A 56,524-nucleotide genomic window follows, 5' to 3' on the forward strand; every position below is an offset into this window, starting at 1 on the left:
CAAACCCAGGCTAAACCCAGATCAACCAAACCCTAACAAACCTACTCTTCGCAGGCCATCAGAACGCCGCCAACATATCCCTTCCATTCCAGATTCTATTGTCAATGAACAAGTCCGAAGCAGTTGTCCCGTTCGGTGAGGCGGGTTTTACGGAGATCGGGGAGGGATGTCAACGCGCTCGGAAATCGTGCCGAAACAATGATTTTACCCCGGAAAACTGCCGCCCCCAAGAGGGAACCCACACCCGTCTGTGGATAAAGAGTGGAAAAGAAAATGAACTTTTTTCTGCATTTCCATGTCAGGGCCACAAGGCCCCTGAATGGGGTGGCGCATCGCGCGGCGCCACCCCGCCAACCCGTCAGCCTTCTGCGATCGACCGGCCGTTGATGGTCAGGCCCTTGTCGTCGGCCGACACCCTGATGCGCTCGCCATCATGGATGGTGCCATCCAGCAGCAGCCCTGCGAGCGGGTTTTGCAGGCTCCGCTGGATCACGCGCTTCAGGGGACGCGCGCCATAGACCGGATCGTACCCTTCCTCGGCCAGCCAAAGATGCCCGGGTTCGTCCAGGTCCAGTTCGATATGCCGGTCGTCCAGCAGCTTGCGCAGCCGCGCGATCTGGATATCGACGATCCGTGTCATGTCCGTCCGCTGGAGGCGGGAGAACAGGATGATCTCATCCAGCCGGTTGAGGAACTCCGGCCGGAAGTGATTGCGCACCACCTTCATGACCTCGGCCTGCACCATATCGGTGGATTCGTTGTCCGGCAGGTGGGCCAGGACGTCGGACCCCAGATTGCTGGTCAGGACGATGATGGTATTGCGGAAATCGACCGTCCGCCCCTGCCCGTCGGTCAGGCGCCCGTCATCGAGCACCTGGAGCAGGATATTGAAGACATCCTCGTGCGCCTTCTCGACCTCGTCGAACAAAATCACCTGATAGGGCCGGCGCCGCACGGCCTCGGTCAGCACCCCACCTTCCTCGTACCCGACATAGCCCGGCGGCGCGCCAATCAGGCGGGCGACCGCGTGCTTCTCCATGAACTCGCTCATGTCGACGCGCAGCAGGGCCTTCTCGTCGTCGAACAGGAAGCGCGCCAGCGCCTTGCACAATTCGGTCTTGCCCACCCCGGTCGGACCGAGGAAGAGGAACGAGCCGATCGGCCGGTTGGGGTCCTGCAAGCCCGCGCGGGCTCGCCGCACCGCGTTCGCCACGGCCTTCAGCGCCGGCTCCTGCCCCACCACGCTGCGGCGCAGTTCGTCTTCCATCCGCAGCAGCTTGGCCCGCTCGCCTTCCAGCATGCGGTCCACCGGCACCCCGGTCCAGCGCGACACGATGGAGGCGATGCCCTGCTCGGTCACGGCCTCGCTGACCAGGCCGGCACCAGCGGCGGCACTTTCGTTCGCCTCCTGCGCGCTGGCGATCTTCCCCTCCAGAGTGGGGATGACGCCGTACATCAACTCCGACGCCCGGCCCAGATCGCCGCGCCGCTGGGCAACATCGACATCCGAGCGCGCCTGGTCCAACTGTTCCTTCAGCTTCTGGATCGCGTTCACCCGATCCTTCTCGGCGTGCCAGGACGCCGACATGGCGTTCGATTTTTCCTCGACTTCCGCCAGTTCGGCTTCCAGCTTCACCAGACGCTCGCGGCTGGCCGAATCATCCTCCTTGCGGATGGCCTCGCGCTCGATCTTGAGCTGAATCAGCCGGCGGTCGAGTTCGTCCAGCTCCTCCGGCTTGCTGTCGATCTGCATGCGCAGGCGGCTGGCGGCCTCGTCCACCAGATCAATCGCCTTATCAGGTAGGAAGCGGTCGGTGATGTAGCGGTTGGACAGCGTCGCCGCCGCCACCAATGCATTGTCGGTGATCCGCACCCCGTGGTGGAGTTCGTACTTCTCCTTGATGCCGCGCAGGATCGAGATCGTGTCGGGCACCGACGGCTCGCCCACATAGACCGGCTGGAACCGCCGGGCCAGGGCCGCGTCCTTCTCGATATATTTGCGGTACTCGTCCAGCGTGGTCGCGCCGATGCAATGCAGCGTGCCGCGTGCCAGCTCCGGCTTGATCAGGTTGGACGCATCCATCGCGCCATCGGTCCTGCCGGCCCCGACCAGCGTATGCATCTCGTCGATGAACAGGATCACCTGCCCCTCGGCGCCTTCGATCTCCTTGAGCACGGCCTTCAGCCGCTCCTCGAACTCGCCACGGAACTTGGCACCCGCCACCAGCGCGCCGAGATCGAGCGACAGCAGCCGCTTGTTCTTCAACGCCTCCGGGACATCGCCATTGACGATGCGCTGGGCCAGCCCCTCGACGATCGCGGTCTTGCCCACGCCGGGCTCGCCGATCAGGACCGGGTTGTTCTTGCTGCGCCGGGCCAGAACCTGGATCGCGCGGCGGATTTCCTCGTCGCGCCCGATCACCGGGTCCAACTTGCCCTGCTGGGCGATCTCGGTGACATCGCGGGCGTATTTCTTCAACGCGTCGAAGCTGGCCTCGGCGTTCTCGCTGGTCACGGTACGGCCCTTGCGGATATCGGCGACCGCCTTATCCAGCGTCTGCGGCGTCGCGCCCCCGTCACGCAACGCGCGACCGGCCGGCGTGTCCGAAGCGGCGATGGCCACCAGCAGGCGGTCCTGCGCCACATATTCGTCACCTGCCTTCTGCGCCGCGGTCTGCGCCGCATCCAGCAGACGGACCAGATCGGGCGTCGCCTGGGGCTGGCCGGCTCCCCCGCCCTGCACACGGGGCAGCTTGGCCAGCGCGGCCTCGACCGCCGCCTGAATGGCGGGCGGCTGCCCGCCGGCGGCGCGAATCAGCGCTGACGCCGCGCCTTCCGGGTCATCCAGCAGCGCCTTCAGCACATGTTCAGGCGTCAGTTGCTGATTATACTCACGCACCGCGATCGTCTGCGCGGCCTGAAGGAACCCGCGCGACCGTTCCGTAAATTTCTCGATATTCATGATCCCATGTCCCTACTCACTCAGGCGACCTGAAGCTGGGAGTGCCATCCCTGCTAAGGAGGCAATGGCACACCGTCCGGGCTCTCAGATGGGCGTAATGAGGCACTGTTACAAGGGGCTGGACGTGCCGGGCCAGTCAGGACGACGCGTCCATCCAACGACGATGGCGACATGAGGGCTCATGGGGCACGCGGTTGTCCGGCATGATGGCTGGCGCCAGCGCGCCCCCCGATCCAGGCGCCCTACATCTGGTTGACAACGGGCCGGCCATCGCCAATCCGCGTCATCTGTTCCGCCAGGAACCTGCGAATGCGCGGCAGGAACGCCGAACTGTTGCCCCCCAGATGGGGTGTCAGGAGAAAATTGGGCGCGCTCCATAATGGATGGCCCTCCGGCAAGGGCTCCGGGTCGGTCACATCCACCGCGGCCGACAAACGTCCGGAATAGAGTTCGACCGCCAGGGCGTCCTGATCGACGACGCCGCCGCGCCCGACATTGACGAACAGGGCGCCGTCCTTCATCGCGGACAATACGGCCCAATTAACAAGATGCGCGGTCGCCGGCGTCAGGGGCAGGCTACTCATCAAGATGTCGGTGTCGGACAAAAGCCCGACGAGGTCGCCAATTCCATGGATATCGCCATGCTCGTCCCGGCGAGCCGTCTGGCCGATCCGAATGGTCTCGACATCGAACGCGGCGAGCTTACGATGAAGTTCCTGCCCGATGCTGCCGTAACCGAGAAGAGCGACCTTCCGATCGGTCAAGGTCAGGCGGCGTTCCTCCTGCCAGATCCCCCGGCTCATGTTCCGGGCGGCGACATCGATCCCTCGCAGTGACGCAATGGCAAGGCCGATGGCCAATTCCGCCGTCGACGCCGCATGCACGCCGCGCGCGCTGCACAACAATACTCCGGGAGGCACCCTGCCGAGCAGATTGTCCACCCCCGTACTCTGCGTCTGCACCAGCTTGAGGCGCGGCAGCGAGGCAAGACGTTCCACCGTCCGGCTGGAATGCGCGTACGGCGTGATAACGGCGTCGATGACGGACAGATCACGGACGGACGGCTCCGCATCATCATCCCAGAGCACAAAGTCGATCGCCGGACACCGTTCTTCCAGATAGGCCTTCAACGCCCTGTCCGGAACCGACACCACCCTGATTCCCAGATCCGCCATCGCCTTCTCCCTTTTTTCAGACAAAACGATCATGCCAGAACATTTCGATTGACGAAAGACAATATGCTGACCACGATACAGCATATTGTCTCTCCGACATTGCATGGACGCCGATGCCCGGGTCCATGAGATGGCTATCCGTTCTCCGCAACCTTGAAATGGTGGGTGCCGAATGACGACTTCAAACCAGAATTGTTTGATTCGATTTCGAAATAATAGCCATCGGGCGCTGCTCGCCATGCTGTGCTGCTCGGCCGCCACGATTGCGGCGACGGGGGCGCGCGCCGCCGACATGGCCGCACCGAAACAGCCGGCCCGCACGCTGTCGCATGCCCCCGCGCAACACGCAGCGCATCCCGGCCCCATGGCGAATGAGGCGATCACTGTCGATGGCCTGCGGAATTCGCCGCTCAACCTGCGCAAATCGCAGCATGTCGGCGAAGTCGTCACCCATATCAGTGCATCGGACCTGGCGGTGCATCACGTTGACACGCTACAGAACATCCAGAATCTGGTGCCGAACCTGACGATCCAGCCGCAGGGTGCGACGGCAAACAACAATTTCAGCCTGCGCGGCGTAGGGTTCAAGGATTTCACGTCGAACAATACGCCTTCGGTCATGACATATGTCGATGGCGTCGCCTATCCGATCGGCTTCATGACATCGGGCCTGATGTACGATCTCGCAGGCGTCGACGTCATGCCGGGGCCGGTCGGATACACCCATGGACAGGCCGTGACCGCCGGCGAGGTCAATATCACCACCAACACTCCGACCGACACGTTCCATGCCGGCGTTTCCGAAGATATCGCCAGCTATGCCCGCAGCCGCACGTCGCTTTACGTGTCGGGGCCGATCTCGAACAGGCTGCGCTACCGCATAGCGGGCTATACCGCCCATGGCGGCGGATACCAGATCAATCGCTATAATGGCGAGCATCTGGGCGATGCGAACGAAGGCGCATTGCGCGGCAAACTGGACTGGGACGTCGATTCCCGGACGAGCATCAATGTGACCGGACACTGGGCGCAGGACGATTCCGACACGCCGGGCGTGTTCAACGTCAAGGATCTGGTTACGCCCTTCATCGCACCGGACACTAACAACCTGATCACGGGCTGGGGGTTTCGTCCGGCCTTCACCAAGATGATCGGCGTGCCCGCCAATACCAAGCCCTTTCGCAACGACACCACCTGGGGCATCGACCTGACGGGCCGGCATGATTTCGGGTGGGCGGAACTCAAGTCCATCAGCGCCTACGAGGCGATGTACATCCATAACCTCCTGGATCTCGACTCCACAAACGTCGCGACGGATGACCAGTATTTCACCAACAATTCGAACGTCTTCTCACAGGAAGTATGGCTCTCGAACGAAAATCGGCCCAACCGTTTCCAATGGACGATCGGCGCCTATTATGCGCGAACGGCGACCAAGGCCAGATTCTTCTACGATTTCTCCGGGTCCGGCCCCAAGCTTCGCCCCTATATCGAGGCGACCCGCTACAATCAGGATATCCAGGCCTTCAACCAATACGCCACCGCCTCCTATCGCCTGGCGCCACGGTGGAAACTCTCTGCGTCTGTCAATCACGAATCCGACGATCGGCATCTGTCGAACCTGGAGACCATTCAGTACGGTTTCAGCGACGTCCATTTCCCGACCCATGGCGCATTGACGAATGAATTCGGCGGCAAGGGCGAGCTAGATTTTCAAGCCACGTCGAATGTCCTTGTCTTCGCCGATGTCCGCAAGGGGTTCAAGCCGGGCGGCTTCACGGCAAACAACACCGTTATTTCCCAGCAGCTCAATCCCTACAAGCCGGAATCCCTTCTGGCCTATGAAGGCGGGATCAAGACCGACTGGCTCGATCATCGCCTGCGGGTGAATTTCGACGGTTTCTACTACGATTACCACGATCAGCAGATCCTGAGCCTGGAACTGGTTCAAAGTTACGGGCTGGTAGGCGATTTCGTGAATATCCCCAAATCGACGATATGGGGCCTGGAGGGCGAAATCGATGCGAATCCCCTGCCCGGCCTGTTTCTGGAACAGCATTTCGGCTATCAGAGAGGTCGCTACGACGATCTGAAATTCCTCAACACGACCGCCGTCTATGCCAATTACGCCAAGACCGGCGTCTTTACCCCAGCCTATACCAGCTATGACGGCTTCGATTCCGGCATCCCCAAACTGACATTGAACGGCAATGTCAGCTACGTGATGCACCCGAACCGGAAATGGGATGTGACATGGCAAGGCGATTATTCCTACCGTGGCTCGCAGCTCGACGTACCGGGCAATGAGATCTATCGGCTGCCGGCCTATTTCCTGATGGGCATGAGCCTGAACGTGGCGCCGCACCATGGGCGCTGGTCCGTCGGCGTCTATGTCTCCAACCTGCTCGACCGCCGCTATGTGGTCACGAAAGACAACGGATACAACTCATTCTACGGCATTCCCGGCGCGCCGCGCTTCGTTGGTGCCACGATGCGCTATGATCTGTGAATGTCACGAGGGAATCATGGAAATGGGCCAGGCAGCATGACCGGTCGTGTCTGCGGAATATTTACCGCCGAAGTCGCCGCGCAGGAAATGATGGACCACCAGGAGTGCCGTCTGCTGGCGAATGTCGGAATCGAAGGCGATCGCTACGCCAGGCGCATCGGGCGATGGTCCGACCGCCCCAAGACGGAACATCAGATCTCGTTTATCGAGCTGGAAGTTCTGCACCAGATCTACGATGAGACCGGGGTGGTGCTGACCCCACGGGAATCGAGAAGAAATATCATCACCTATGGCGTGCGCCTGAACGATCTTCTTGGGCGCACGATCAGGGTCGGAAAGAGCGCACTGGTCTATGTCGAGAAGCTGAATCACCCCTGCAAATACCTGGAGCGTCTGATCGACAAGCAGGTAATGTCCAGCCTGCTCGGCCGATCCGGCCTGAACTGCCAGGTCGTCTCGGGCGGCATCGTGCGCCTGGGCGACCGTATCGAGACGGTTCTCTAGCGTGGCGGTGAGACTGTTGATGAAGGCGAGCGTCGATCGGATCGTTGACGAAGGGGGCGGCATTCGCTCCTTCTACTTCAAGCCGCAGGACCGCCGGGAATTCCCGCCCGTTCCCCCCGGCGCGCATACGCTGCTGCGCGTCAGCAAGGGGGTGATGCGTCAATATTCGCTCTGCACGCCGCCCGGCGACCCGCGCTATCGCATCGCGATCCACCTTGACGCGGGCGGCCGCGGCGGATCGCGATTCATGCATGAATCCGCGCGGGTCGGCGATATCTTCTACCTGTCCTATCCCCAGCCTGACTTTCCGTTGGACCTCGATCTGCCGTCCTACCGTTTCTTTGCCGGCGGTGTCGGCATCACCCCCATTCTGTCCTTTCTCCATGCCCTGCGCGGACGATCGTGCCGGGTGCGGCTCCATTATTTTGTCCGCGCCGATGAGCGCGTGCCGTTCGAGCGCGAAATCCGCGCCTTATGTCCGCAGGCCGAGATTATCGATCCCGGAAAGGAGGGGCGCGTCGCGCTCACGGACCTGCTGCGCGGCGCGGAAGGCGACGCGATCTACTGCTGCGGCGGCGCGCCGTTCGTTTCCGCATTGCAGCAGGCGGCAAAATCGCTGGGTCTGCCGGATATCCACGCGGAATCGTTCGTGGCCGGGGTCAAGACGGGCCATCTGGGCGACCCGTTTATCATGGACCTGCCGCGCAGCCGCCATGTGCTGCACGTCCCTTCGGATCGAACCATGCTGGAGGTCCTGCTCGGGGACGGTGTCGACATCGACTATGCCTGCGAGGCCGGCGTCTGCCGAAGCTGCATCGTCGACGTGATCGAAGGTGAGATCATTCACCGCGACCAATGCCTGACCGACGAGGAGCGCCGGACGCTGATGACACCCTGCGTCTCGCGCGGGCGAGGCCGGATCGTCATCAACTCCCTCTGAAGACGGGATCAGAATTCAAAACCAAGGAGAGAATGTCATGGACATGAAGACCCACACCATCGCGCCGGCGAACCTCCCCGCCGGCAGCGGCTGGAGCCATATCGTAACGGCATCGGGGACGTTCGTCGCCATTTCGGGCCAGGTCTCGGTGGATGCCGGCGGTCGCCTCGTGGGCAAGGACGATGTCGAGGCACAGATCCATCAGGTCTACCGGAACCTGGCCGCGTGCCTGGACGCGATCAATGCCAGCTTCGCCCACGTCATCAAGCTGACTTACTACGCCACCGACATCAAGACCGCGCTGCCGCTGATGCGCCGGATCCGCCCGACCTATATCGGAATGGACAAACCACCGGCCAACACATTCGTCGAGGTCACCGCCCTGGCCAGTCCTGATTTCCTCTTCGAGGCCGACGCATTCGTGGTCCTGTAATCCAACCCGGAGGGACCGGCGACATGCCACGCATCACCAGCCAGACCGCCGTCGTCGGCCTGCTGTTCGTCCTCTACACGGTCAATGGGGTCGATCGGGTCTGCCTGTCGATCGCCATGCCGCTCCTGGCCGACCATTATCATTTTTCACCGATGCAGGAAGGGATTCTGTTCAGCAGCTTCTTCTGGACCTATTGCCTGTTCCAACTCCCTTCCGGACTGCTGCTGGACAGGGTGCTGCCGTCGGTCGTGATCGTGGCTTCGGTGGCGTTCTGGGGCGTCGCCGCCGCGCTGTCGGGCGCGGCGATGGGGTTCGGCACATTGCTGGTGACGCGCCTGATGCTGGGCCTGTTCGAGGCGCCATTCATGCCCGCCGCCAATATCATCGTCCAGCGGACCGTGGGCAGCGCCGCCCGGCAGGGGCGGATCACGATCATCGACAGCGGGGCCGCGTTCGGGGCCGCCTTCGGGTCATACGCCGCCTCGGCGATCGTCGCCGCCACGGAGTCGTGGCGGCTTGCCTTCCTGATCACCGGCGGCGCGGCGGTCTGCCTGGCACCGCTGGCGTGGCGACAATTGGTCGCACGCCGGACGACGGCCCGCCCGCCCGCCATGCCGTCCGGCCGGCGGGTCGGACGGTCGACGGAGCGCGGCATTCTGACGCGTGACGTCCTTTACATGTGTCTGGGCCGGGTCGCCTTTGCCAACGTGTTCTTCGGCTTTGCCTCCTGGGCCCCGTCGCTGCTGATCGCCCGCCGCCATATCAGCCTGGAAATCGCCGGTCTCATCACAGCCCTGATGTTCGTGGCCGCCGGCTTCGGCGAGATCGCGGGAGGGATCGTCTTCAGCCGCCTGCGTTGCCGGCTGGGGTTCGATCCCGCGCTGCGGATGACGATCTGCCTGTCGGGCGCGGTGGCCCTGGTGGCGCTGGTCGCCGCGAATGCCATCGGCACCCTCGCTCTCTGCGCCGGCACGCTGATGATGGGACTGTTCTTCTATATGTTCGGCGGGATCTACTGGGTCATTCCCGCGGCGATCGCACCGGAAGGCCGGCTGGGGCTGGTCGGGGGGATCCTGAATTTCTCCGGCACGTTCGGAGGCATCACGGTCGGCATCATCTCCGGCTGGATCGTGAAAAACTGGGGCTATGGAGCACTGTACGGATATTTTGTCGGCTGCATGGGCTTGTATATTCTGTTTTCGATGTGCCTGCGCCCCGGGCGGCGGTGACCGCGCGCCGGTGCCGGTCGGTTTCCTCTCGGCAGGAACTCCGCTATCGTAGACGGTATGGCTATCTGTATCCTGCTGGATATGGATCACACCCGACCGATAATACGGAGCGACAGGATCGTCATGGCGCCATCAGGTCAGAGATCGACCAGAGTCCTCACGGAAAGACAGCCGGCAGAGCGGTCTTCCCCCAAGGGTGACGAAGCGGGCCTGAGCCCGAAATCCAAGTCGCCGGCCATCAACCGCTCGTACGACATCCTCGACCTGCTTGCGAGCGCGCGCGCGCCGGTCCTGTCGCGGGCGGATATCACGCAGCAGATCGGGCTGCCGCGCTCATCGACGGCAAACCTGCTGAGCGCGCTGGAGGAATGCGGCCTGGTCGAGCGGACGGGAAACGACTATTCGCTGGGTCGCAAGATCGTTACGCTGGCAAGCGCCTACCTCCGCAAATTCGATCCGGTCCAGGAATTTTATCGATATTGCTCCAATTCGGATATCCTGAAGGACGAAACGGTCCGGATCGCCATACTGGACCGGAATGAAATCATCTATATCGCCCGGTACGAGGGCCATCCCGCCATTCACCTGACCTCGAATATCGGGGATCGCATGCCGGTATCGCTGTCCGCGGTCGGCAAGGCCATCGTCGCGCGCCTGGATGACGAAGACGTGCAGAAAATGTTCTCCGGGACCAGGATCCTGCCGGTCATGACGGAACATTCGATCCGGACCCTTCCCCAGCTTCGCAAGGAACTGAAGGAGACGCGCCTGCGCGGCTACGCGATCGAGGACGAGGAAGCCACGCCCGGCGTCGTATGCCTGGGCATGGCGGTGCCCACCCGCGGCGTGAACGGCCCCAAGATGGGCGTATCCGTCAGTTCCGTGAAGGTCACGTTCGATCAGCAGCGGCATGCCCGGCTGCTCGAAGGCTTGCAGAACCTGGTCCGCGCCATCGGCAGCCCGTTGGACGGCATGGAATAGCCCCCAGGGCTCTGCCGCTTCCCGAGCTCGCCCGGCCGGAAAGGCGACCCAACGGGCAGATCCGTCACTGGAAGCGGGGCGAGACCTCCTTGACCGCCGCCACCGCGCAGGCTTCGTCCAGCTCGCCCCCCGGCGCGCCGGAAACACCCAGCCCGCCGAGCACCGAACGATCCGCCCGGCGCAACAGCACGCCGCCAGGCACGAACAGAACCTGCGGAATCGTGTTCAGCGCCCCGTTGGCGGGCCCGGTGACCTTGGCGGCGATCAGCGCGCTGGTCGTGTCCTTGTCGAAGGTCATGCCGTAGGCATAGGCCGTGTAGGCCTTGCGGTAGGATACCGACAGCGATTGCAGCGGCACGGTGTCCCCTTTGATGATCGCCTGTTCGTGGCCGGAGGGATCGACCACGGCGGCGGTCACGGACCAGCCGCGCGCCGCACAGATCCGCACCGCCGCCGCCGCGAGCTGGTCTGCGATCTCCCACGCCAATTTCTGGGTGGTGATGACGGCCGGCCCGGCGGCCCGCGCCGGGCCGGCCGTCAGCGTGCCCGCGACCATGCCGGACGCGAGCAGGCCTGCCGCCATGCGGCGATATGCTGCCATGGCTCTCATGCCTTGCCGACGATGGGGCCAAGCAGCAGCAGGTCGGCCGCCGACAGACGATCCGACGCCGTGCGGGCCTGATGCCAGTATGGATAGAGCAGCGGCGGCGCGCTGGCGGCATCCAGCCGGCCCATGTCTTCGGCCGACAGGGTAAGTTCGGCGGCTTTCAGATTATCGGCCAACTGGGCGTCGGTCCGCGCCCCGATCACCACCGAGGTGATGGCCGGACGCTGCGCGACCCAGGCCAGCGCCACCTGCGCGGCAGAGACACCCCGTTCCGCGCCGATCGCCACCAGCACCTCGACGACATCGTACAGTTTTTCGACATCATAGACCGGAGGCTCACCCCACTGGGCCAACTGGCGCGTGCCCTCGGGTTCGGGCTTGCCGCGCCGATGCTTGCCGGACAGCAGGCCCCCGGCCAGCGGGCTCCATACCTGCACGCCGATGCCCTGGTCCAGCGCCACCGGCAGCAATTCGTATTCGGCCTCGCGCGCCTGCAACGAATAATAGATCTGCTGCGCCACCGGCGCGATCAGCCGGTGACGCTCGGCCGTGCCCAGCGCCTTCATCAGGTGCCAGGCCGAGAAATTGGACACGCCGGCATAGCGGATCTTGCCCGAGCGGGTCAGCGTGTCCAGCGCCTCCAGCGTCTCGTCCAACGGGGTCTGGCCGTCCCATTCATGCAGGTAATACAGGTCGATATGGTCCCGGCCCAGGCGGCGCAGGCTGGCCTCGGCCGCCGCGACGATATGGAAGCGCGACAGGCCGGCATCGTTCGCCCCCTCGCCCATGCGAAAGCGCGTCTTGGTGCTGACCAGGATGTCCGACGACCGGCCCTTCAACGCCGCGCCCAGGATTTCCTCCGACACGCCGGAGGAATAGATGTCGGCGGTGTCGAAGATATTGATCCCGGCCGCGATGCACATGTCGATCTGCCGCTGCGCGCCCGCGAGATCGGTATTGCCGGTCTTGGCGAATGCCCCCTTGCCGCCGAACGTCATGGTGCCGAGCGTGAAGGCGGAAATCCGCAGGCCGGAACGGCCGAGCTGGCGATAATGCATGAGGTGCCTCCTGTAACGGATCGATCAGCGGGACTATGGGCGCACGGGGCGGAGAATGATAACCGTCAAAACCGGAAAACAGTTTCCGGAAAGAGCGGATAATGCGCGATATTGACGAGATGCGGGTCATGGTCGAAATCGCCCGGCAGGGCGGCCTGTCGGCGGCGGCGCGGCATCTGGGCCTTGCCCCGTCGGTGGTCGGCGACCGGCTGGCGCGGCTGGAACGCCGCCTGGGCACGCGCCTGCTGGTGCGCACCACCCGGCGCCAGACCCTGACCGAGGCCGGCCGCGTCTATCTGGACGAGGCGACCGCGATCCTGGCGGCGACCGAGACGCTGGAGGCAAAGGTTCGCGAGACGACCGGCGCCCCGGGCGGCAAGCTGCGCGTGACCGCGCCCACGCCATTCGGGCGCCTGCGACTGGCACCGTTCGTCGCGGATTTCGTCCGCCGCCATCCGGGTATCCGCGTGCATCTGACATTGGAGGACCGCATGGCCGACATCGTCGGCGAGGGGTTCGACATCGCCATTCGCGGCGCGCCGGTGGTCGATACCACCCTGACCGGCCGCCGCCTGATGGAAAGCCGCCGCGTACTGGTGGCCAGCCCGGACTATCTGGCGCGCCGGGGCACGCCGGACTGTCCCGCCGACCTGGTCCGCCATGACTGCCTGGTCGCCAACATGACGGGCGAATGCCGGGCCACATGGCGCTTCGGCCGCGGCGAGACCGCCCGATCATGGCGGATCGACGGGCTCCTGGCCTCCAGCAATTCGGAACTGCCGGTGCAGTGGGCACTGGCCGGGCTGGGCCTGACCCAGAAATCGCTCTGGGAAGTCGAGGACTCCATAGGCGCCGGACGGCTGGTGCCGGTGATGGAACCGTGGGAGCCCGACCCCGTCACCTTCTATGCCATCCACCCCGTCAGCACCGCCCATTCGCAGAAGATCGCGCTGTTCATCGGCGACCTGCTGCAACAGGGCGGCATCGCGAGCGATCAGACGGCGCCGTAGGCCACGTCCAGCGTGCCGACCCCCACACAGGCCGCATGCAGCACGTCCCCCGGCCGCACCGCGCCGACGCCCGCCGGCGTGCCGGTCATGACCAGGTCCCCCGGTGCCAGGGCGACGAAGGCACTGAGCTGCGAGACGATATCCGCGACCGGCCAGATCATGTCCGACACATCGCCCTGTTGCCGGACCACGCCATTCACCGAAAGTGTGATGGGGCCATGATCCGGATGGCCGATCGCGGCCACGGGCGCTACCGGCCCGATCGGGCAGGACTGGTCGAACCCCTTGGCCAGCGCCCACGGCCGACCCGTCTTCTTGGCCTCGGCCTGCAAGTCGCGGCGCGTCATGTCCAGACCCAGCGCATAGCCATAGATATGCGACAACGCCTGATCCGCCGGGATATCCCGGCCGCCGGTGCCGATCGCCACCACCAGTTCGACCTCGTAATGCAGATTGGCGGTCCTGACCGGAAAGGGCAGCACGCCGCCGCCAGGGACGACGGCGTCGCCCGGCTTGGCGAAGAAGAAAGGCGGCGCGCGATCCGGATCGCCCCCCATCTCGCGCGCATGGTCGGCATAGTTCTGCCCGACGCACCAGATCCGGCGCACCGGGAAACGGGCATCGGTCCCGATGACGGACAGGCTGGGCTGCGGCGGAGGCGAAATGACGTAATCGGTCATGATCGGTTTCCTGAAGACGATCGGATTGAAGGGCCGGCAGGAAATACGCCGGATGGCCGGGTACCGTGGCAGCCGCGCCAACTGGCCACATATATTGGCGAAACTGGCTCTACAAGCGTGTCGCCGGAACGCCTGATATCTCGCACCCGAGACTCCCGGACGCCCGCAGCACCCGAAAAGACCCGATCATGTCCTTTCCCGCAACATTGAACGACCCCGCCCACATCGTGGAGATGGACCGCGCCCATGTCTGGCATCATCTGACCCAGCACAAGGCGTTCGAAACCGCGGAACCGCCCGTCTTCGTCGAGGGACGAGGGCTGCGCCTGTGGGACATCCACGGCCGCGAATTGCTCGATGCCACCTCGGGCGGGGTGTGGACGGTCAATGTCGGCTACGGCCGGCGCAGCATCGCCGACGCCGTGCATGCCCAGCTTCTTGCGCTCAATTACTACGCGGGCAGCGCCGGCTCGGTGCCCGGATCGGTCTTCGCCACCAGATTGCTGGAGAAGATGCCCGGCATGAGCCGTGTCTATTACGGCAACTCGGGATCGGAGGCGAACGAGAAGGTCTTCAAGATGGTGCGGCAGATCGCCGCCCAGCATCACGGCGGCCGCAAATGGAAGATCCTGTACCGCGAACGCGATTATCACGGCACGTCGCTCGGCGCCCTGTCGGCATGCGGCCAGCCGCAGCGTTGCGCCGATTACGGCCCGTTCGTCCCCGGCTTCGTCGAAATTCCGCATTGCCTCGAATATCGCGCGCAGTTTCACGATGCCGCCGATTACGGCCAGGCCTGCGCCGATGCGATCGAAGCCATCATCCTGCGCGAGGGCCCGGATACGATCGGCGCCCTGTGCCTGGAACCGATCACCGCCGGCGGCGGCGTCATCACGCCGCCGCCCGGCTATTGGGAGCGCATCCAGGATCTCTGCCGGCGCTACGAGATCCTGCTGCATATCGACGAGGTCGTCTGTGGCCTGGGCCGGACCGGCACCTGGTTCGGCTACCAGAATTACGGCATCCGCCCCGATTTCGTGACGATGGCCAAAGGCGTCGCCTCGGGCTACGCCGCCATCGCCTGCACCGTCACGACCGAGGCGATCTTCGACCAGTTCAAACGCGCGGCGCCCGACGACATGGATTATTTCCGCGACATCTCGACTTTCGGCGGATGCCTGGCCGGCCCCGCCGCGGCGCTGGAGAACATGCGCATCATCGAGGATGAAGGGCTGTTGAACAACACGCTCCTGATGGGCGCGCGCCTGCACGCCAACCTGCTCGGCCTGATGGGCCGCCATGCATCCATCGGCGAGGTCCGGGGCAAGGGCCTGTTCTGGGGCATCGAACTGGTCGCCGACCGCACCACCCGAGCCCCGCTGGACGAGACGATCGTGCAGCGCGTCGTCGCCGAATGCCGCAAGGCAGGCGTCCTGATCGGCATGACCAACCGCAGCCTGCCGTCCTTCAACAACACGCTCTGCCTCAGCCCGGCCCTGGTCGCGACGGCGGAGGATATCGACCGGATCGGCGAAAGCATCGATCGGGCCCTGACAGCCTGCCTGGGCTGAGCGCGGCTCTTCATGCGAGGGGCCCCGGGGCTGCCGCCCCGTGCAATCAGGAGAACAGGGATTTGCGCATCCGCACCAACGGCACCGCGGTACCGTCCACGTTCGCTTCGACCGTCTCGACGGGCGCATATCCGCTGGCGACGTAAAGCGGCTGGCCGCTCAGCGTCGCCATCAGTTCCACCGTGGAATATCCCCCGGCACGCGCCGCCTGTTCGCAGCCCGCAAGGATCACCCGGCCGATCCCCTGCCGCGCGCAACGCGGATGGGTGTACATGGCCCGGATCTTCGCGGCATCGCGGGCGGGGTCGAGAAGCTGGGGGTCGCGCAGATCGGTACTATGGTCGCCGCCATAGAGCGTCGCGCGCCGGCTCCAGCCGCCGCAGCCCACGATCGCGCCGTCCCGCTCGGCCACCAGATAGGTGCCGTCCGCGACGAGCTGGGTATCCAGCCCCATGATCGCCCGACTAGCTACGATCTGTTCCGGCGTGAGGAATCCGGCCTGCAAGGTCTCGATCGCCCGCGCGATCAATGTTTCCAAGGCCGGAAGATCGGCCACGGTCGCCCATCGGGTCGCGATGTCCGTCATCGGCCCTGCGCCGTCGTGCAATGCCATGCGATGATCGACACCGGGAAATGAAAGCGGATGCCGGTCGGGCCATGCCCCGCGCCGACGCCGAGACGATCCTGCCCCGACGCGATATCGGCCTCGAACAGCGCCGTCAGCGCCGGCATATCCTGCGAATCGGCAAGCGTGTCGAGTTGCGCTTCAAGTCGATATCCGTCAATCATCGCCTCCTCCAGTCCGGCTTCGCGTCCGATCCGGCACAATTCATCCAGCGTCAGGGCGCTGGTGTGCGACGGGTCCCGCAACCGTTCCATCGCATCATAGGCATCCCGCGTCGCGGGCGAAGGCGTCGCGTCGATGACGACGATCCGACCGTTCGGGCGGCACACACGCTTCATCTCGGCCAGCACCCTGGCGGGATCCGGCATGTGATCGAAACTATAGCGTGTCGTCACCCGATCGAAAACGGCATCGGAACATGGCAATACCGTCGCGTCGCCCACCTGCCACGCCATGTTCGCCGCCCCCTGCGCATATTGGCGCTTCCGCGCCTGGGCGATAATCGCCGGCGTCAGGTCGATACCGGTCACCCGACGCACCCGCTCCGCCATCGCGCAGGCCAGAATACCGGAGCCGCAAGCGACATCGAGAACCGAAACGTCCGGATCCAGGGCACAGGCGGCAAGGGTACGCGCCATGGCGTCGGCCTCGGGATGGGCGGGCAGATCGGCAAACGGCTGGGCCCAGCGGATAAACTGGTCGACAATGCGCTGATTGTGCGGGGTATAGGTCATCTCATCCTCATGGATCGAACGAGGAGATAGCCAGAGATGGACCAGACCGGCTAACGCTTGTCGGCCATAGATGGACGGAAACCGGCCATGCATCGTCTTGACGAGGAACACACCCAGGCCGTTCTCCGCGCACATGGCCTCGACCGACCGATCGGGATCGGGATCGGGATCGGCTTCGCCTTCCGCTACGCCAGCCGCAACGTTCTCTATGACTGGCACCCCCACCCCTATCATCAGTTGATCTACGCGGCCGCCGGCCCGGCACAGATCGAAACCGGACAGGGGCGCCATGTTCTGCCGCGGGGGCGCGCCGCCTGGATACCGGCCGGGACCCGCCACCGCTCGCTCGTCAGCGATCATGTCGGCGCCTCGCTGTATTTCTCGCCCGAGGCCGTCACCGACCCGTCGACCCATGTAACGAATTCTGGTCGCGAGCCCGCTGATGCGCGAAATGGTCCTGCACGCGACGCGCTGGGAACGTGGCGCCAGCGAGACCGATCCCCTCGCCGACAGCTTCCTGCGCGTCCTTGCCCTGCTCTGCGGCGAATGGCTGGAAGCGGCCGACGTCGGCTATTCCTCGCTCAGCGCCTTCGCGAAAGCCTTCGCCCGGATCGTCGGCAAACGCCCGGCCCGGTTCAGGCAAAATCACCTGACGAAGCGCGAGCCCTGAAATTTTGAAAATGAAACAAAAATACCCACACGAGGGCACACGCGATGACTTTTCAGCAGAATGGATTACGCGCCCTCATTTCGCAAAGCCCGCTTCTGAACCCAGTTCTCGAGCACTGGACGCAGATAGCGCTGCCCCACGCATGGCTGGTCGCGGGAGCCATCGCACAAACGGTCTGGAACCATGCGTTCGGCCTGCCACCCGACCACGGCATCGACGACATCGACATCGTCTATTTCGATGAAAATCTCGGCGAAGACGCCGAAGCCGCGCACGCGGCGCGCATCGAACGCCTGTTCGCCGGACTGCCCGTCCGGGTGGATGTCAAGAACCAGGCCCGGGTACATGTGTGGTACGAAGAAAAGTTCGGGTACCCCATCATGCCCTATCGGTCGGTGGAACAGGCCATCACGACATTCCCGACGACGGCGACAGCGGTGGGCGTGCGTCCCGGCAACGGGGCATTCGCGCTTTGCGCGCCCTTTGGGCTGTCCGATCTGCTGGCACCTGTCGTCCGTGCCAACAAGAGACAGATCACCCGCGAACTCTACGAAAAGAAGACGGCGCGATGGCGCGGCCATTGGCCGGACCTGACCGTCATCCCGTGGGACCAGCAGGCAGGGTCCGGAAAAAGCGCCGGGCGGGCACAACCGCCCGCCCGGCCCGTATCGTGATCAGTTGCGGGTCTTGTCGACCAGCGCGTTCTTGCCGATCCACGGCATCATCGCGCGCAGCTTCTCGCCGACCTGCTCGATCTGGTGGGCATTGTTGCGGGCGCGGATGGCCTTGAAGCCGACATTGCCCGACTGGTTTTCCAGGATGAAGTTGCGCACGAACGTGCCGTCCTGGATGTCGGTCAGGACGCGCTTCATCTCGGCCTTGGTCTCGGGCGTCACGATGCGCGGTCCGGTGACGTATTCGCCGTATTCCGCCGTGTTCGAGATCGAGTAGTTCATGTTCGCGATGCCGCCTTCATAGATCAGGTCGACGATCAGCTTGGTTTCGTGCAGGCACTCGAAATACGCCATCTCGGGGGCATAGCCGGCCTCGACCAGCGTCTCGAAGCCCGCACGGATCAGTTCGACCAGGCCGCCGCACAGCACCGCCTGCTCGCCGAACAGGTCGGTCTCGACCTCTTCCTTGAAGGTCGTCTCGATGATGCCGGCCCGGCCGCCGCCGTTGGCCGAGGCATAGGACAGCGCGATTTCCAGCGCATTGCCCGACGCATTCTGCGCCACCGCGACCAGCGAGGGCACGCCGCCGCCACGCTGATATTCCGACCGCACCGTGTGGCCGGGGCCCTTGGGCGCGATCAGGAACACGTCCAGGTCCGGACGGGCCTCGATGATGCGGAAATGGATCGACAGCCCATGCGCGAAGGCCAGCGCCGCGCCCTGCTTCAGGTTGGCTTCCAGATGCTCCTTGTACAGCGCACCCTGGCCCTCGTCCGGCGTCAGCACCATCACCACATCGGCCCAGGCGGCGGCGGCGGAGGGGTCCATGACCTTGAAGCCGGCGGCCTCGGCCTTGGCCACGGCGGTCGAGCCCGGACGCAGGCCGATCACCATCTCGGTGACGCCGCTGTCCTTCAAGTTGTTGGCATGGGCGTGGCCCTGGCTGCCATAGCCGATGATCGCGACCTTCTTGGACTTGATCAGGTTCACGTCGGCGTCGCGATCGTAATACACGCGCATGATAAGACCTCCTGTTGAAACGAAAGACTGCATGACCCGCGGTCAGATCGTCCGGGGCCCCCGGATGATCGCGGCCACGCCCGTACGGGACACCTCGGCCAGGCCGAGCGGACGCATCAGGTCGATGAACGAATCGAGCTTGTCGGTCGCACCGGTCAGCTCGAAGACGAAGGATGTGGCGGTGGTATCCACCGCGCGCGCGCGAAAGGCCTCGGCGATGCGCAGGGCCTCGGTCCGGGCCTCGCCGGTCGAGACGACCTTCACCAGCGCCATTTCACGCGCGACATGCGGGCCCACCTGCGTCAGGTCGGCCACGCGATAGACCGGCACCAGCCGCCCGACCTGGGCCTTGATCTGCTCGATCACCTGCGGCGTGCCCGAGGTCACGATATTGATGCGCGACTGATGGCGTGACTGCTCGACCGGGGCCACGGTCAGGCTTTCGATATTGTAGCCGCGCCCGGAAAACAGCCCGATCACACGGGCCAGCACACCGCTTTCGTTTTCCACCAGAATGGAGATGACCGCGGAGACAATCGTCTCGTCCTGCATGGTCATGATGGGAATTCCTGAACAGAACCCGGCCCGGGGCGAACCCCGGTGCCGGCATATATAAAAGGAAGCGGCCGCGCAGGCCGGGGGCGAAGACGCGTCGGATCAGACCAGCATGCGGCCCTCGGCGCTGACCTTGACCTCGCCTTCCTGCTCCGGGCCCAGAAGCATCTGGTTATGGGCCGCGCCGGACGGGATCATGGGGTAGCAGTTCTCGTCCTGCGCCACGCAGATATCGGCCACCACCGCACCGGGCTCGGCCAGCATGGCGCGGATCACGTCGTCCAGCTCGCCCACGCAGGTCGCGCGCATCCCTTTGGCGTGGAAACTCTCGGCCAGGCGGACGAAATCCGGCAGCGCCGCGCTGTAGCTTTCGGAATAGCGCGAGCCATGCAGCAATTCCTGCCACTGGCGGACCATGCCCATATACTGGTTGTTCAGGATGAAGATCTTCACCGGCAGGCGATACTGCGCGATGGTGCCCAGTTCCTGGATGTTCATCAGGGTCGAGGCCTCGCCCGCGATGTCGATCACCAGCGCGTCGGGATGCGCGATCTGCGCCCCCACCGCCGCCGGCAGGCCATAACCCATGGTGCCCAGCCCGCCGGAGGTCAGCCAGCGGTTCGGCCGGTCGAACTGGAAATGCTGCGCCGCCCACATCTGATGCTGCCCGACCTCGGTCGAGACGAACGTGTCGCGCCCGGTCTCCATCGCCAGTTCATACAGCCGGCGCACGGCGTGCTGCGGCCGGATGATCGCCGAGGGCGCCATGTCCTGGTCGAAATGCAGGCTGCGAATGCCGCGCCATGCCTCGATCTGCCGCCACCACTGGGCCAGCGCGGCCGGATCGGGCGCGCCGTCCTGACGCTCCCATTCCTCCAGCATCATCTCGATCACCCGGCCGGCATCGCCGACGATCGGCACGTCGACCTGCACGATCTTGTTGATCTGCGAGGGTTCGATATCGGCATGGATCTTGAACGAGTCCGGCGAGAACGCGTCCAGCCGCCCGGTCACCCGGTCGTCGAACCGCGCACCCAGCGCGACCAGCACGTCGCAGCCATGGGTGGCCAGATTGGCCTCGTAGGTCCCGTGCATGCCCAGCATGCCCAGGAACTGCCCGTCGGTGGTCGGATAGGCGCCCAGCCCCATCAGGGTCGAGGTGCAGGGGAACCCGGTCCTGCGCACCAGCCGGCCCAGCGCCTCGCTGGCCTGCGGGCCGGCATTGATGACGCCGCCGCCGGTATAGAACAGCGGACGGCGCGCGCGCTTCATCGCCGCGACGGCGCGCACCACCGCCTCGCGCTCCGGCTCGATGCGCGGACGGTAGGACGGATGCGGCGCGCGCGATGCCGGGGCATAGGGCGCCGGCCCCACCGTAATGTTCTTCGGCAGATCCACCACCACCGGGCCGGGGCGGCCGCTGCGGGCGATGTGAAAGGCCTCGTGCGCCACGCGCGCCAGGTCGGCCGGGTTCTTCACCAGGTAATTATGCTTGGTGGCCTGACGGGTGATGCCCGTGGTGTCGGCCTCCTGGAACGCATCGGTGCCGATCAGCGGCACGCCGACCTGCCCCGTGAAGCACACCACCGGGATGGAATCCATCAGCGCATCCACCAGGCCGGTCACGGCATTGGTCGCGCCGGGGCCGCTGGTGACCAGCACCACCCCGACCTTGCCGGTCGAACGCGCATAGGCCTCGGCCGCATGCACCGCCGCCTGCTCGTGCCGGACCAGAATATGACGCACCGCGTTCTGCCGGAACAGCGCGTCATAGATCGGCAGCACCGCGCCACCCGGATAGCCGAAGATAACCTCGACCCCCTGCTCGACGAGAACGCGAAGCAGAACCTCGGCGCCGGAAAGGACAATGTCCGCTCCATGGGCATGGGTGTTCGGCTTCAGGTCGTTCAGGTTGGGTGTCGCGTTCATGTCCCTGCTCCTCCATCCGGCGTGTTTGATGCGGGACCACAGGCCCCTCCGGACGGAATGTCGGGTGGGTTTAGGGAAACTGCCGGCCGGCGTCAATCCGCTTTAGAATAAAAGAAATGAGATCGGCGTAATTTCTTTCCATTTGTTGCGTATCGGTGCCGAAGCGGGCGTCGCTCACCCGTGTATCGACCGCTTCGGCCAGGTCGTGATGGGCGAACCAGGTCGTCTGCCGCCGCGTATAGCGGCCGGTCGCCAGCACAGCGCGGCGCGCCGCCTCGTCCAGCGCCAGTTCCCCGCGCAGATGCGCGGCCAGTTCGGGCACGCCATGCGCTCGCATCGCCGGCAGGGCCGGCGACAGGTCCCGCGCCAGCAGCGCGCGCACTTCCTCCAGCGCGCCCGCCTCCAGCATCGCCGCGAACCGCCGCGCGATGGCCGCGCGCAGCATATCGCGCGGCGGTTCCAGCCGCACCGCCACCCGGTGGCAGGCCAGGGGCGGCAGCGTCGCCTCCCGCCGCCAATGGGCCATGCCGTGCCCGGTGCCCGACCAGACCTCCCACGCGCGGGCCACGCGCTGGCCATCGGAAGGGCGCAGGGTCGCCGCGCTTTCGGGGTCGACCGCCGCCAGCCGGGCATGCAGGGCCGGCGACCCTTCCTCCTCGACCAGTCGGCGCGCCTCCGCCCGGGCATCGGCACCGGGGTCGGGGATATCGGTCAGCCCGTCGGTCAACGCGCGCAGATACATGCCGGTGCCGCCACACAGCACCGGCACCTTTCCACCCGCCCAGGCAACCTCGATTTCGCCGATCGCCCGGCCCCGCCACCAGGCGACGCTGCCGGCCTGCGCGGCGGGCAGCACACCATACAGACGGTGCGGCACCGCGTCTTCGTCATCCGGGCCCGGGCGGGCGGTCAGGATCCGCAATTCGCGATAGACCTGCATCGAATCCGCATTGACGATCACGCCACCGACCGCGCGCGCCACCGCCAGCGCCAGCGCGGACTTGCCCGAGCAGGTCGGCCCGGCGATCACCACCACCGGCCGCCGGGACGGATCCACCGCTTGCGTCATGCCGCCTTCCCTGTCACACGCCTGTTCGTCATGTCGCTGTCCCATACCATCACGCTCGTCGCCCGCCGCGACGCCACGACCCTGACCGACGCCGATGCCCGCGCCGCGCGGGACATGGTGAAGGGCGGCGTCCCCGTCATCCTCTCGCCCGGCGAGGCGGTGGACATTCCCAGCCCGGCCCCCCACGCGGGCATGCCGACGCTGGACACGATGCGCGCCGTCTTCGGCCCGCGCCAGATCGACGTCCTTCTGACGCGTTCGCGCGGACGACGCAAAGGGCTTCTGGTCGCGGACATGGACAGCACCATCGTCGCCAACGAAACGCTGGACGACCTGGCCGCCCATGCCGGCATCGGCGAACGGATCGCCGAGATCACCCGCCGCTCGATGAACGGCGAGATCGATTTCGCCGCCGCCCTGCGCGAACGCGTCTCCCTGCTGGCCGGCCTGCCCGCCACCCTGCTGGAAACCGCGTGGAAGGACGTCCGCCTGACCGAGGGGGCGCGCGACCTGGTGGCCACCATGCGCGCGCGCAACGCCCGCACCGCGCTGGTGTCCGGCGGCTTCACCTTCTTCACCGGCCGCGTCGCCGCCCTGTGCGGCTTTGCCGAACACCACGCGAACGTGCTGGAGATCCGGAAAGGCATCCTGACCGGCTCGGTCGAGGAGCCGATCCTGGGCCCCGACGCCAAGCTGGCCCATCTGCGCCGCCTGGCCGGGGACGGGCGCCTGAAACCCGCCGCCACCATGGCGGTCGGCGACGGCGCGAACGACCTGGCCATGCTGAAGGATGCCGGACTGGGCATCGCCTTCCACGCCAAGCCGATCGTCCGCGCGGCGATCGGCAACCGGGTGGACCATGCCAGCCTGCGCGCGCTGCTGTTCGCGCAGGGATATCCGGCGGCGTCGTTCGTGAGTGAGGAGTGAGCCTTTTCTTTTTCTGAAGAAAAAGAAGAAAAAAGACTTTTATCCGTTCAGGGACTTCGCGTGTCCCCAGAAAAATCTCCCAAACGAATCAAAGTTTTTTGGTCCTTTTTTTTCAAAAAAAGAACAGCCTTTACCGCTTCCCCCGCGCCATCCGCGCCGACGCATCTTGCGCCTCGATGAACACATGCGTCACCTCGGGCACCGCCGCACGGATCTGTTCCTCGATGTGCGAGACCGTCCGTTCCACGTCCCCGGCGCTCAACCCGTCGTCGAAATCCAGGCTCAGGGCCACCAGCACGTCCGACGGGCCGAAATGGATCGAGCGCATTTCGTTCAGTCCCAGCACGCCGGGTTCGCGCAGGGCCAGGGTCCGGACCCTGGCCAGGGATTCCGCCGCCATGCCCTCGCCGGTCAGCAGCGACTGGGTTTCCCGCGCCAGGAAGCCGGCGGTCACGGTCAGGATCACGCCGATCAGGATCGAAGCCACGCCGTCGAGCAACGGCAGGTCCAGCGTTTCCGACAGGATATTGCCCAGCAGCGCGACCATCAGCCCGCACAGCGCCGCCGTATCCTCGAACAAGACGGTGAAGACGGTCGGGTCCTTGCTGTGGCGCACCGCCTCGATCCAGCCGCGCCGGCCCTTGCCGTGGCGACGGAACTCCCGCAGCGCCGTCAGCCACACCGAGCCCTCGAACAGGATGGCCAGCGCCAGCACCACATAATTCACGACGACATGGTCCACCGGCTGGGGATGGCGGATCCGGCTGACCCCCTCGATCACCGAGACGCCGGCCCCGAGGCCGAAGATCAGCAGCGCCACGACGAAGGTCCAGAAATACAGCTCCAGCCCGTAGCCGAACGGATGCAGGGCGGTGGCCGGCCGCGCGGCGCGGCGCAGCCCCACCAGCAGCAGCATCTGGTTGCCGGTGTCGATCAGCGAATGAATCGCCTCGCTCAGCATCGCGGCGCTGCCGGTCAGGAAGGCGGCGACGAACTTGACGACGGCGACCAGCAGATTGCCTCCCAGGGCCGCATAGATGACGAAACGGGACGATGAGCGGGCCATGGGCACTCCGGATAACGCCTGCCAAGCATAGACCGGATCCCGCCCGCGTCGAGGCGGCCCGCAAGGAAAACCGGCCCGCGAGGCGGCCGGCAGTTGCGGGCGGGTCGGCACGCCCCTTATACATGGCGGCTGACGATCCCCGTTTCGGATCGGATCATGGACCGGCCGCTCCGGCCGCGTTCCCTTTCGCGCGGAGTGTCAGGTGCGCACCACTGTCGTCCAGATGGCCCCCGGCTCGTCCCTGCCGGACAATATCGCCCAGGCACGCGACCTGGTCGCCGCCGCCGTCGCCGCCGACCGGCCCGACCTCGTGGTGCTGCCCGAAATCTGGAGCTGCCTGGGCGGCACGGCCGAGACCAAGTTCGCCAACGCCGAGGAACTGCCTACCCCCGGCGCCACGGCCGGCGCCGGCCCGCTCTATCGTTTCCTGTCCGAGACCGCGCGCGCCCACGGCATCACGCTGCATGGCGGCTCGATCGGCCAGCGCCATGGCGACAGGCTGCTGAACACCAGCCTGGTCTTCGGCCCCGACGGGGTGGAGCGCGCGCGCTACAGCAAGATCCATCTCTTCGACATCACCACCCCCGGCGGCGAAGGCTACCGCGAGAGCGATACCTATGCCCCCGGCAGCGAGATCGTGACCCTGCCGGTCGGGCCGTTCACCGCCGGGCTGGCCATCTGCTACGACCTTCGCTTCGGCGAGCTGTTCCTGGCCCTGCGCCGGCGGGGGGCGAACGTGATCGTGCTGCCGGCGGCCTTCACCGCCGAAACGGGCGAGGCCCACTGGGCCACCCTGCTGCGCGCCCGCGCGATCGAGACCCAGTGCTGGGTCGTGGCCTGCGGCACCACCGGCACCCATGTCGACGCGGGCGGCCACCCCCGGCGGACCTATGGCCATTCCATGGTCATCGACCCGTGGGGCACCGTCGTCGCCCAGGCCGCGAACGGCATCGGCTGGGCAACGGCGACCCTGAACCTGGAGCAGGTCGAACGGGTCCGCACCGGCATGCCGGTGCTGGCCCATCGCCGCCTGACCCCATAACGACACCGATCCTGACGACAACGCCCCGGGCCATGACCGCACGATGACCGACGTCCATCCCCCCGTCTGGCCCCATGCCGGCGCCCCGCGCCGCCTGTGCTTCGTCTCGGCCCCCAACGAGCAGGCCTGCCGCACGCGGGACGACCTGGTCGCCCGCTATGGCCAGTTCGCCCCGCCCGACGCCGATGCCGTCATCTGCCTGGGCGGCGACGGTTTCATGCTGGAAACCCTGCACAGCATGCTGGGCGAACCGACGCCGGTGTACGGGATCAATTGCGGTTCGGTCGGCTTCCTGATGAATCCCGCGCTGCCCGACGACCTGCCGGCCCATCTGGCCCGCACCCAGGCCGCGACGCTGCACCCTCTGCGCATGTGTTCGGTCGACAGGGCCGGCGTGGAAACCACCGCCCTGGCCCTGAACGACGTGTTCCTGTTCCGGCAGACACGCCAGGCCGCCAAGATCGAAATCGCGGTCGACGACCGGGTGCGGATGCCGGAGCTGATCTGCGACGGCGTGCTGCTCTCCACCCCCGCCGGATCGACGGCCTACAACCTGTCGGCCCACGGACCGATCGTCCCGCTCTCGGCCAATCTCCTGCCCCTGACCCCGATCAGCGCCTTCCGTCCCCGCCGCTGGCGCGGCGCGCTGCTGCCCTCCACCGCGCGGGTGACGCTGACGATCCTGGAAAGCGAGAAACGCCCCGTCGCCGCCGTCGCCGATTTCACGGAAGTGCGCGACGTGGTCCGGGTCGAAATCGCGGAAGACCGCACGCTCCACGCCACCCTTCTGTTCGATGCGGACCAGAGCCTGTCCGAGCGCATCCTGGCGGAACAGTTCACCGTCTGACCACCCCGCCGCAATTCCATTGGCGGTCGCCCCGCCTGATGACCGGGGCAATTGCAAAATTTATTTGCGATTAATTCGCATACGCATGATAGTGCGCCGCCCGAATGGAGAGCGCGTGTGACAGCCGTAATATTTTCTTCCAGACCCTTTTCGATGGCCGTCGGATTGCTGCTGGCCACGACACCCGTCCTGGCGGCGGGGGCCACGCAGCCCAGGCCCGCCGAACAGATCCGGAGCGGCAAGGCCCCGGCAGCGCGGGAAAAAACGCCCGCCGATCATCCCGCCACCACGAAAGCCGAACATATCGTCGTCCGCGCCCGCCGTGCCGCGACGGTCGCCTCGTCGGCCACCAAGAGCGACACGCCGCTGATCGACACGGCGCAATCCGTCACCGTCGTCACCCGTGCGGAAATGGACGTGCGCGGCGTGCTGAACCTGAACCAGGCCGTCCGCTACGCGGCGGGCGTCACACCAGACCTGCGCGGCGGGGTCGGCACGCGCTACGACCTGTTCCTGCTGCGCGGCTTCCAGGTACCGACCTTCCTCGACGGCCTTAAATTGCAAGGCAGCCCGACGGGCTATGCCGTCGCGCAGACCGACACCGCGCGCCTCGACCGGCTGGAAATCCTCAAGGGCCCGGCATCGGCGCTGTACGGCCAGTCCAGCCCGGGCGGCCTGGTCGCGCTGTCCAGCAAGCTGCCGACCAACCTGCGCTCCTATGGCGGCATCGCCGCAACCGGCGGCAGTTTCGACCTTTATCGCGTGGATGCCGATGTCGGCGGCTTCGCGACCGATGACGGCCTCGTTCGCTACCGGATCTACGGCACCGTCAACGGCCAGCACACCCAGCTCAGCAGGACAGGCAGCCGGCGCTTTTCCATCAGCCCGTCCTTCACCTTCGGCGGCGACGGGCCGACGACGCTGACGCTGCTGGGCAATTACCAGTACGACCCCGAGAACGGCACCTATGGCGGCGTCCCGCTGGTCGGCTCGCTCAAGCCCGCCTCGTTCGGCTACCTGCCGCGCAATTTCTACGATGGCGACACCTCGTTCGAGAAATTCAACCGCCGCCAGGGTGCGATCACCTTTATCTTCAATCATCGGTTCAACAAGGACTGGAGCTTCACCTCGCGCGGCCGATACGACGATATCATGACCGAATATCGCAGCGTGTACGACATGGGATATTACGCCGACGAAAACGCGGGCCTCCTGAGCCGCTCCGCCATCGCGACCAGGGAACACGCGCACAATTTGGCCTTCGACAGCCAGTTCAAGGGCCACGTGCGGACCGGCCCGCTGCGTCATACGATGATGTTCGGTTTCGATTACATGCAGCAGGATGCAACGGAAATCGGACAATATGGCGGCGCCCCCAACCTGGACATCTTCCACCCCGACTACCACATGGTCATCCCCACCCCGGCCCCGTGGGTAAACTACCGGACGGATTCCCATCAGGCCGGCGCCTACGGGCAGGATGAAATCCGCTGGAATCGCCTGATCCTGACAGGAAGTCTCCGTAACGACTGGTATCGCTCGCGCCAGGTCGACAATCAGTATGGCGGCACGACCCGGCAGCACCCCACCCAGATCACATGGCGCGCATCGGGCCTGTACCATTTCGATTTCGGGCTGGCGCCCTATATCAGCTATTCGACATCCTTCCAGCCGCAATCCGGCCTGGTATCCTCCAATGGCGGCGCGACGCTCCACCAGGCGGACCCATCGGTCGGCAAGCAGCTTGAAGGTGGCGTGAAATATCAGCTTCCGGGCACCTCGCTCCTGCTGACCGCCGCCGGCTTCCATATCGAGCAGACCAATGTCCTGGTCGCCGTGGGCAGCACCGGCTATTCCACGCAGAGCGGATTGGTGCATTCCGACGGTTTCGAGTTCGAAGCCCACGCCGAAGCCTTCCGGCACCTGATGATCGACGCCGCCGTCAGCGTCCAGAAGGTCCATGACGATTCCACCGGCAAGCCTCTGCTCCAGTCGGGCAGGGGCAATGCCTCGCTGTTCGCTTTCTACACGATCCCGTCCGGCCCGGCGAAAGGCCTCGGGTTCGGCGGCGGCATGCGCTACACGGCAAGTGCCTATGGCGGCGAGGCCGATTACGGCAGCGTCCGGGTGCCGCAATACGCCGTCTTCGACGGATCGCTGCGCTACGACCTGTCCAATGCGTCGCGCTCGCTGCGTGGCTGGACCCTGTCGGCCAGCGTCCGCAACCTCTTCGACAGGAAATTCATCGCCAACTGCATGGCCTACGCGTCCTATGGACAGGAATTCTGCTACTACGGCGAACGCCGCAATGCCCAGGCCACCATTGGCTACACCTGGTAATCGCCGCCGGGCCGCCGGGCGCACAGGCATGAGCATGAGCATGCTCGTCCGCACGGCCACGGCCATCATCGGCGGGTACGGCATCGCGGCCATGGCCGCGATCACCCTTTCCTGGTGCCTGCCCTGGTCGCGCGCCGAAAACGTGACGGCCGGCCTGCTGGCCGGGTTGCTGCTCTGGCCGGCCATGGTCATGCTGGGGTTCGCGCTGCGCGCGTCGCTGCATGTCTGCATCGCCATCACGGGCATCGCCGCGGTGCTGGCGGCCCTGGCGCTACTCGGCGGGTGGCGACCGTGAGGCCCGGTTTCCGCGCCGCGATGACATGGCTGCACGACTGGACGGGCATCCTCACCGGCTGGGTGCTGCTGGCGATCGTGCTGTCCGGCACCCTCAGCGTCTTCCGGTCCGAAATCAACGTCTGGATGCGGCCCGAACTGGCAGGGCGCACCGCCGATCCGGTGCGGGCCACGATCGCGGCCATCGACTGGCTGCACGATCATGCGCCCCGCTCGCCCGCCTGGTACCTCACGGCGGCAAATCCCCGCGCCCCGTTCACCTGGGCGGTCTGGCAGCAGCCGGACGGCCCGTTCGTCCAGCACGCGCTGGACCCGGCGTCAGGGGCGCCGGACACGATCCGCGACACGCTGGGCGGCGAATTCTTCTACCGCTTCCACTTCGAACTCCAGATCCCCTATCCGTTCGGCCGGCTGGTCGCCGCCGTCGCCGCGATGGCGCTGGTGCTGGCCCTGGTCACGGGCATCGTCGCCCATCGGCGGTTCTTCGCCGATTTCTTCACCTTCCGGCCGCACAAGGGGCAGAGAAGCTGGCTGGACGCCCATAACCTGCTGGGCGTGACGGTGCTGCCCTTTCACCTGGTCATCGCGTTCTCGGGCGCGGTCACGCTGGCCAGCCTGCTGCTGCCATGGGGCATCCTGTCCGCCTATCGCGGCGCGCCCGCCCAATTCCAGGACGCGCTCTCCCCGGCGATGGCGGCCCGGCCGGCCACCGGCACCCCCGGCACGCTGGCCCCGATGGAGCCGATCCTGCACGAGGCCGCCCGGCGCTTCGGCCCCGACGGAATCGGCCAGATCTATGTCTACAACCCCGGCGACGCCGCCGCGACCCTCATCGCCATCGGCGGCAACGGCAGGCATGTCGGCTTCGACTCCCACGTGCTGCGCTTCGACGGCACGACCGGGCGCATCCTGGCCGACTATCGCGAACACAGGCCGATGATCTCGACATTCGCCACGCTCTACGGGCTGCATGTCGCCCGGTTCGCGCCGCCGCTCACGCGGTGGCTCTATTTCGTCTGCGGCCTGCTGCTGGCGGCCGTCATCGCCAGCGGCCTGCGGCTGCGCACCCTGCGCCGCCGGCGGCAGGGCAAATCCACCGAAGCGGTCGAACGGCTGAATGCCGGCATGATCGCCGGCATCCCGGTCGCCTTCGCGGGCTATTTCCTGGCCAACCGCCTGCTCCCCGCCACCCTGCCCGACCGCGCGGGGCACGAAGTCCAGGCCGTCTTCACCCTCTGGGGCCTGATGCTGGTGCTGGCCGCCGCCCTGCCGTCCGCGACCGGCTGGCGCGTGCTGTCGGTGCTGGCCATGCTGGCGCTGGGGGGCGTCGCCGGCTTCAGCGCCCCGTGGCTGAACGGCATCGACCAGGGCGCGGCCATTGTCGCCATCCTGCTGGCGGCGGGCTTCGGCTACGCCGCCAGCCGCCGCCCCGCCCCCGGCGGCCGCGCGCGCTGACATGGCCGCCGTCGCGATCCTGGGCGAACTGGCGGGGGCCCTGCTGCTGGCCCTTGGCAACGCGCGGGGCGGCCACGCGCTTCTGCGGCGCCCCGTCCCACCCGCCCGCCGCCGCCTGGCACGCAATGCCGGCTTCTGCCTGCTGGGCGCCGCGTTGTGGGGACTGATCCGTGCCGAGGGCGACCTGCTGTTCGCCCTGACCGCCTGGGCCCTGTCCAGCGGGTCGGCCTGCATCCTCGCCGCACTGGCCTGCACGATGCGCGACCGCGCACCCGTCCGGCCGACACCTCGCCAGACCGTCACCGGCCCCTTATCGTAGAAGGTCCTGCATCTCGATGGCCGCCGCGCCGCAGGCGGCGACGAACGCCGCGTCATGCGACGAGAACAGGATCGTTTTCTCCTCTCCGGCGCAGCACAGCAGATGCGCCAGACGATCGCGGGCCTCCGGGTCCAGCCCGTTCGACGGCTCGTCCAGCACCAGCACGGGCGGGTCGCCGATCCAGGCCGCGCACAGCAGCATCTTCCTGCGCGTGCCCAGCGACATGGCATCGAAACGCGTACGCAGATGCCGGTCCAGACCGAACCCGCCGAGCATGGCGCGAATGCCGGCACCGATCCCCACCCGCTTGGCGGCGGCAACGAACCGCAGAAGATCCTCCCCGGTCATGAACGGATAGACGGGGCTTTCATCGGGCACATAGCCCAGCCGCCGCCGCGCCGCCTCGGGCGATCGCGCCAGGTCGCGGCCGTCGATCACGACCCGCCCGGCCTCCAGCGGCCGCGCGCCGGCCAGCAGGCGCAGCAGCGTGGACTTGCCGATGCCGTTCTCGCCCCGCAGGGCATGCACCCCCGTCCCGAGATCCAGCGCGATCCCGTCGAAGATCGTCCGCCCATGCATGGATGCCCGAAGCCCCGCGCAGGCCAGACGCCCCCCGCCGGTCATCGTGACACCGCCGCCATGGCGGCACCCGACCACCCCACGGCCAGCAGCAGGCTGAGGACCAGCCGATGCCGCCCGCCATGCAGGACCGGCCAGCGCAGCAGCACCAGCAACGCCTGCCCCGCCACCGCCAGCCCGGCAGCGATCGCCGGCGACACGCCCCCCAGCCGCGCCTGCGGCCGAAACAGGATCGCCAGCGGCACCAGATTGACCAGCATCAGCAGGCCGGTATCGCGCAGCGGCCAGTAGCGCGGCGGCAGCGGCAGCGCGGCCAGATACCCGGCGGCCGCGCGATGCGCGTCGGCCAGGATACGGTACAGGCCCGCCAGCAGCAGCCCGATCGCCGCCACGGCCACGATCATGGCCGGCACGGCGCGGCTGTCGAAATCGAACAGCACCACCAGCCGCGCCACCCCCAGGGCCAGCGCCACCGCCGCCCCGACCCGCAGGGCGGACACGACCGGACGCGCCGCCAGAACCCCGCACTGAACGCGCAAGGCCGGTGCCATGCTCCCGGCACGGTCGAACGCCGGCACCACCCGCCCCTCCCGGCGGGGCCGCCAGCGTCCACCCGCCACGGCCAGACGCGCCATGACGGCCGGCACGGCCACGGCACCGGCGAGCACCACTCCCAGCACCCCCCAGCGTGCCCCGCCCGCCGGCGCATCCAGCCCGACCGCCAGCAGCATGTCCCCAACCCCAACCCCGCCCAGCAGCGCCCACCGCCGGCCGATAGCGGCATGCTGGGCCACCACCGCCAGCCCCAGCACCACCGGAAAGCAGCACGCCGGATACGCCCCCTGCGCGTGCGCGACACGCATGGCGGCCAGCCCGGCCGCCGGAAGCAACGGACCGTTCGCAACCGCCAGCATGGTGGCCTCGACCGCCAGGCGCGCCGGGCGCGGCACCGGCAGCGTGCCCACATACGCCATGAACGCGCCGCCCCGCAGCGCCCGCCGCTGCGGCAGCACCCACAGCATGGCCGCCAGGTCGATCACGGCCGCCAGTCCGACATGCCCCGGCACGCCGATACCCGGCGCGACCACCGCCCCCAGCAGCGCGGCAAAGGCAAGAAACGGCCCGACGATCGGCGCCCCCGGCACCAGCAGGCTGGCCAGCAGCGCCCACTGCCAATGCCGCTCCAGCAGGCCGATCCCCTCCCGGCCGTACCAGTGCAGACGCAGTCGTGCCAGACGACCATACATGCCGCGCTCCCCCTTCAGGCCGCCCCGCCAACCGGCGCGGCGCATTTGACCCACAGCACCCTGTTTCGTCGCGGATGCCAAGGCGTCGCGCCAGGTCGAATCAAGGCGCATTGGCGGCACAGTTCACGGTTTGGAAGCCCTGCGGGCGTTCGCCCCCGGCCCCCATCACGCCGATCAGGTGGCGCGCCAGGGCGTCGGCGGCGACCGCCAGCGGCGCCATGGCATGGGCATACAGGCCCAGATTGCTGACGACCCGCTTCCTGTGATGGTCGATCGGGATATGACGCAGCGTCCCCCCCGCAATTCCGGCTCGATTCCGACCTGGGTCATGAACGCGACGCCGGCGTTGCGCAGCACGAGCTGCTTCATCAGTTCGATCGATCCCACGTCGTACCGGCAACATTCCTGGCGGACGGCAGGCGGCAGCAACGCATCGAGCTGTGCGCGGTTGGCAAAATTCGATTTGGACAGGATGATGGGCATGTCGACATAGTCCAACAGGACGGATGCCCGTCGCCACGCGCGATCGCGCCAGGAATGTCCCGCTGATCGGCGAACAGCCTCCCTGTCGCGCATACGCACGATAGCGAGCGATTTCCCGGCTGGATATGACGCATCCGATACCGTTTCGGCATCGGATTGCCCTAAAATCTATGCTTTCCAGTACAACGGAGCCGTCACTACGTTACGACTTCGGACTGGAAACTCCTCCTCGTTTGCAGGCAGCATCCATCATCGATCACCGCCCGTCCGGGAAGCGCCGCCACGCCGGCGCGTCCCGGAGCAGAGAGGGAACAGGACCGTTTCGCATGACTTCCGGAATACTCTCCCCGTTGCCTGCGCAATCGCGACCCGCCCGCCCCCGGCTGCCCTGGGCCAGCGTCGCGGGGTCGGCCATCGGATATGCGATGGACGGGTTCGATTTCCTGCTGCTCGGCTTCATCATGCCGGCCCTGGTCGGGGACCTGCATCTCAACCTGGTTCAGGGCTCGTGGCTGGTCACCGCCACGCTGCTCGGCACCGTCGCCGGCGGCCTGGGTTTCGGCCTGCTGTCGGATATGCTGGGGCGCATTCGTATCCTCGCCGTCAGCATCTTCGTCTTCGCCCTCTTTACGGGCCTGTGCGCTTTCGCGCAGTCCTATGCCCAACTGCTGGTCTGCCGCGTGATCGCCGGGGTCGGACTGGGCGGAGAATTCGGAATCGGCATGGCCCTGGTGGCCGAATCCTGGCCGCCGGCCTATCGCGCCCGGGCCTCGTCCTATGTCGGCATCGGCTGGCAGGCCGGGGTCTTTCTCGCGGCGCTCGCCACCCCGCCGCTGCTGCCGCTGATCGGCTGGCGCGGCATGTTCCTGCTCGGCGCGGTTCCGGCGCTGGTCGCGGTTTTCATCCGGCGCGGACTGGCCGAACCGGCGCCCGGCCCACGCCCGGCGCCCGCCCGGCCAAAGCCGTCATTCCACCTCTTGCTGGGCAGCGCCGCCGCGCGCCGAACCGCGCTGGGCATCCTGATTCTCTGTTCCGTCCAGAATTTCTGTTATTATGGCGTCATGATCTGGCTGCCGAACTATCTGGCGGGCCATTTCGGCTACAGCCTGACCCGCACGGGGCTCTGGACCGCCGCGACGGTCCTGGGCATGGCGGCGGGCATCGCCGCCTTCGGTCATATGGCCGACAGGGTGGGGCGCAAGATCGCCTTCCGGACCTGGATGGGCGGCGCCGCGATCATGGTCGTCGTCTATTCCCTGATGACCTCGCCGCCGGGCCTGCTGGTCGCGGGTGCCATCATGGGCTTTTTCGTCAACGGCATGATCGGCGGCTACGGCGCCCTGATCAGCGATTCCTACCCCGCGAGCATACGCGCGACCGCCCAGAATCTGCTGTTCAACGCCGGCCGGCTGGTCGGCGGGTTCGGTCCGGTCGCGATCGGCTCGCTATCCGCCTCGTGGGGAATCGGCAGGACGATCGCCATCCTCTCGGTCCTGTATCTGGTCGATATCGCCGCGCTCGCCCTGATCAGCGACCGGCGGGAGATGCCGGCATCATGACAGCCTGTTCCGACCGTCATCCGCGGCCCGTCGACGAACTCGCGACCATCGTCAGCCATGAGGCGGTAAACCGCGAATACCGGAACATGATGCTGCTCGGACAGCAATATTTCTATTACAACGCGCCCTTCGCCGGTTATTCGCAGGACCAGCTTCCCAGCAACAGCCAGGCCGCGCGCGCACTGGGCGGTGTGACATATGCGTCCTACTGCACCAATCCGGTCAACACCCAGACCTAAGGCGGCGATTTCAGCCTCGATTACCTGTGGAACACAGGGCGCTACGGATCGTTCGATTTCCGGGTCGGCGTCAATTTCTCCGACAATGAAATCCGCAGCTACAACCAGACGCCGGCGGTCCTGCATAACCTCGGCCTGCAAAGCTTCAATACCTATGCCGAGGAAATCCTGCTCCATACCAGCCCCAAGAACAGGGAAAATCTCGACATCACCTGGAAATACGGAAAGTGGTCGATCTTCGCGCAGGAACTGCGCTACGGCTCGACCCTGTTCCTGCCGTCACCCGCCCTGCCGGGCGTATCCGAAAATCCGGCGATGCTGACAAATCTGGAAGTGTCCTACCGCATCCTCCCGCGCTGGACCATCGCCCTCGGCGGCCGGAATGTCGGCAACAAGTATCCGACGCGCGTGCCCTATGGCATCCGTGGAAAATTGCAGAACCAATCGCTCTATTCCTATTTCGGACCCTATGGATTCAGCGGCGGCATGTATTACGCGCGCACGTCGCTCGACTTCTGATAGCCTGTTTGGAAACACACGCGCGATCACGAGAATCCGCTTGCCCGCCCGTCATATCGATTTTACAATGATACCGACCATGCAGCCACGCTCCCTACCCTGACCGCCAGCCGGCGTCTGAACCGCTCCCCCGTCACCACACCGGACAGCGACCGGACAACGGAAAGGACATCAATTGGCATCAGGCCGCCTCGACTCCGCTCCGGCAGCATCGCTGCGCATCCGCCATATCACCATGATCTCGCTCGGCGGCGTCATGGGGGCCGGCTTCTTCATCGGCGCGTCGGGCGCCATCGCCATGGCCGGCCCGGCGGTGCTGCTATCCTACGCCTTCGCCGGCATCCTGATCTATTTCGTCAACCTGATCCTGTGCGACCTGCTCGGGCGCACGCCCCATCGCGGATCGTTCGTCAGCCAGGTCGGCCACATTCTCGGCCCGCGCTGCGGCTTCGTCATGGGCTGGACCTACCTGCTGGTCTGGGTCACCACCCTGGCGGCGGAAATCATGGCGGCCGCCTCGCTGCTCGCCCCGCTGGTGCCGCTTCCCTACTGGCTGCTGGAATTGCTGGTGCTGGGCAGCATGACCGTTCTCAATCTCGCCTCGGTGCGCGGATATGGCGAAATCGAATATGGCCTGTCCTTCACCAAGGTCGCCGCCGTGCTGGTCTTCCTGGGCATCGGCGCCACCGCCCTGGCCAGGGGTCACCATGTCGCCCACGCCGCGTTCCTCGATGGCGGCCTGTTCCCGCACGGCGCCGTGGCCATGCTCAGCGCCGTGCCCGTCGTCGTGTTCTCCATGGCCGGGACCGAAATCGGCACCATCGCCGCGCTGGATTCCGACCGGCCGCAGCAGAACATCGCCCGTATCGCCCGCACCATCGCCATCCGCCTGCTGGGCTTCTACCTGTCCTCGGTCGCCGTCATCCTGTGCATCCTGCCCTGGCGGACGGTCGTCCCCGGCCATTCGCCCTTTCTCCAGGTCCTGGGCGCCCTGCACATTCCCTTCGCGGACGGGATGATGACGATCGTTATCCTCGCCGCCGTTCTCTCCACGCTGAATTCCGGCCTCTATGCGTCGTCCCGGATCCTGCGCGATGTCGCGCTGGCCGGCAACGCGCCCGCCAGCCTGCGGGCCACGGGCGCGGCCAGCGGCATTCCGCATCGGGCCGTGCTGTGGGTGGCCGCCTCCAGCGCCGCCGTCGCGGCCTCGGCCATCCTGTCACCGACGCTTGTCTTCTCCTTCCTGATCAGCGTCGTCGGTGTCTTCATCATCGCGGGCAACATGATGGTCGTCGTGGCCCGGCTCTGCCTTGTGCCCGACGGCCGCCGTTCCGCGCGCTTCACGCTCGCGGGCCTGGCCGCCGTCCTCGTCGCGATGGCCGTCGATCCCCATGCGCGCCACGAACTGGCCCTCGGCAGCATCGCGATCGGCGGCATCTTCCTGCTGGAATGTATCGTCTCGGCTCGTCGCCGCCGCAGGAAGCCAGCCGGGGCCGATCACGTCCCCGGATAGGCGGCCAGCGCCGTCGCTTCCCGCATCGCCTGCCGCGTCAACCGCTTTTCGTTCTTGCGCAGGAAAAGGCCCGCACCGACCAGACCGGCGAACGCCACGATGCCGATGCCAACCCCCACCGGCCCCGAAACCTGCGAAATCCTGCGCCCGAGAGCATAGGTGCCCAGCGCATAGCCACCCGCCCAGCATGTCCCGCCCAGCGTATTGAAGAGCATGAAGCGGCGCCAGCGCATGTTGCACGCCCCGGCCAGCAGCGCCACGAACACCCGCAGCAGCGAAACGAAGCGCCCCAGAAAAACGATGGTGCTCCCCTGGCGGCTGAACAGATAGCGCCCGAGGATCAACCGCTCATGCGTCAGGCCGATGCGGGCGCCATGCTCTTCAAGCAGCTTCATGCCGAAATGCCGCCCGATCATGTAGCCGCAATTGTCGCCGATGATGGCCCCGGCGATGGCGGCCAGCGCCACCCCCTGAATCGCCAGGTGATGCGTCTTGAGACAATAGAGCGACGCCGTGATGATGCAGGTTTCAGCGGGGACGGGAACGCCCATGCTCTCCAGCAAGACGGCCAGGGTCACGATGCCATAGCCATAATGATGCAGCAGACTGTCCAGATGCTGAAGCAGCGACGCTATCCTTGCGCTGACCGACAGGCATGGAGTGATGGAGGCAAACGGCCCGCCGGGAAAAGAGGCGCGAGCGCATGACAGCCCTGCCCCGGCAGGCGGCGCCGGCCCGGCCGCCCGCCCCACACCGCGCGGATCAGTCCCCGGCGCCGAAAATATCCTGGAGCGCGCGTTTCATCACACCGGCATCGAGCGTTTTTTCCAGCCACAGCTCGACGCCGATCACCCCCTGGTTGACCAGCATGCCCAGCCCGTCGAGCGGCGTGCAGCCACGCGCCTTCGCTTCGCGCAGAAGACGCGTCTTCGGCGGGTTCGGGATCACATCGGCCACGATGAGCCCCTTTCTCAGGCTGTCGAGCGCGACCGGCGGGATCGCGTCCCTGTCGCCCAGCCCGATGGAGGTGGCGTTGATCAGGATGTCGACATCCTCCGGCACCCGCGCCTCGCCCTCCCACGGCATGGCGCGCGCGTCGCCGCGCGTATGGTCCCGCACCAGCGCCGCGATGGTTTCCGCCTTGGCGGGATCGCGATTGACGATCGTGACATGGCCGGTGCCGGCAAGCCCCAGTTCCACCGCGATCGCCCGGGCGGCTCCCCCCGCGCCCAGCAGCATGACCTTCGCGCCGCGCGGATCGGCCACCTCCCGCAACGAGGCCAGGAAGCCCTTGCCGTCCGTATTGTCGCCGGTCAACCGGCCGTCGCGGATCGTCACGCAGTTCACCGCGCCGATGATCCGCGCGGACTCGGACAGGGCATCCAGATACGGGATCACCGCGACCTTATGCGGCAGCGAGCAGTTGAACCCCACCCATTCCATGGCCTTCGCGCCTCGCACGGCATCGGCCAGGTTCCCGGGCTTCACGTCGCAATTGATATAGCGCGCGTCGATATCGTGATGACGATAGGCCGCCTCGATCATGGCGACCGTCGGATTGTCGGCGCACGGCGTGGAGAACGATCCGGTCAGGATGCTCAGGAAGCGTCTGTCACTCATTCGGCACTCCGAAAATGGGGATTGCGGTACCGTCGCATAGCTATGCATGCTGGCCACCCGATGTCCAAGGCCGGGACGTCGGCCATGGGCAATTGCACGAATCTGGGGGATCCAGCCGATGACATCGCATCCGAAGGAAAAAGCCGAGCAAATGATCAAGGAACTCGGCGCACAGGCCCTGGCCGAGGCCGAGAAGCGCTACGGCGTGGCGCTGGAGATGCTGGACCTGAAGGACCAGGGTTTCTGGCTCGACGTGATCGACCGCATCAAGAAGCACTGACCGCCCCCGGGCCAGCCCCGTCCGGCACAGGCGGGGCGGTTCGGGTCCGGACAGGAATCCCTCTTTCGATACCATGAAAGTGGTGCGAACTGCGGGACTCGAACCCGCTCTCTTTGGTTGCAACCAGTCAGACAACCCATTGAAACAGACCGATAATTTCAGACGAAATCATCCTTCGCATGGTGACCGCGGGTTCACTGTGCGGGCAAACCCGTGGGGCAGTCAAGATGCAACGTCGACTTTTAGATATCGCACGCAGTAATGATAGTATTGCTCACTTTCAAACGAAAAGTATTTAGATTAAACCATTATTTTTTAAGGGAATGTCATGATTACTGTAAGAACCATAATCGAAGAAACTGTTAATTACGTAACGGAAAATAGTATATATAAAAACCTCTATATCAAACCAAGAGCGAAGGAATACGCCAATATACCACAATACAAAGGAAAGTGGTTTTTATATCCGAGTATAGATATAAGGTCTTCTGGAGTGGATACTTCATTTTGGTTTAGTCCGGAGGCAGTTTCTATATTCCACAATAATAAAAATTTATTTTCGCATGCTTTATCGAAAAAATTTGGAAAAGATAGGGTTTTTATTCGTAAGCGGTGTGGGTATGCTGTGATTGTAAAATTTGACAAATTAAATAATAAAGAATTATTTATAAATGATTGTGAAAACATAAAAAATATTCATTCTTTAGGTGAGCAATTTATTGATATGATGGAAGTATGTGATGATTTAGTTTCAATGCTAGGTGTTTACAGATCACAGCAGGAACTTGAAGAAGAAACTGAGAGAGGTGTTGAGCAATTAAATGAGGAGTGGACAAATGAGAAGCAGATTGAATTTTTACAAAAAAATATAGGTCATGAGCTTCCAGAACAAGAAACGGTTCAGATTATTCGGTATAAAAGGAACCCTGCTGTAGTCGTTGCAGCTAGGTGGCGTGCTGATGGTCATTGTGAAGAGTGTAAAAAACCGGCACCATTTAAACGACAGTCTGATGGCAAGCCTTTTCTAGAGGTTCATCATATTCACCCGCTATCTCAAGGCGGAGTAGATAAAATAGATAATGTGAAAGCGATTTGTCCTAACTGTCATCGCAAATTGCATTACGGAATTGATCAATAAGAATTTTTATATTGAAAGTGAGCGACGAAGCGAAGCCAGCCGTGCAAACCAGCGGACACGTTGTGTTCCGATGGTTTGCAAACTGGTCAGGGGGAGAGCAATGCTCTCCCCCGTGAACCCCCTCTTTTCCATACTTATACTGCCCTGCAAGGTGCAGGCTAAAAAGGGAGGTTTCTGTGCTTTAGGGGGTCAACGGGGGAGGTCACTCCCCCTTGCCAGATGTCGAATGGGTAGCCATTCGACACTGCTGGCTCCCTTTTAAAGAGTCACGTTTGCAAAGGCTGTTTCTGGGTAGCTGATTGTCTCTACTGTCTGGCTGAGGTTGGCGGTGGTTATGCCAGTCAGATAGGTGGTTGTCCCTTGGCTTTTGTGAGTTGCTTCATGTCCCAGCAGGCGGTCAATCCAGACTTCCCTGATATTGGCATCCGCGTTTCGAAGTTGGGTCGATACGGTGTGCCGGAACGAGTGAAAGGTGATTTCTGCTGGCAGGCCAATGCGGGTCTTAAGCAATGAAAAGGCCCTGCCAAGGGCTGCGCCCCTGACACCCTGTTTCGAGGTTTCCAGACCCGGAATTAGATAAGGGCCGTCAGTGGTATCCTTAAGGGCCAGAACTCCTGCTTTAATCAGCTTTGAGTGGACTGGCACTACACGAGTGCCTGCTTCCGTCTTGGGTGCCCGCCGGTTTCGGTGTGAGGTCGGATAAGGAAGCAAGGGATACCGTCAGCGGTTTGGAGGTCTTCCTTGCGTAGGGTGCAGATTTCACCCAGCCTCATACCTGAGTAGGCTGCAATCAGGGTGACAAGCTTGAAGGTCTGTTCTGGTACGGACGTGCTGTGCCATGAGGCAGAGGTCAGCAAAGTCAGTTCTCTGGCCGTCCAGCTTCTGCGTATGGTCTTTTGCCCATTCTCAAAATTCCAGCCTGTCCACGGATTGCGCGTGACCAGTTCCCGCTGGTGTAACTGGTTCCAGAGGGCAGAGAGGCGCATCATATGGTTTTTGACACTCTTACCACTCAAGGTTGGTAAACCTTCTTCTCTGGCCCGTTGTGCTTCTTCTTCAAGGGTAAGACTGCTTTTGCGTTTGCCCAGTGATGCTGGCAGAGAAAACAGCAGGTCACGGAATGCCCCAGCTTTCTCGCCACCAATAATGGACACAGGAGCATCTCCGAAAGCTTGAAGGAATAGATGTACTGCCCGCCGGGTCGCTTTCTTGGTGTCAGCGCTGGCATGAGGACTATCCAACACGAAGCGTATCAGGGCATCGGAGAGCATCAAGGTGGCTGCTTTGTCCGTTTTCTTTACTGTCCGGGGTTTGGGCATCGGTGCTGAAACTGGCATGGACCTCGTTTCCTGAGCGGATGAAGGCAGGTTCACGCTCTGCAAATCCCGCAGTGAAACCCACAGTCCCTCAAGCCTGCTTAAAGCGTCTGGTTCAGAGAGGGCTAGATGGGCCTGAGAGAATAACTCAGTGGTTCTGGCGTGAAGCAGAGAAGCGCGTTTGCGGGCCTCATTCTGGTAGCCGGTTTCAGTGAAACCCAGATTTCCCGCCGGTTTAGGGCTGCTCGCAGGGCAGGGGGAACGATACGGCGGAAGTGGTAAGTGGTGCCTCGGACACGGAGCATAGAATCTTCCCTCAGTGGGGAAGGACGATGGAGCAAAGACAGCCTTTGCCCCTCTATCAGCCGAAAAATCGTGCTATTTCAGGTCTCTGTGGTGCGAACTGCGGGACTCGAACCCGCACGCCCTTGCGGGCGCAAGATTTTAAGTCTCGTGCGTCTACCATTCCGCCAAGTTCGCCCGGCCTGCCGTCTAGCATACCCACGCGGCGGACGAAATGCGTCGGCGGCGCCTTTCGTCAGATCACGCGGCGCGCAGCAGGCCCGGCCCATGCCGACGCAGCCAGGTCTCCGCCCTGTGGCGGTGCGGCGTCAGCCCGGCCACCAGCACCCAGAAATCCGGGCCGTGATTCATGTGGCGCAGATGCGCCAACTCGTGGGCGACCACGTAATGCTGCACATCCGCCGGGGCCATCACCAGCCGCCAGTTCAGCATGACCGTGCCATCGGCGCTGCAACTGCCCCACCGGCTGCTGGTATCCTTGATCACGATCCGCCGCGGCCGTAACCCGGCCGGCCCGCCGATCTGCGCCAGCCGCGCCCCCAGCCGCCGCCCGGCTTCCTCCCGCAGAAAAGCCGTCAGGCGCCGGCGCAGGAACGGCGCCTCGCCGCTGACCTTCACCACGTCGTCCTCGATCCACACCCCCCGCCGCCCGTCCGGGCAATGGGCGATCGCATGCGGGCGTCCGTCCAGCAGCACCTCGCCGCCATCATGCCATGGTACCGCCGCCGGCAGATGATCCAGCCGGGACAGCACCCAGACGGCATGGCTTCGCAGCAGCGTCAGACCGGCCGCGCGCTCCACCCTGGGCGGCAGGGTCATGACGATCTCGGCCTCACGCGCGTCGACCCGCAGCGACAGCCGCCGGGCCCGCGCCGAACGGCGCCAGCGCACCCGGACATCACGCCCCGCCAGCCGGACGATCTCCGCCTCCGCCGGCATCGGACCGGAGAGGCCGGCCGTCATTCCGGCGCGCGCGCCCGGGGCCGGCGCGGGCGAGGCATCACGCCGGGCCAGTCGACGATATGATGTTCCAGCGGGCCGGCGCGCCGCTCGCTGATCGCCCGCCCCCGCACCGAAATCCCGGCCTCATGCACGGTGTCGGGCGAGCCCGACACCAGCGGATGCCACCATGCCAATGTCCGTCCCTCGGCCAGCAGCCGATAGGCACAGGATGGCGGCAGCCAGTCGATCTCCCCCAGGGCCTCCGGCGTCAGTTGCACGCAGTCGGGCACCTTGCGCCGCCGGCAGGCATAATCCGAACAGAGGCAGCTTTCCAGGTCCAGCAGCCGGCAGGCAACGTCGGTAAACAGGATCTGCTCGGTCACGTCCTCGCGCAGCTTGTGCAGGCAGCAGCGCCCACACCCGTCGCAAAGCGACTCCCATTCCTCGGTCGTCATTTCGTCCAGACGGCGGGCCTGCCAGAACGGCTTTGTCTCGGTCATGGCGACCGTCTTACCGAATCCCGCCGGCGGAGAGAAGAAAAACGCCGCCTATCCGTCCAGCACGCCCACCATCACTGCCCCCGCCACCGCCAGCGCCGCCGCCGCCAGCACCGCCGGCCCCAGCAACGGCAGCCACAGGCCGCGCAGGCGCGCCCCCCGCCCGGCCCCCAGCCCCCGCGCCGTACGCGCCAATCCGGGCGGCAGCCGGTCGAGCCCACGCAGCAGTGGCAACAGGACCAGAGGAACCACGCAGACAGCCTGAATCACAACCGATGCCATCCCCCCGCCGCGCCAGGGGCCGGCCAGGGCAACCGCCCCCATCCAGCCGGGGATCGCCAGCGCCAGGGCACAGACCGTGGCCCCCGACAGGACGCGCCGCCCCATGGGGCGCGTCCGCATCAGCAGGCCGAACCCGCATGCCATCGCCGCCGCCACCCCTTGCACCAGCAGAGTAACGGCCAGTACCGGCGCACAGCCGGCCGGCGGGCCATTCATGGCGCAGCCAGCCAGTCCGCGAAACGCCTGGACAGGTCGGGCAGATGCTCCTGCCAGAAAACGGCGTTCATCGGCAGCGGCTGCACCGCCACATCATCGGGGCCCGCGTGATACAGCGCAGCAAACCGCGCCGTCTGCTCCGGCTGGGCCATGAAATGCAGCAGGCTGCGTGCCCGATCGCGCGTCGCATGGTCCAGGTCCGGCGCGACGCCCCACGACAGGCCGTCATCCAGGCTCTGCTCCCATTGCAGCCCGACATCGCGCTGCCCGGCCACCGCCGCCGTGACCTCGCCACCTGCCGCGCTGGTCATCAGCACGCTGCCATTGCCGATGATCCGCGCGGATTCCGCCGGGCTGGTCCACCACACGATATAGGGACGCAACTGGCTGAGCTTGCGGAACGCGCGCGCCACGCCTTCCGGCGTCGCCAGCACGGCATAGATGTCGGCCGGCGCCACGCCATCGGCCATCAGCGCGATCTCCAGCGTCGAGCGCGGGTCCTTGCGCAGTCCCCGCTTGCCCGGATAGCGCACGACGTTCCAGAAATCACTCCAGTGCGGCGCCGCCGGAACGCGGCCGCGATCCCACGCCAGGGCGATCCCCTCGCGCAGGGCCGGCACGCCGCAGGCATCCGCGCTGCCGGGGGCGCCGCCCAGGCGCAGCAGCAGCCCCTGCATGCAGGCGGCGCGGGCGGTACTGTCTTCCATCAGCGCCACGGCCCAGGCACGGCCGCCGGCCTTGCGTCCGCCCGAAGGGCGCGGATCGCCGTTCCAGACATAGCGCAGAATGCCGACCCTCATCTGCGCGGCGAAGGGGCGGAAGAACGCCTTGTCCTGCGCCGCGCCCAAGGCGCCCCCCAGTCCATTCACCACCAGGGCATGCGTCCGCCACCCCGCCCACGCGGTCCCGCCGGTCGCCATGATCGCCAGCAGCAGCCCGATCAGAAGATGACGAAACGATCGGAGAATACGGAGCGGGCCGGACAGGGGGATGAACTTTCGCAAGAGGCTGGATAACGGGAAACAGGACAGAACAGGCGGAGCCGACCACGCTAACGCATTTCACCCCGAAACGGAAAGGCCACCGCATGGGCCGGCTGCCAGGCCAGGCGCGCGGCCCGTCCGGCCACCAGCCCCGTCAGGTTCTGCGCCGGAGGGCGCCGGACCAGGACTTCCTGCCCATCCTCCAGGCGAAAGCGCAGCCGGATATGGTCGCCCATGTGATGCAGTCCCGCCAGCACCGCCGGCAGCGTGTCCTCGCCATCGTCATCGGCGCCCGGCCGGCCGGCCGGAAACAGGGTGGCGATCCGGTCGGGGCGGACACACAGCGTACACAACATGTCGCCCGCCAAACCCTGGCCGGCCATGGCCTCGACCCGCGCTCCGCTGGCCAGACGCACCGAAGCCAGATCGTCCTCGACCCACGCGACACGACCGGTCAGCGCGTTGGCATCGCCGAAGCCGGTGGCAACCCGGTCGCAGGCCGGCCGGTCGAACAATTCGGCCGCGCCGCCGATCTGCAACAGCGCGCGGCCGGACAGCACGCCGATCGCGTCGCCCAGCAGCAACGCATCCTCGCGGTCTCCGGTCGTCAGGAGCAGCGTCAGGCCCTGCGCCCGCGCCACGCGGGCCAGCAGGCGGCGCATCGCCACCCGGTCCACACGCTCCAGCCCGGCGAACGGATCATCCAGCAGCAGGACGGAGGGCGCGAACACCAGCAACCGGCCCAGCCGCGCGCGCCATTCATCCTGCGGGGTAAGAACGCGCGGCCGGCTGGACGCACGGCCGTCCAGCCCCAGCAGGGCCAGCACCGCGTCCACCCGCGCCGCCACCGCCGGACGCGCCATGCGGCGCGCCTCCAGCGGAAAGGCCAGGTTGCGCCGCACGGTCAGATGCGCGAACAGCGGATCGCGCGCGCTGAACAGCCCCAGCCCCCGATGCCCCGCCGGCCGCGCCGTCACGTCCCGCCCGTCGAGCAGGATCCGCCCGGCCACGCGCGGCAGATGGCCGGCCAGCGTATCGAGCAGGCGCGACAGATCGGCCGCCCGATCGCCCAGCAATGCCAGGCAGCCGCCAGGCGCGATGGAAAAGGACAGCGCGGGAGCGGCGGGCTCCACCGGCGCGCACACAAATCCGCGAACGTCAAGACGTGGAAGGAGGGGAGCCATGCGCGAAGCGAAACCTGCCTGGACGGAGCGAACGCCCCCGAGTGTAGACAAGCCGCATGAAAGATACGACCGATCTTGCGGCGCCGGCCCGTAAAATCGGCCCGAAGACAGGGCGGACGGCCGGCCGGCGCCGGCTGACGGGTCGTTGCCAAGGCGCGCGAACTGGCCGATCATCGGGCGCGAGACCCGCGCCGCCGCCCACCGTACGCCCAAGGCGGCCATCGCCAGCCGCGCCGCGATCAGCTATCTGGCCAGGCGGACATTCCGGCGGCACGCCCGCCAACGCAGCAGAGGGACGAAGCAAGGACCATGAAGATAGCCGAACTTGGCAAAGCCACCCTCCAGGCGGAACTGACCGTCCGCCGCGAGATGGCCATCCGCATAGGCAGGCAAGTGGCGTTCCTGGTCGTCGCCGCCGTGTTCGGCCTGCTGGCCATCCTGTCGGGACATGCGCTGCTCTGGGCCTTCGCGTACCAGACCCTGGGGTTCAGCGTGCTCGGCGCCGCCATCCTGGTCTTCCTGGTCGATGCCGCGATGGCGCTGGTGTTCCTGCTGCTGGGCCGCCGCTCGATCATGACGGCGACCGAAATCCGTTCCCGCTTCGCCCGCGAACACGCAATGAACGAACTGCGGCAGGCCCTGGCCCTGACCGCCATCACCTCCGCCATCGCCGGGCCGGTCGGCCGTCAGGCCCTGCGCGCGATCCTGCACGCCATCCGCTCGCTCTTCGGCCGCAAGGCCGGCCTCTGACCCCTCGATCTCTCCCGCATCGCGGGAGAGACGCCAAAGTCGGTTGGGGACCATGCTGAAATTGCATTGGCCCCCGCCGATCATTTCTGGAAACGTGCCCGGCAGTCACAATTTCATGAGCATGCGGGACCATATGCGTGCGCATGACAGCAGGAAAGCCGGGTAGCGACAAGGATGGCGGACTCCGAGCGTAGTGCGCGGGCACGATCCTTTGGACGTCGTCTGACCCATGAACATGCGGCCCGGCAGGGCCGGCCAGGCATTGCGCCCGCGCGGGCCCGGGCGATCGACCCGGCCGACCGGACATGAGCATCCGGCTGGTCCCGCCGCACGCGGCGCTGCATGTCCCGCGTTCGCTGGCCCGGCTCGGCGGGTTCACCTTTCCCGAGTGGAAAGCGCTCCTGCCCACCATCGGCTATACCGCCCGCGCGCTGCTGTCGGTCGGGCTGGCCCTGTTCCTGTCGTTCTTCTTCCAGCTCCAGACGCCGATGTCGTCGGTCACGACGGTCCTGATCGTGGCCAACCCGGTCGTCGGCGCGATGGTCTCCAAGAGCTTCTGGCGCATCTTCGGCACGGTGATCGGGGCCGCGGCGGCCGTGCTGCTGATGGCAGCCTTTCCCCAGTCGCCGATGCTGTATTTCATGGGCCTGTCGCTCATCATCGGCCTCGCCTGCTGCGTGTCGACGCTGCTGCGGTTCTTCAAGGCCTATGCCGCGGTGCTGGCGGGCTACACCATCGTCCTGGTCTCGGTGTCCACCTTCGCCGACCCCGACGGCATCTTCATGGCGGCCATGTCGCGCCTGTCGGCGGTCACGGTCGGCATCGTCAGCACGGCGGTGGTGTTCCTGGTCACCTCGGTCAGCCGGCCGGAGAAGGTCCTGCGCCAGGTCGACCAGACATTGCGCACCATCACCAGCCTGTTCTCGCGCCCCGCGGACCTGGAAGACGCGCCCGCCGCCCGCACGCCGATGCCCGACGATCGCGGCCAGCCGCTGTCGTTCCGCGCCATGACGCTGACCAGCTACGACGCGCGGGCCCGCCTGCTGTCGCAGGCCAACGCGCTGGTCGAATCGATCGAATATGCCGCCGCCGACAATTTCGCGATCGGCCGCCGGGCGGACGGCCTGCGCGCGGGCGTGGCCAGGCTGCTGGGGCTGCTCAGCACCCATCATCCGATCTGGCGGAACGAGCCTCCGGAAAATCCGCAGACGACCGCCGCCCGCGACCTGGTGCATGAGGTCATGGCCGGCTTCGCCGTCGCGCCGCCGGAAAACCTGCACCTGGAAGACCCGGGCCAGATGCGCGCCCGCCTCGCCGCCGCCATCACCACCCTGGACGCCCTGTCGGAGCAGACGAAAGACCTGCCCACGATCGCCTTCATCGACAACGAACGCGACATTCTGGCCCAACTGCACGAGGCGCTGGACGATTTCGTGGGGCGGCAGGCCGATGTGCGGCCCATCAGCCTGCGGCTCTATTTCGACTGGCCCTCGGCGCTGCGCAACGGCACGCGCGGCGCGTTCGTGACCTTGCTGGGCTGCCTGATCTGGTATGTCTTCCGCTGGACGAACGGCGCCAACATGCTCACCTACCTGATCCCGGCCTCGTGCCTGCTGGCCACCAGCCCGGTGGCATCGCGCGCCAGCGCCCTGTTCGCCAGCGGCACCTTTGCCGCGATCCCCGCCGCCTTCATCTGCCAGACCTTCCTGCTGCCCCGGATCGACGGCTACCCGCTGCTGTGGCTGTCGCTGTCGATCTGCCTGCTGCCGGGCATCTGGCTGCAATTCCATCCCCGCCACGCCATGCGGGGCTTCGGCTATGCGGTATTCTTCAACGCCATGGTGCAGATCCGCAACCCGATTTCCTATGACGACCTGTCGCTGATGAATGTCTGGCTGGCCTACCTGATCGCGGTGATCGGCCTGGCGCTGGTCTTCCGGGTCATCCTGCCCTCCGACCACCGGCTGGATACCGGCCGGCTGGTGATGTCGATCAACCGCGCGACCCAGCGGCTGGCGCGCCTGCCGTTGCACCGTCAGGTCGACTGGCCGGTGTGGGAGAACCTGCAAATGCAGAAGATCCTGCGCATGATCCAGCGTTTCTCGCTGGTCGCCCCTCCCAGGCGCGTCTACGAAACCACCGACGCGGCGTTCATCTGCGTCTCGGTGGGGCGCCTGATCGCCCGGTTGCGGCACCTGGCACGGAATCCGGCGGTCCACGAGCACGACCGCGTACGCACGCTCCTGGCCCTGGCCTCCTTCCGGCATCTATGCCGCCAGCCGGCCCGCACCGCGCAGATGCTCCGTACCGCGGCGCAGGAGGTGATGCGCGATGTCGAGGACCGCCCCGCCCTGTCCCACGTTCCCACCCGGCGCATTGCTGCCTGCCTGGAACAGGCATCGCTCCTGGTAGACTCGGCCCCCGGATTCTTTCACAAACAAGGCCCCTTGCAATTGCCGGGCGACATGCCCGGCGCCAACGGCAGACTGAATATGGCCATCCCGCCCCAGGCGCGTTCGTTCGGAATGAGAGTCGCGTGATGCTGACCGAGTTCAATTTCTTCGGCGTCTTCATGGCGCCGATCGTCGTCTACGCGGTCGCCGCCCTGCCGGTGACGATGCTGATCCGCTTCCTGCTGTGGTGGAGCGGGATCATGAAATGGTTCTGGCATCTCGCGCTGTTCGAGGTCGCCTTGTACACGTCCGTTCTATGCCTGATGATCCTGTTCGTCTGAGAAACGACCGAACAACTGCCCCCTTGCTAGGTCCGAGAGAGACATGCCCCTTCTACGCACCCTGATCCGCGTGGTCCTGACCCTGAGCGTCGTCGCGCTGGCGATCGTCCTGGGGGTGACCCTGTGGGACACGTACATGATCGCCCCCTGGACGCGCGACGGGCGCGTGCGCGTCTACGTGGTGGACGTGGCGCCCGAAATTCCCGGCACGGTGGTGCAGGTCCCGGTGGTCGACAACCAGTTCGTCCACAAGGGCGACCCGCTGTTCGTGCTGGACCCGGTGCGCTTCCGCCTGGCGATCCGCGAGGCCCAGGCCCGCCTGGACGGCGCGGAGGAAGAGCTGAAGCTGAAGCGCAACGACGCCAAGCGCCGCATGGGCCTGGGCGGCATCGTGTCGGCCGAGGAACAGGAAGTCTTCAACTCCAACGTGGCGACGCAGGTGGCGACGGTCGACGCGGCCCGCGCGGCGCTGGACCTGGCGAAGCTGAACCTGCAACGCTCGGTGCTGTACTCGCCGGTCAACGGCTACGTGACCAACCTGAACCTGCGGGTGGGCGATTATCTGACGGCGGGCCAGCCCCGCCTGGCGGTGATCGACGCGGATTCCTACTGGGTCAACGGGTATTTCGAAGAAACCAAGATGTGGGGCGTGCATGTCGGCGACGTGGCCCGGGTGAAGCTGATGGGCTACAAGCAGATCATCCCCGGCCATGTCGTGTCGATCGCGCGCGGCATCAACGACCAGAACGGCAATCCGGACCGGCTGGGCTTGCAGGACGTCAACCCGATCTTCACCTGGGTCCGCCTGGCGCAGCGCATTCCGGTGCGCATCCATCTGGACCGTGTGCCCGAGAGCGTGACGCTGGCGGCCGGCATGACCTGCACGGTCAGCGTCGGCCCGCAATCGCGCAGCCAGAAGGGGCATCTGACCACCTGGCTGCAAGATCATCTGTAAGGCCCCCGGCGCGAGCATGACCAGCATGACGACGAAAACCCGACGGACCGGCCTGGTCCTGACCTCGGCGCTGCTCATGGCGGGCTGCACGGTGGGCCCGCGCTACCAGCCCGACCGGATGAAGCTGCCCGCGCACTTCACCGAGGACGAACACCCCGCCACCGATGCCGAGATCGCGCGCACCACGGTCGAACTGAAGGATTGGTGGCACCGGTTCGGCGATGCCGAACTGGACCGGCTGGTCGACCGCGCGATCAGCGGCAATTACGACCTGCAAATCGCCGGCCAGCGCATCCTGGCGGAGCGCGCGCTGCGCGACAGCCAGGCATCGGCCTGGTATCCGCAGATCGACGCCCACACCACCGACGGCGATTCGCGCTTTTCCATCAACATCGACAACTGGCCGCTGCGCCCCGGCAATCCGGCCAACCGCCCCGGCGCGTCCTATCTTTCCTATGGCGTCAGCGCGAGCTGGCAGATAGACGTGTTCGGCCGCATCCGCCGCAGCGTCGAAGCGCAGGAACGCGCGGTGGAAGAGACGATCGAGGATCGGCGCGCGGTGCTGATGACCATGCTCTCGGCCCTGGTCAGCGACTATATGGTGCTGCGCGACACGCAGTTGCGGCTGGAGATCTCGAACCGCAACATCCGCGTGGCGCAGGAAGCCTACGACCTGACTCAGCGCCTGTATCTGGAAGGCGTGGGCAACACGTTGCAGATCGCGCAGGCGAAGGCGGAGCTGGACAGCCAGCTTGCGGCGCGCGAGCCGCTGCGCACCCACATCGCGCAGATCACGCATGCCATCGACGTGCTGATGGGCCAGATGCCCGGCACGACGGAAGCCGAGCTGAAGATCGCCCGCCCGCTGCCGAAGGTGCCGGACTTCCCGGCGACGCTCCCCTCGATCGTGCTGGCCAACCGTCCGGATATCCGCCGGGCGGAACGCGCCTATGCCGAGGCCACGGCCCGGATCGGGGTCGCGGTGGCGCAGATGTATCCGAATTTCAGCATCCCGCTGAGCTTCAACCCCAACGCCTCGGCGATGTACCAGCTTTTCCAGGCCGGAGCGCTGAGCTGGCAGTTCTTCATGCTGGCCTCGCTCCCGCTGGCGCATGGCGGCAAGCTGACGGCGCAGGTGCGCGGCATGCAGGCGGCGGCGGAAGCCAGCCGGCTGGGCTACCGCCAGACGGTGCTGACGGCCTTCCGCGAGGTCGAGGACGCGATGGCGGCCTGGCATGACGACGTGGAACATACCGAATTGCTGCACCAGGCCGCGACCGACAGCCGGCTGGCCAGCGACCGCGCCCGCAAGCTCTACAGCGCCGGCCTGGTGGGCTTCCTGGATGTGCTGACAACCGAGCGCACCGCCCTGGCCGCCGAAAACGCCGAGGCCGAGGCCCGGCTGGAACGGTTGCAGGACGCGGTCAATCTCTACACCGCCATGGGCGCGGGCTGGCAGGGCGTGGCCGTCACCGCCACCAGCCTGCCCGTCTCGCTGGAAAAACAGAACCTCCTGGCGCGCGCCTTCAAGGAATAGGCGCCGGCGCGGCGGCACGCGCCCCCGGCCGATCGATCCCCTTCGCGACACGACCCTCCAGGGCACCCGCAACCGCGCCGGCGCGATGCCGCGCGCCGGCCGGCGATCATTCGTCGCCCGTCGCGCGCATTATAAATTTATTTACGATCGCCGTATAAAATTCCGTCGAATGGTATTTCGGAAAAAAAGAATTTCAGGACAAGACGAAGAAAAGCGACAGTCCAGTCGAAATTTTCCGCTGCGAGCCTTCTTTGGACGGACCAGATGACAGACGACAGCACGCTGTATGACTCGATCAGGGAGTCAGGGCTCTTCGACGACGCCGCCTATATCGCCGCCAATCCAGACGTCGCCAGGAGCGGGATCGATCCGCTGCTGCACTACATCCGGCACGGCCAGCACGAGACCCGCCGCCTGCCCTTTCCGCAATTCGACGCCGATCGATATATCGCCGATTTCCGTCTGGAAACCGTGGAGGGCAACCCGTTTTTCGACCTGGTCGGTCGCAACAGGTACCGGCCCGACCACCCGACCGCCACCCTCTCGCCGTTCGAGATCTATCTCTACAATCTGCTTCTGCATCTCGATCTGTTTGACGAGAAATTTTATATCCGGACCAACCAGGATCTCAGGAATTCCGACCTTCCCCCCCTGGTCCATTACGTCAAGTACGGCATCCACGAGCTGACGCGAAACCCCAACCGGACATATAACAACCAGATCTATCTCCGCCAGTTCGGTCACGAGATCCGGCCCACGGAACCGTCCATCCTCCATTATATCCGCAACAATCTCGGCCGCGACTACTCCGATCGGGGCCTGCTTGAGAAATTCGATCGCGCGGCGCTTGCCCTCGCGACGCGGCGCCTGGAACAATTTCCTTTCTATTCCGACAAGGATTATGAATTCCTCAATCGCGACATCGAGAATTCAACCCTTCTGCCCCACCAGCACGCGCTGCTCTACGGCCTGCCCGAGGGCCGCACGATCTTTTCGAAGATGCGAATCGCCGAGATTCTGGGCGCGAAGATGGACGCCACCCCGACCTACCAGCCCGCGGGCCGCCCGGCCAGGAACCTGCCCACCCCGGGCAGCCTGGGCGTTTTCTACCATACCGGCGGCAATTGCTTCATCAGGGACATCGCCGAGGATCTCGTCTCCTATCTGCGATCCGCCGGCCTCAACGCCACGCTGGAAACCGAGAAGACCCCCCTGCACGCAAAGCCCGAACTCTGCCTGTTCTGCGCGCCGCACGAGTTTTTCTTCCTCGACGGGGCGAAGCAATGGGAACGGGACGATATTCTCGGCTCGTCGCTGATGCTCAATACCGAGCAGCCGCAAACGCCATGGTTCAGCCGGGGCCTGATCTATCTCCTGATGTCCGCGGGCGTGATCGACTTCCTCTACCAGAACGTCGAATTTTTCGAGTCCGTCGGCATTCCCAGCTTCCATTTCGACCCGATCCCGGACAGCGCGCCGACGAGCATTCTGGAAAAGGACCGCGTCGATCCGTTGTTTCGCGTCCTTCCCGACGATGCGAAGCACGATCCGCCGAACGGGGAACAGCGGCCTGTCGCCGCGCGCGGCATCGATGTCAGCTTTTTCGGCAATGCCTCCGCCCGCCGCGAGAAATTCTTCACCCGCAACGCCGCCATCCTCGCGGAGCGGACCTGCTTTCTCTACTACCGCAAGCAGCACGACCCGATCCGGATGGAAGGCGCCAGCGAGATCCTGGCGCGCATGCCGTTCTATGTGGCCGAGAACAGCAAGATCTGCCTCAACATCCACCGCAATGACGATCCGTATTTCGAATGGCACCGCATCATCAAGCAGGGCGCCGCCCGAGGCGCGGTGGTGGTCACGGAAGACTGCCTGCCGACGCCGCTTTATCGCAACGGCGTCCATTTCCTGACCGAGACCCCCCGTCATATGCCGCATCTGATCAACTGGCTGCTCGACACGCCCGACGGACGCGCGCGCGCGCAGCAGATCCAGGACGCCTGCCTTGGCCTCTTCCGCGACAGGAAGCTCCAGAAATCCAAGATCAACGATATTGCCGGGTTTATCGGCACCTTGTGGCAAAGGACCGCCGTCGATGCATGACAAGCCCTGGAAACCGCGGCCCGAGATCCTGTTCGAGCACGTCGCGCGCCGCCGGGGCACCAACCGTCACCATGTCTCGGTCATCGTCACCAACTATCATTACGAACAGTATGTGGTGGCCTGCCTGGATTCGATCGCCGCGCAGACCCATGGCCCGCTCAGCCTGGTGGTGATCGACGACAATTCGAGCCGCGACGCGTCCGTGACGACCATCATGGACTGGATGGCCGCCCACAAGCAGCGCTTCGTGTCGGCGCGATTGCTGCGCAACGTCATCAACCAGGGCCCCTCGGCATCGCGGAACACCGCGATCGAATTCAGCCCGTCCGACACGGTCTTCATCATGGACGCCGACAACATGATCATGCCGTCGGCCATCGCCAAGCTTCATGCCTGCATGACCCGTTCCGGCGCCCAGGTCGTCTATTCCCAGCTTCTCGAATTCGGCACCCGCAACCAGATCGGCATGGCCGACCTCTGGGATGTCGAACGGATGTACAAGAACAACTATGTCGACATCATGGCCATGGTCGACAAATCCGCCTGGTCCCGGGTCGGCGGCTTCTCGCATATCGAAGAAGGCTGGGAAGATTATGATTTCTGGCTCAAATTCATCGACCACGGCATCGACGTCGTCTTCCTGCCGGAAATCCTTTGCCAATATCGGGTCCACGAGGTCTCGCGAACCGCCACCGAGGCATTCAAATCCCACTACGACCTCGAGATCATCATGCGCTACCGCCACCCCAAGGCCCCGCTCCCGCTGCCGACGCGGGCATGAGCGCCATCATGAGCACGCCGATCGGCTACAGTCATTGCAATCTTGATCTGAGCAACCAGAAACTCGCCCTTCTCGGGCTTGTGCAAACGGCCCTCGACCGAGGCGTCCACGCGATCCGGCTGCCCGCCCTGGCTCCCTTTGTCTCTGGCGCGCCCGGCAACGCCGGCTCGCCGCTGGCCGAGACATGCCCCTTTGCCGATTATTACGACCTTGATGCCCTGAAACGCTTCATGCGCATATTCGGTCTCGAGCTGATCGAAGACCCGGAAACGAATACCGAGGAACCATATGGCAGCTTCATGACGGGCGCCAGCGCCGTCGGCCTGTCCGGCGCACGCGGACTTGGCGCGCTCTATGGACATGTCTGCCAGTTCTTCTCCCACCTGATCCCGTCGATCCGCGTCGCAGAGACCCTCGCCACTTTCCGGAAGGAGGTGTACGATTCTCTCGCCATCAAGACTGCCCTGCATCTGTGCATCGACACGGACCTGTCGGAGGAAGCCGGCATCGTGGCGTGCGAGACAATCCTGCGCAAGGTCCAGTCCTGGCCCACCCTGGCCGAAACACCGATCTACGTCGCCTGTGAGGAGCAGACCCTGCCGGTCAGCAAGGAGAAGATCCGCCAGATGGCCAGAAACGGATATGGCCTGGATCTGGTCTGGAAGAGCGACCTCCTGACCGGGCAGGCACTGGCCGCGTGGAACAGTCTCGACCTTTCCCTGCTTGATTTCGAGACCGCGCTGGCTGCCAGCCTGTTCATCGGCAACAGCCACTCGACCTTCTCCAATCTGGTCTCGTTCGAGAAATTCTGTCGCGATCGAACAAATATCCAAAACCATGCCATCCATAACGGCCAGGAGGCGACCTTGACGCAGCGCCGTGACAACGGCGTGGAATGCGATCCGATCCTCGTCGCCACCTCCCTGCTGCAACGCCTGCCCCTGGTCCCGCTCGGCACGCACGATTGTCGCTGGCCCGCAGCGATCCACGCCCATGTCGCCGGATTCGGCGACATGGAAAGCACGACAGCACCGGTACCCGGTCTGGCGGGCGGTGACCTCGTCGTCGGCAGTCCGCGCGACGACGGGCGGTGGATCTGCGGCATCGCAATTGCCATCGAGGAAATCGCCGGCATCGCAATCGAATATCGCGTTCTGGACGATACCGGACAGTGGAGCGACTGGGTCGCGAACGGTGCCTTTGCCGGGTACCATTCAGATCACCGGGCCTTGCGGGGGGTCGCGATCCGGCTGGCGGGCCCCGCCGCGCTTCACTACGACTGTCTATATGGTGCCACATTCGCGGAATCGGACACATGCATCATGCGCGCTAACGGCGAGGCCTGCCAGTCCCCGGATCAGAGGGCCGTGACCTGCCTGCATGTCCTGTTTCGTCCAGCCTTCGGCGCATGCCCGCGCGCCTCCCGTTCCATGCCGACGATCCTCTGACAGCCGCGCTGCCATGCCAGACAACGCCTTACCCTACCGATACTCCTGGGACCATTTTGATCTCGCCTGGATAAGGGATACCTATCCGGAA

54 protein-coding genes, 1 tRNA gene and 1 pseudogene (1 of these 56 cut by a window edge) are annotated in these 56,524 nt (G+C 65.4%); 32 read left to right on the forward strand and 24 right to left on the reverse strand.

Translation table 11 applies throughout. The features are described 5' to 3' along the window. Positions 1-358 precede the first annotated feature (358 nt). Positions 359-2,962, reverse strand: coding sequence for an ATP-dependent chaperone ClpB (gene clpB / locus HLH48_RS13745; RefSeq protein WP_182998063.1), 2,604 nt, complete (start codon positions 2,960-2,962; stop codon positions 359-361). Between the two features lie 242 nt (positions 2,963-3,204). Continuing rightward, positions 3,205-4,431, reverse strand: a complete 1,227-nt coding sequence (locus tag HLH48_RS13750; protein WP_182998064.1) for a 2-hydroxyacid dehydrogenase — start codon at positions 4,429-4,431, stop codon at positions 3,205-3,207. Here HLH48_RS13750 and HLH48_RS13755 point away from each other — a divergent pair. The 6 genes from HLH48_RS13755 to HLH48_RS13780 all read left to right on the forward strand — a co-directional run bounded on the left by HLH48_RS13755 (position 4,430) and on the right by HLH48_RS13780 (position 10,733). Beyond that, entirely contained in the window at positions 4,430-6,646 is a 2,217-nt protein-coding gene (locus HLH48_RS13755; protein WP_182998065.1) for a TonB-dependent receptor, read from the forward strand. The two genes, HLH48_RS13750 and HLH48_RS13755, sit on opposite strands and share 2 nt — an antisense overlap. Before the next feature lie 36 nt (positions 6,647-6,682). Continuing rightward, positions 6,683-7,150 carry an MOSC domain-containing protein gene (locus HLH48_RS13760; RefSeq protein WP_182998066.1) on the forward strand — a complete coding sequence of 156 codons (468 nt, stop codon included), beginning with the start codon at positions 6,683-6,685 and terminating at the stop codon, positions 7,148-7,150. A 19-nt stretch (positions 7,151-7,169) separates the two neighbouring features. Further along, positions 7,170-8,090 carry a PDR/VanB family oxidoreductase gene (locus HLH48_RS13765; RefSeq protein ID WP_182998067.1) on the forward strand — a complete coding sequence of 307 codons (921 nt, stop codon included), beginning with the start codon at positions 7,170-7,172 and terminating at the stop codon, positions 8,088-8,090. A gap of 37 nt (positions 8,091-8,127) precedes the next feature. Next, complete coding sequence (locus HLH48_RS13770) at positions 8,128-8,523, forward strand: RidA family protein (protein WP_220795126.1); 396 nt, start codon at positions 8,128-8,130, stop codon at positions 8,521-8,523. A gap of 23 nt (positions 8,524-8,546) precedes the next feature. Further along, positions 8,547-9,752: an MFS transporter gene (locus HLH48_RS13775; protein ID WP_182998068.1), complete on the forward strand. Its 1,206-nt coding sequence runs from the start codon at positions 8,547-8,549 to the stop codon at positions 9,750-9,752. Positions 9,753-9,875: 123 nt separating this feature from the next. After that, on the forward strand, positions 9,876-10,733 hold the full coding sequence (locus tag HLH48_RS13780; protein ID WP_182998069.1) for an IclR family transcriptional regulator: 858 nt from the start codon (positions 9,876-9,878) through the stop codon (positions 10,731-10,733). Positions 10,734-10,797: 64 nt separating this feature from the next. Here HLH48_RS13780 and HLH48_RS13785 read toward each other — a convergent pair whose 3' ends face one another. After that, positions 10,798-11,289, reverse strand: a complete 492-nt coding sequence (locus tag HLH48_RS13785) for a GlcG/HbpS family heme-binding protein (RefSeq protein ID WP_246387341.1) — start codon at positions 11,287-11,289, stop codon at positions 10,798-10,800. 50 nt (positions 11,290-11,339) lie between these two features. Next, positions 11,340-12,398 carry an aldo/keto reductase gene (locus HLH48_RS13790; protein WP_182998071.1) on the reverse strand — a complete coding sequence of 353 codons (1,059 nt, stop codon included), beginning with the start codon at positions 12,396-12,398 and terminating at the stop codon, positions 11,340-11,342. Between the two features lie 101 nt (positions 12,399-12,499). Between HLH48_RS13790 and HLH48_RS13795 the strand changes: the two genes are divergently transcribed. Further along, complete coding sequence (locus HLH48_RS13795; protein ID WP_182998072.1) at positions 12,500-13,408, forward strand: LysR family transcriptional regulator; 909 nt, start codon at positions 12,500-12,502, stop codon at positions 13,406-13,408. Here HLH48_RS13795 and HLH48_RS13800 read toward each other — a convergent pair. Next, positions 13,393-14,088 (reverse strand): fumarylacetoacetate hydrolase family protein, encoded by a 696-nt coding sequence (locus tag HLH48_RS13800; RefSeq protein WP_182998073.1) that lies wholly within the window; start codon positions 14,086-14,088, stop codon positions 13,393-13,395. The two genes, HLH48_RS13795 and HLH48_RS13800, sit on opposite strands and share 16 nt — an antisense overlap. Positions 14,089-14,276: 188 nt before the next feature. Between HLH48_RS13800 and HLH48_RS13805 the strand changes: the two genes are divergently transcribed. Further along, positions 14,277-15,659 (forward strand): aminotransferase family protein, encoded by a 1,383-nt coding sequence (locus tag HLH48_RS13805; protein WP_182998074.1) that lies wholly within the window; start codon positions 14,277-14,279, stop codon positions 15,657-15,659. 46 nt (positions 15,660-15,705) lie between these two features. Here HLH48_RS13805 and HLH48_RS13810 read toward each other — a convergent pair whose 3' ends face one another. Further along, positions 15,706-16,245 (reverse strand): GNAT family N-acetyltransferase, encoded by a 540-nt coding sequence (locus HLH48_RS13810; protein ID WP_182998075.1) that lies wholly within the window; start codon positions 16,243-16,245, stop codon positions 15,706-15,708. Further along, on the reverse strand, positions 16,242-17,378 hold the full coding sequence (locus HLH48_RS13815; protein WP_246387332.1) for a class I SAM-dependent methyltransferase: 1,137 nt from the start codon (positions 17,376-17,378) through the stop codon (positions 16,242-16,244). Before HLH48_RS13815 ends, HLH48_RS13810 begins: the two co-directional genes overlap by 4 nt. Here HLH48_RS13815 and HLH48_RS23785 point away from each other — a divergent pair. Continuing rightward, positions 17,259-17,696, forward strand: a complete 438-nt coding sequence (locus tag HLH48_RS23785) for a cupin domain-containing protein (protein WP_373320212.1) — start codon at positions 17,259-17,261, stop codon at positions 17,694-17,696. The genes HLH48_RS13815 and HLH48_RS23785 overlap by 120 nt on opposite strands. Positions 17,697-17,732: 36 nt before the next feature. Continuing rightward, on the forward strand, positions 17,733-18,362 hold the full coding sequence (locus HLH48_RS13825) for a nucleotidyltransferase family protein (RefSeq protein WP_182998077.1): 630 nt from the start codon (positions 17,733-17,735) through the stop codon (positions 18,360-18,362). Here the strand turns inward: HLH48_RS13825 and ilvC are convergent, their stop codons facing one another. The 4 genes from ilvC to miaA all read right to left on the reverse strand — a co-directional run bounded on the left by ilvC (position 18,363) and on the right by miaA (position 22,935). Beyond that, on the reverse strand, positions 18,363-19,382 hold the full coding sequence (gene ilvC / locus HLH48_RS13830; RefSeq protein WP_182998078.1) for a ketol-acid reductoisomerase: 1,020 nt from the start codon (positions 19,380-19,382) through the stop codon (positions 18,363-18,365). A 42-nt stretch (positions 19,383-19,424) separates the two neighbouring features. Next, entirely contained in the window at positions 19,425-19,934 is a 510-nt protein-coding gene (gene ilvN, locus HLH48_RS13835; protein ID WP_373320211.1) for an acetolactate synthase small subunit, read from the reverse strand. A gap of 105 nt (positions 19,935-20,039) precedes the next feature. Continuing rightward, entirely contained in the window at positions 20,040-21,866 is a 1,827-nt protein-coding gene (gene ilvB, locus HLH48_RS13840; protein WP_182998080.1) for a biosynthetic-type acetolactate synthase large subunit, read from the reverse strand. Between the two features lie 70 nt (positions 21,867-21,936). Further along, positions 21,937-22,935 carry a tRNA (adenosine(37)-N6)-dimethylallyltransferase MiaA gene (gene miaA / locus HLH48_RS13845; RefSeq protein ID WP_182998081.1) on the reverse strand — a complete coding sequence of 333 codons (999 nt, stop codon included), beginning with the start codon at positions 22,933-22,935 and terminating at the stop codon, positions 21,937-21,939. Between the two features lie 30 nt (positions 22,936-22,965). Between miaA and serB the strand changes: the two genes are divergently transcribed. Then, positions 22,966-23,862, forward strand: coding sequence for a phosphoserine phosphatase SerB (gene serB / locus HLH48_RS13850; RefSeq protein WP_182998131.1), 897 nt, complete (start codon positions 22,966-22,968; stop codon positions 23,860-23,862). 130 nt (positions 23,863-23,992) lie between these two features. On the opposite strand, the gene HLH48_RS13855 is transcribed toward serB, so the two are convergent. Further along, on the reverse strand, positions 23,993-24,928 hold the full coding sequence (locus HLH48_RS13855; RefSeq protein ID WP_182998082.1) for a cation diffusion facilitator family transporter: 936 nt from the start codon (positions 24,926-24,928) through the stop codon (positions 23,993-23,995). 202 nt (positions 24,929-25,130) lie between these two features. On the opposite strand from HLH48_RS13855, the gene HLH48_RS13860 reads away from it, so the two are divergent. The 6 genes from HLH48_RS13860 to HLH48_RS13885 all read left to right on the forward strand — a co-directional run bounded on the left by HLH48_RS13860 (position 25,131) and on the right by HLH48_RS13885 (position 31,225). After that, entirely contained in the window at positions 25,131-25,970 is an 840-nt protein-coding gene (locus tag HLH48_RS13860) for a carbon-nitrogen hydrolase family protein (RefSeq protein WP_182998083.1), read from the forward strand. A 43-nt stretch (positions 25,971-26,013) separates the two neighbouring features. Continuing rightward, positions 26,014-26,817 carry an NAD kinase gene (locus HLH48_RS13865; RefSeq protein WP_182998084.1) on the forward strand — a complete coding sequence of 268 codons (804 nt, stop codon included), beginning with the start codon at positions 26,014-26,016 and terminating at the stop codon, positions 26,815-26,817. A gap of 153 nt (positions 26,818-26,970) precedes the next feature. Further along, the gene (locus HLH48_RS13870; protein ID WP_182998085.1) at positions 26,971-29,157 is read left to right on the forward strand and encodes a TonB-dependent siderophore receptor; all 2,187 of its coding nucleotides are present in this window, start codon (positions 26,971-26,973) and stop codon (positions 29,155-29,157) included. A 34-nt stretch (positions 29,158-29,191) separates the two neighbouring features. Further along, on the forward strand, positions 29,192-29,452 hold the full coding sequence (locus HLH48_RS13875) for a hypothetical protein (protein WP_182998086.1): 261 nt from the start codon (positions 29,192-29,194) through the stop codon (positions 29,450-29,452). Continuing rightward, on the forward strand, positions 29,449-30,906 hold the full coding sequence (locus HLH48_RS13880) for a PepSY-associated TM helix domain-containing protein (RefSeq protein ID WP_343065419.1): 1,458 nt from the start codon (positions 29,449-29,451) through the stop codon (positions 30,904-30,906). Before HLH48_RS13875 ends, HLH48_RS13880 begins: the two co-directional genes overlap by 4 nt. Before the next feature lies 1 nt (position 30,907). Then, a complete protein-coding gene (locus HLH48_RS13885) occupies positions 30,908-31,225 on the forward strand; it encodes a DUF3325 family protein (RefSeq protein ID WP_182998087.1) in 318 nt (105 codons plus the stop codon). Here HLH48_RS13885 and HLH48_RS13890 read toward each other — a convergent pair. The 3 genes from HLH48_RS13890 to HLH48_RS13900 all read right to left on the reverse strand — a co-directional run bounded on the left by HLH48_RS13890 (position 31,217) and on the right by HLH48_RS13900 (position 33,534). After that, the gene (locus HLH48_RS13890) at positions 31,217-31,849 is read right to left on the reverse strand and encodes an ATP-binding cassette domain-containing protein (RefSeq protein ID WP_182998088.1); all 633 of its coding nucleotides are present in this window, start codon (positions 31,847-31,849) and stop codon (positions 31,217-31,219) included. The genes HLH48_RS13885 and HLH48_RS13890 overlap by 9 nt on opposite strands. Continuing rightward, positions 31,846-33,051 (reverse strand): hypothetical protein, encoded by a 1,206-nt coding sequence (locus tag HLH48_RS13895; RefSeq protein ID WP_182998089.1) that lies wholly within the window; start codon positions 33,049-33,051, stop codon positions 31,846-31,848. The genes HLH48_RS13890 and HLH48_RS13895 overlap by 4 nt, the downstream gene beginning before the upstream one ends. A gap of 174 nt (positions 33,052-33,225) precedes the next feature. Beyond that, a complete protein-coding gene (locus HLH48_RS13900; protein ID WP_182998090.1) occupies positions 33,226-33,534 on the reverse strand; it encodes a type 2 periplasmic-binding domain-containing protein in 309 nt (102 codons plus the stop codon). A 326-nt stretch (positions 33,535-33,860) separates the two neighbouring features. On the opposite strand from HLH48_RS13900, the gene HLH48_RS13905 reads away from it, so the two are divergent. From HLH48_RS13905 to HLH48_RS13920, 4 genes are all read left to right on the forward strand, one after another. Continuing rightward, on the forward strand, positions 33,861-35,093 hold the full coding sequence (locus tag HLH48_RS13905; RefSeq protein ID WP_246387334.1) for an MFS transporter: 1,233 nt from the start codon (positions 33,861-33,863) through the stop codon (positions 35,091-35,093). Then, the gene (locus HLH48_RS13910) at positions 35,090-35,332 is read left to right on the forward strand and encodes a hypothetical protein (protein ID WP_182998091.1); all 243 of its coding nucleotides are present in this window, start codon (positions 35,090-35,092) and stop codon (positions 35,330-35,332) included. Before HLH48_RS13905 ends, HLH48_RS13910 begins: the two co-directional genes overlap by 4 nt. A gap of 315 nt (positions 35,333-35,647) precedes the next feature. Continuing rightward, the gene (locus HLH48_RS23670; RefSeq protein ID WP_308446613.1) at positions 35,648-35,851 is read left to right on the forward strand and encodes a hypothetical protein; all 204 of its coding nucleotides are present in this window, start codon (positions 35,648-35,650) and stop codon (positions 35,849-35,851) included. A gap of 175 nt (positions 35,852-36,026) precedes the next feature. After that, complete coding sequence (locus tag HLH48_RS13920; protein ID WP_246387335.1) at positions 36,027-37,364, forward strand: amino acid permease; 1,338 nt, start codon at positions 36,027-36,029, stop codon at positions 37,362-37,364. On the opposite strand, the gene HLH48_RS13925 is transcribed toward HLH48_RS13920, so the two are convergent. Together HLH48_RS13925 and aroE are read right to left on the reverse strand one after the other, a co-directional pair. Continuing rightward, positions 37,349-37,942, reverse strand: a complete 594-nt coding sequence (locus tag HLH48_RS13925) for a DedA family protein (RefSeq protein WP_306309939.1) — start codon at positions 37,940-37,942, stop codon at positions 37,349-37,351. The two genes, HLH48_RS13920 and HLH48_RS13925, sit on opposite strands and share 16 nt — an antisense overlap. Positions 37,943-38,126: 184 nt before the next feature. Continuing rightward, complete coding sequence (gene aroE, locus HLH48_RS13930) at positions 38,127-38,984, reverse strand: shikimate dehydrogenase (protein WP_182998092.1); 858 nt, start codon at positions 38,982-38,984, stop codon at positions 38,127-38,129. 118 nt (positions 38,985-39,102) lie between these two features. Here aroE and HLH48_RS13935 point away from each other — a divergent pair, with 118 nt between their 5' ends. Both HLH48_RS13935 and HLH48_RS23570 read left to right on the forward strand, forming a co-directional pair. Next, positions 39,103-39,264, forward strand: a complete 162-nt coding sequence (locus HLH48_RS13935; protein WP_182998093.1) for a hypothetical protein — start codon at positions 39,103-39,105, stop codon at positions 39,262-39,264. Between the two features lie 328 nt (positions 39,265-39,592). Then, positions 39,593-40,402 (forward strand): HNH endonuclease, encoded by an 810-nt coding sequence (locus HLH48_RS23570; RefSeq protein WP_272502290.1) that lies wholly within the window; start codon positions 39,593-39,595, stop codon positions 40,400-40,402. 258 nt (positions 40,403-40,660) lie between these two features. Here HLH48_RS23570 and HLH48_RS23790 read toward each other — a convergent pair. From HLH48_RS23790 to HLH48_RS13975, 7 genes and pseudogenes are all read right to left on the reverse strand, one after another. After that, positions 40,661-42,023, reverse strand: a pseudogene (locus tag HLH48_RS23790) (DUF6538 domain-containing protein). 89 nt (positions 42,024-42,112) lie between these two features. After that, positions 42,113-42,198: transfer RNA gene (locus HLH48_RS13950), tRNA-Leu, on the reverse strand. A gap of 63 nt (positions 42,199-42,261) precedes the next feature. Further along, complete coding sequence (locus HLH48_RS13955) at positions 42,262-42,984, reverse strand: M48 family metallopeptidase (RefSeq protein WP_182998094.1); 723 nt, start codon at positions 42,982-42,984, stop codon at positions 42,262-42,264. After that, positions 42,981-43,463: a YcgN family cysteine cluster protein gene (locus tag HLH48_RS13960; protein ID WP_182998095.1), complete on the reverse strand. Its 483-nt coding sequence runs from the start codon at positions 43,461-43,463 to the stop codon at positions 42,981-42,983. The genes HLH48_RS13955 and HLH48_RS13960 overlap by 4 nt, the downstream gene beginning before the upstream one ends. Before the next feature lie 48 nt (positions 43,464-43,511). Beyond that, positions 43,512-43,958, reverse strand: a complete 447-nt coding sequence (locus tag HLH48_RS13965; protein ID WP_182998096.1) for a hypothetical protein — start codon at positions 43,956-43,958, stop codon at positions 43,512-43,514. Then, the gene (locus tag HLH48_RS13970; protein WP_246387337.1) at positions 43,955-44,962 is read right to left on the reverse strand and encodes an extracellular solute-binding protein; all 1,008 of its coding nucleotides are present in this window, start codon (positions 44,960-44,962) and stop codon (positions 43,955-43,957) included. Before HLH48_RS13970 ends, HLH48_RS13965 begins: the two co-directional genes overlap by 4 nt. Positions 44,963-45,009: 47 nt before the next feature. Beyond that, a complete protein-coding gene (locus tag HLH48_RS13975; protein ID WP_182998097.1) occupies positions 45,010-46,125 on the reverse strand; it encodes an ABC transporter ATP-binding protein in 1,116 nt (371 codons plus the stop codon). Positions 46,126-46,434: 309 nt separating this feature from the next. Between HLH48_RS13975 and HLH48_RS13980 the strand changes: the two genes are divergently transcribed. The 9 genes from HLH48_RS13980 to HLH48_RS14020 all read left to right on the forward strand — a co-directional run. Next, complete coding sequence (locus tag HLH48_RS13980) at positions 46,435-46,875, forward strand: hypothetical protein (RefSeq protein WP_182998098.1); 441 nt, start codon at positions 46,435-46,437, stop codon at positions 46,873-46,875. 305 nt (positions 46,876-47,180) lie between these two features. Then, entirely contained in the window at positions 47,181-49,415 is a 2,235-nt protein-coding gene (locus tag HLH48_RS13985; protein WP_220795128.1) for an FUSC family protein, read from the forward strand. After that, positions 49,415-49,609 (forward strand): DUF1656 domain-containing protein, encoded by a 195-nt coding sequence (locus tag HLH48_RS13990; protein ID WP_182998140.1) that lies wholly within the window; start codon positions 49,415-49,417, stop codon positions 49,607-49,609. The genes HLH48_RS13985 and HLH48_RS13990 overlap by 1 nt, the downstream gene beginning before the upstream one ends. A 43-nt stretch (positions 49,610-49,652) precedes the next feature. Next, entirely contained in the window at positions 49,653-50,564 is a 912-nt protein-coding gene (locus tag HLH48_RS13995; RefSeq protein WP_182998099.1) for an HlyD family efflux transporter periplasmic adaptor subunit, read from the forward strand. A gap of 25 nt (positions 50,565-50,589) precedes the next feature. After that, a complete protein-coding gene (locus tag HLH48_RS14000) occupies positions 50,590-52,101 on the forward strand; it encodes an efflux transporter outer membrane subunit (RefSeq protein ID WP_182998100.1) in 1,512 nt (503 codons plus the stop codon). 264 nt (positions 52,102-52,365) lie between these two features. Continuing rightward, positions 52,366-54,204, forward strand: a complete 1,839-nt coding sequence (locus tag HLH48_RS14005) for a glycosyltransferase family 1 protein (protein ID WP_182998101.1) — start codon at positions 52,366-52,368, stop codon at positions 54,202-54,204. After that, a complete protein-coding gene (locus tag HLH48_RS14010; protein ID WP_182998102.1) occupies positions 54,197-54,985 on the forward strand; it encodes a glycosyltransferase family 2 protein in 789 nt (262 codons plus the stop codon). The genes HLH48_RS14005 and HLH48_RS14010 overlap by 8 nt, the downstream gene beginning before the upstream one ends. An 8-nt stretch (positions 54,986-54,993) precedes the next feature. Then, the gene (locus HLH48_RS14015) at positions 54,994-56,433 is read left to right on the forward strand and encodes an O-fucosyltransferase family protein (protein ID WP_182998103.1); all 1,440 of its coding nucleotides are present in this window, start codon (positions 54,994-54,996) and stop codon (positions 56,431-56,433) included. Between the two features lie 13 nt (positions 56,434-56,446). Next, a protein-coding gene (locus HLH48_RS14020) for a glycosyltransferase (RefSeq protein ID WP_182998104.1) crosses the window boundary here: on the forward strand, positions 56,447-56,524 show its 5' portion. Its footprint extends 2,847 nt past the window's final position; only the first 78 of its 2,925 coding nucleotides appear in the window; its start codon is at positions 56,447-56,449; its stop codon lies off the right edge, out of view.

It is taken from the genome of Gluconacetobacter sacchari (assembly GCF_014174255.1).
Taxonomy (GTDB): domain Bacteria; phylum Pseudomonadota; class Alphaproteobacteria; order Acetobacterales; family Acetobacteraceae; genus Gluconacetobacter; species Gluconacetobacter sacchari.

Excerpts from the sequence above, each read along its gene's own strand:
- HLH48_RS13870 (WP_182998085.1), top strand. The coding sequence starts at position 26,971 with ATGGCCGTCGGATTGCTGCTGGCCACGACACCCGTCCTGGCGGCGGGG.
- HLH48_RS13810 (WP_182998075.1), bottom strand. The coding sequence starts at position 16,245 with ATGACGGACATCGCGACCCGATGGGCGACCGTGGCCGATCTTCCGGCC.
- HLH48_RS14005 (WP_182998101.1), top strand. The coding sequence starts at position 52,366 with ATGACAGACGACAGCACGCTGTATGACTCGATCAGGGAGTCAGGGCTC.
- HLH48_RS13965 (WP_182998096.1), bottom strand. The coding sequence starts at position 43,958 with ATGAATGGCCCGCCGGCCGGCTGTGCGCCGGTACTGGCCGTTACTCTG.
- HLH48_RS13975 (WP_182998097.1), bottom strand. The coding sequence starts at position 46,125 with ATGGCTCCCCTCCTTCCACGTCTTGACGTTCGCGGATTTGTGTGCGCG.
- HLH48_RS13760 (WP_182998066.1), top strand. The coding sequence starts at position 6,683 with ATGACCGGTCGTGTCTGCGGAATATTTACCGCCGAAGTCGCCGCGCAG.
- HLH48_RS13960 (WP_182998095.1), bottom strand. The coding sequence starts at position 43,463 with ATGACCGAGACAAAGCCGTTCTGGCAGGCCCGCCGTCTGGACGAAATG.
- HLH48_RS13775 (WP_182998068.1), top strand. The coding sequence starts at position 8,547 with ATGCCACGCATCACCAGCCAGACCGCCGTCGTCGGCCTGCTGTTCGTC.
- HLH48_RS14015 (WP_182998103.1), top strand. The coding sequence starts at position 54,994 with ATGAGCACGCCGATCGGCTACAGTCATTGCAATCTTGATCTGAGCAAC.
- HLH48_RS13990 (WP_182998140.1), top strand. The coding sequence starts at position 49,415 with ATGCTGACCGAGTTCAATTTCTTCGGCGTCTTCATGGCGCCGATCGTC.
- HLH48_RS14010 (WP_182998102.1), top strand. The coding sequence starts at position 54,197 with ATGCATGACAAGCCCTGGAAACCGCGGCCCGAGATCCTGTTCGAGCAC.
- HLH48_RS13910 (WP_182998091.1), top strand. The coding sequence starts at position 35,090 with ATGACAGCCTGTTCCGACCGTCATCCGCGGCCCGTCGACGAACTCGCG.
- HLH48_RS13865 (WP_182998084.1), top strand. The coding sequence starts at position 26,014 with ATGACCGACGTCCATCCCCCCGTCTGGCCCCATGCCGGCGCCCCGCGC.
- HLH48_RS13995 (WP_182998099.1), top strand. The coding sequence starts at position 49,653 with ATGCCCCTTCTACGCACCCTGATCCGCGTGGTCCTGACCCTGAGCGTC.
- HLH48_RS13875 (WP_182998086.1), top strand. The coding sequence starts at position 29,192 with ATGAGCATGCTCGTCCGCACGGCCACGGCCATCATCGGCGGGTACGGC.
- HLH48_RS13890 (WP_182998088.1), bottom strand. The coding sequence starts at position 31,849 with ATGACCGGCGGGGGGCGTCTGGCCTGCGCGGGGCTTCGGGCATCCATG.
- HLH48_RS13980 (WP_182998098.1), top strand. The coding sequence starts at position 46,435 with ATGAAGATAGCCGAACTTGGCAAAGCCACCCTCCAGGCGGAACTGACC.
- HLH48_RS13770 (WP_220795126.1), top strand. The coding sequence starts at position 8,128 with ATGGACATGAAGACCCACACCATCGCGCCGGCGAACCTCCCCGCCGGC.
- HLH48_RS13855 (WP_182998082.1), bottom strand. The coding sequence starts at position 24,928 with ATGGCCCGCTCATCGTCCCGTTTCGTCATCTATGCGGCCCTGGGAGGC.
- HLH48_RS13795 (WP_182998072.1), top strand. The coding sequence starts at position 12,500 with ATGCGCGATATTGACGAGATGCGGGTCATGGTCGAAATCGCCCGGCAG.
- HLH48_RS13935 (WP_182998093.1), top strand. The coding sequence starts at position 39,103 with ATGACATCGCATCCGAAGGAAAAAGCCGAGCAAATGATCAAGGAACTC.
- miaA (WP_182998081.1), bottom strand. The coding sequence starts at position 22,935 with ATGACGCAAGCGGTGGATCCGTCCCGGCGGCCGGTGGTGGTGATCGCC.
- HLH48_RS13885 (WP_182998087.1), top strand. The coding sequence starts at position 30,908 with ATGGCCGCCGTCGCGATCCTGGGCGAACTGGCGGGGGCCCTGCTGCTG.
- HLH48_RS14000 (WP_182998100.1), top strand. The coding sequence starts at position 50,590 with ATGACGACGAAAACCCGACGGACCGGCCTGGTCCTGACCTCGGCGCTG.
- HLH48_RS13815 (WP_246387332.1), bottom strand. The coding sequence starts at position 17,378 with ATGATCGCTGACGAGCGAGCGGTGGCGGGTCCCGGCCGGTATCCAGGC.
- clpB (WP_182998063.1), bottom strand. The coding sequence starts at position 2,962 with ATGAATATCGAGAAATTTACGGAACGGTCGCGCGGGTTCCTTCAGGCC.
- HLH48_RS13905 (WP_246387334.1), top strand. The coding sequence starts at position 33,861 with ATGACTTCCGGAATACTCTCCCCGTTGCCTGCGCAATCGCGACCCGCC.
- HLH48_RS13780 (WP_182998069.1), top strand. The coding sequence starts at position 9,876 with ATGGCGCCATCAGGTCAGAGATCGACCAGAGTCCTCACGGAAAGACAG.
- HLH48_RS13895 (WP_182998089.1), bottom strand. The coding sequence starts at position 33,051 with ATGTATGGTCGTCTGGCACGACTGCGTCTGCACTGGTACGGCCGGGAG.
- HLH48_RS13785 (WP_246387341.1), bottom strand. The coding sequence starts at position 11,289 with ATGGTCGCGGGCACGCTGACGGCCGGCCCGGCGCGGGCCGCCGGGCCG.
- HLH48_RS13800 (WP_182998073.1), bottom strand. The coding sequence starts at position 14,088 with ATGACCGATTACGTCATTTCGCCTCCGCCGCAGCCCAGCCTGTCCGTC.
- HLH48_RS13790 (WP_182998071.1), bottom strand. The coding sequence starts at position 12,398 with ATGCATTATCGCCAGCTCGGCCGTTCCGGCCTGCGGATTTCCGCCTTC.
- HLH48_RS13805 (WP_182998074.1), top strand. The coding sequence starts at position 14,277 with ATGTCCTTTCCCGCAACATTGAACGACCCCGCCCACATCGTGGAGATG.
- HLH48_RS13825 (WP_182998077.1), top strand. The coding sequence starts at position 17,733 with ATGACTTTTCAGCAGAATGGATTACGCGCCCTCATTTCGCAAAGCCCG.
- ilvB (WP_182998080.1), bottom strand. The coding sequence starts at position 21,866 with ATGAACGCGACACCCAACCTGAACGACCTGAAGCCGAACACCCATGCC.
- HLH48_RS13765 (WP_182998067.1), top strand. The coding sequence starts at position 7,170 with ATGAAGGCGAGCGTCGATCGGATCGTTGACGAAGGGGGCGGCATTCGC.
- aroE (WP_182998092.1), bottom strand. The coding sequence starts at position 38,984 with ATGAGTGACAGACGCTTCCTGAGCATCCTGACCGGATCGTTCTCCACG.
- HLH48_RS13750 (WP_182998064.1), bottom strand. The coding sequence starts at position 4,431 with ATGTCGGCGGCGCGCGCCCCCGTCGCCGCAATCGTGGCGGCCGAGCAG.
- HLH48_RS23670 (WP_308446613.1), top strand. The coding sequence starts at position 35,648 with ATGCTGACAAATCTGGAAGTGTCCTACCGCATCCTCCCGCGCTGGACC.
- HLH48_RS13900 (WP_182998090.1), bottom strand. The coding sequence starts at position 33,534 with ATGCCCATCATCCTGTCCAAATCGAATTTTGCCAACCGCGCACAGCTC.
- HLH48_RS13755 (WP_182998065.1), top strand. The coding sequence starts at position 4,430 with ATGGCCGCACCGAAACAGCCGGCCCGCACGCTGTCGCATGCCCCCGCG.
- ilvC (WP_182998078.1), bottom strand. The coding sequence starts at position 19,382 with ATGCGCGTGTATTACGATCGCGACGCCGACGTGAACCTGATCAAGTCC.
- serB (WP_182998131.1), top strand. The coding sequence starts at position 22,966 with ATGTCGCTGTCCCATACCATCACGCTCGTCGCCCGCCGCGACGCCACG.
- ilvN (WP_373320211.1), bottom strand. The coding sequence starts at position 19,934 with ATGCAGGACGAGACGATTGTCTCCGCGGTCATCTCCATTCTGGTGGAA.
- HLH48_RS13985 (WP_220795128.1), top strand. The coding sequence starts at position 47,181 with ATGAGCATCCGGCTGGTCCCGCCGCACGCGGCGCTGCATGTCCCGCGT.
- HLH48_RS13955 (WP_182998094.1), bottom strand. The coding sequence starts at position 42,984 with ATGACGGCCGGCCTCTCCGGTCCGATGCCGGCGGAGGCGGAGATCGTC.
- HLH48_RS23570 (WP_272502290.1), top strand. The coding sequence starts at position 39,593 with ATGATTACTGTAAGAACCATAATCGAAGAAACTGTTAATTACGTAACG.